Below are 57,671 nucleotides of genomic sequence, written 5' to 3'. Positions count from 1 at the left end.
TGTTGCCAATACAGATCAGGCTGATGCAGATAATGACGGGATAGGAGACGTTTGTGATCCCGATTTAGACAACGACGGGGTCCCAAATGACAGGGATCTTTGTGATAACACCCCGCCGGGTGCTGTGGTCGATATAGACGGATGTGAAGTGTTTTCACTCCCTCCAACCAATTTCAGTATACAGACTTTGGGTGAAACTTGTATTTCTGAGGATAATGGTCAAATCCTGATCACAGCTGCAGAAACACTGGACTACACGGCAGAGCTCAGCCAGGCTGGTGCAAGTCTGCAAACTCAGAACTTTGAGCAGGAAGCCAGTTTTACCGGACTGCCTGCAGGCACTTATGAATTATGCCTTGGAGTTGTGGGACAGGCAGATTATCAGGCCTGTTATACATTGGAAATTTCAGAACCCGAACCCTTATCCGTAAGTGCCAAAGTGCTCAGCCTGACCAGCCAGATTAACCTGGAACTGGATGGCGCAAAGCAGTACCTCATTTATTTGAACGACAGGCTCTATCAGACCTCTGATTCCAGTATAAGCCTGCCACTGAACGGAGATGTTACAGAGTTGCGGGTCGTTTCCGAACTGGACTGCCAGGGGGAATTTAAACAGCTTATCAATTTAAGCAGTACCCCATTGGTCTCCCCAAACCCTATTGCAAGTGGCAATCTGGAAGTGTTGCTGCCCGACACAACAGAAACGACCATTAATGTTTCGCTTCATACCCTGGGAGGACAACAGCTGATATCCCGGAATGCAACCCTGTTGAGCGGGAAACTAATCCTGAATATGGATATCTATCCCGTTGGGATTTACCTGTTGAACATTAAGCAAGGTGATAAGTTGTACAATTACAAAGTCATTAAAAAATGAAACGAGTTTACAAGATATTAAGCCTCGGGGTTATTGCTACCCTTATACTATGCTGTAGCGGAGGGGATTCTTCTGGGGGCATCCCGGATCCACAACCTGTGCCCGATCCTGTTGCAGCTATACTGATTTTTCCAGCCAACAATACAGAGTGTAATGAAGGGGAGATCTTATCTGCTCAGCAGAGCCGTGTTACCTTTCAATGGAATGCCTCGCAAAACACAGATAGTTATGAGGTGCGCCTTACTAATCTCAATACGAACTCCATCACTAGCACCATCTCCAATACCAATGAAGCGGCCATAGTAATACAACGGGCCACCCCTTATGAGTGGTCTGTAACTTCCAGGGCCAGGGGATCCAGCCAAACAGCCAGCAGCCCGGTATGGCGGTTTTACAATGCCGGGGAAGGTGTTAGCAACTATGCCCCCTTTCCAGCTACAGCTGTATTCCCGGAACGGGGAAGTACCCTTACTAATGCAGGAACGATAAGCCTGCAATGGGAGACTTCCGATATAGATGGGGATCTGGCCTCTTTCGACGTATATCTTGAAGTTAACAATACAAACCCGCAAACCCTTGCAGGCTCTACTACTGAGAACTTCCTTGAGGTCACCGTTTCCCCTTCTTCTGTTTACTACTGGCAGGTAGTAAGTAAGGATGAGGCCGGGAACAGCTCTGTTTCTGAGGTCTTCCAGTTTGCAGTAGAATAAAATATTCTAACTGCAGCCATATCTAACATCCAACCAAAAAGTAAGCCTAATAAGCATTAATTTATATTAAAACAGGAACACTATTTATGAAAGCATTCAAGCTTTTGCTCTTTATTCCAATCATTGGGTCGGCTCAGCTTACCCTGAATAACCCCGAAGGCGGGGTGCTTCAATTATCCACCGTTAATCGCTCCTATGATCAGGAAAAGACCGATGGCTCCCCATATCTGGAAGATGAGTTCAAAGGAGGCAGGGTTTATGTCAATGGGGATGTTTCCCTTGAGAAGCCTATGAGGTATAATGCCTACATCAGCGAAATAGAAATATTTGCCGGACAGAAGCAATATGCCCCACTGCTGAAAAGGGCATACATTACAGCTCAAATAGGAGATAAAACGTATAAAATGCTTCCCTACACCACCGATAGAGATTTACAACGGGTCGGATATTTTAACCCGCTTAACGAAGGGGAGGTTGTACTGTTATTTAAACCCGAAGTTAAGTTACGCCAGGGAAGGGTTCCGGATACCAATTACGGCAAATATGTGCCCCCCACCTATATCGATATCAGTTCGTATTACCTGAAAAAAGGGGAGGCGCCGGCTGAAAAAATCCGCTTGAGCAAGAAATGGGTATTAAAAACCCTTGGAGACCAGAAAAAAGCACTGCAGGAATATATTTCCGGCAATAAGCTAAATCTGCGCAAGGAATCCGATGTAATTGATCTTTTGCACTACTACAACAGCTTGTAAAGTACTTTCGGCAGGAATAACCTGGCTACAGCATGCCCGAAATGGCAAACTATAGGAGTATCCGTGCTTATAGGGGCAAGCAACCTCTTTACCCTGGTAAATGTTCTCACTGATCTGTTACGCCCCACAATACCATACTTATTGATTTTTGTTTAAGCTCAGCTTAATTACGGGATAATGCATCTAAATTAAGATCTATCTCTAGTGTAGCGGGAAAATAATTAAGCAAGGGGTAAACCATCCTATTAAGGGACTTAAATGATACTGTCCTGAACAAAAAAAGAGCCTTCCATTGGAAGGCTCTTTTACCATTTTTATCCCTGATCAGGAATAATTATTGGATTAATTACGGCTGCTTAACCAGGTTAAACACGTGTGGGTTTCCAGCAATATTTGCGCTAAAATCCAAGGTCATCTCTATGATCCCAACACAGGTTAGCACGCGACCACCTGGAAGTAATCGGTAGAAATTAGGTCCAAAACTAACTGTTGAGTTAATCTTAGTCTCATCTACCGCGATAATTGAACCTGTTTCAGGGTCAATTGTGAGAATCAGGTCCTCAGCACCCTCATTTATATACGTACCATCAACTATAGTGATCTGGTTTTCTCCTGGTCCTAAGACTACCTCGCGGGTGAAATCCGTCTCCCCGAAGAAACCTGCGAAAGTGGAAGCTACTACATCATAGCTCCCCGCAAGGTCTTCAATAATCACACTGGGGCACTGTACATCCAAACCTACGGAAAGGACGTCGATGCTGTTTTCTCCAATTTCAGCTCCTTCAACAGACACCAGGTTTAAAACAATAGCGTCAGTGGCTGAAGGCAGGTCTACACCTGGGATAGTGGTTATGGTAATATCTACAGTAAAATCTCCGGCCGCAATCGAAGGCGAGAGGTTATCTATACTGTAGAAAGCAGGATCCAGCGTAGACGATGCATCCACTTCCAAAACTACAGATCTCGGAGAGTCAGACAAGGTAGATACTCCAACGGTAATAGTATTATCTGTATTCTCAGCAGGGTTAAAGGTTATACGGGTTGACTCCAAGCCCCCGTTGAACCCTGCAATTGCTCGGCCGTTTTCTACATCGAAAATCGGCGTTTCGTTGTCCTCACAAGAAATCCCAATAAGGGCTACTGCGAGAAGTAATGAAATTTTATATACTAAGTTCTTCATTTTTCTACTTTTTAATAACCGCTATTTTGGGCCATATTTGGGTTTGCATTGATTTCTGCAATCGGGATTGGAAGCTGGAACCTGAAATCACCTGCAGATAAGGTCTGAACCTCAGCCGGAGTCCCGGATCCATCTATAATATCTCCAAAAGCAGAGCGCTGAATGGCTTCTCCACGACGCTTCAGGTCAAAGAAGCGGTGTCCTTCGAAGCAGAGTTCTACCCTTCTGTTAAACTGGATAGCATCCTCAAGGGCCTGTCCGGTTTCTCCAGGTGAACTAAAGCCAGTGAATCGCTGGGCTCTCAACTGGTCAAGCGTTGCAAGGGCCTGAGGCTCTTGCCCAAGCTCGAACTGTGCTTCAGCCTTGTTCAGCAATACTTCTGCTGCACGCATAACTTTGATGTCGAGACGTCCGTTAACCTGTCCGGCTTCTCCAAGGAATTTGCGAATAGCATTATAATCATTCCCCTGGTTTGTACCCACAAACTGAATCACATTCCTGCGCAGGTCATTAGGGTCTATAGAGGTAAAGAATTCATATTCAATCGCATATTCAGAAATAGTAGAGGAAGAGTTAGACTGGCTATACAATACCCCAACATTGTTGAAGTTACTCTCAGAAGAAGTATTAACAGACAACTCAATTACGATTCCCGAATTAGTAGTATCCTCGTACATATCCAGCAATTCAGCCGCAGTAGCCAGGGAAGTGGTTACCTGGTTTGCCGCATCGATGGCATCCTGATAATCTCCATTATAGAGGTATACCCTGGAAAGCATTCCATAAACCCCATTACGGTTCAGTCTTCCTTCTCCATTGGATGCAGCGATTAACTGACTCGCCCTCTCCAGGTCACCGATAATTTCAGCATAATTGCTGTCTACCGTTTCCCTGCTGGGTTGTGCAAAAGGATCTCCTGTATCCCCATCTTCTACCTTAATGTACACGATTCCGTCAGAAGCACCGGCTCCGGCACTTTGGGTTGGAATCTGCGCAAAAGAGCGGACCAGATCGAAGTGCGCCCAGGCGCGTGCGGCCAAAGCCTGCCCCAGGATGTTGTCCTTGTCAGGACCGTCAGCCAGGTTATCGATCTGACCGATAATCAGGTTTGCAGCGTTTACTGCCTCGTAAGCCTCGCTCCAGTATAATGGAATAGCTCCACCGGAGTTCGGAACGTAGCGGTAATCATAGTAAAGTTCGTTGGAAGTCCTTCCTGTCTGTACCAATACGACATTGTCAGAGAGGATATCCGGAATTCCCTGCATCCCACTGCCCGGGCTGGAATAGTAGTTCCAGAGCTGGCTGTAGATACCGTCTACACCATTTTGGAAAGATGAAACACTGTTAAAAAATGTCTCAGGATTTCCTTGTGTAAATGGCTGCAGGTCATTTAGCTCATCGTCACAGGCTACAAAGCCGAATGCGAGAACAAAAACCAATATTTGTAAATACCTATTTTTCATTTCTTTGCTCATTTTTTTTATTAAAATCCTATTTCAAATCCAAAGGTGTAGGACCTGGTCTGAGGGTAACTAAAGAGCGAAAACTCTCCGGGCACGAAGCCTGCGTTACCTGGTGCAGCAGTTTCTGCAGAACCCAATCCAATCTCAGGATCCCCGTTGTAATTTGTAAAGGTAAGGAGGTTCTGACCGGTTACGAAGAAACGGAAGGAATCCAATCCTATATCATTAACAAATCTGCTTGGGAGGTTGTAGTCAAGCGTTAAGGTTCTCAATCGAACATAATCTCCTCTTTCAAGGAACCGGTCTGTACCCTGGTCTGCTGTATTCTGGAATAATGGAGATGGCAGTACATTCTGGTCTCCAGGATTTTTCCAGTAGTTAAAGGCTTCAACCCTCTGGTTACGGTTGATGTTCCCGATTGCGATACCTTGCTGTCTTTGGAAGTTCAGGATGTAGTTCCCGGCTTTGTAAACAAAGTCGGCACGTAGCCCGAATCCATTATATTTAAAGGAGGTAAAGAATCCACCTTCGAGGTCAGCAGCCGGAGATTTGTCTTCCAGCAATACCTGGAAGCTCGGGCTGTATTCATTGGTTACATTTCCATCAGTATCCAGGTACAATGGCTCCCCGTTGGCAGGATTCACCCCGGCATAACGCTCCAGGTAGAAAGAGTTGATTTCCTCTCCTTCCCGCAGGATTGTATTTCCGTTGATGATGTCTTCGCCATCTACCAGGGAAACCACTCGGTTATCCAGGAAAGTAATGTTACCTCCTACGCTCCACAGGAAGTTTTCCCCGCGAACTACATCAGCATTAAGAGAGATCTCAACCCCGCTGTTTTCAATTTCACCAATGTTTGCCAGGATAGAATTATCTTCATCACCAACTGTCTGGGACAATGGACGATTCAGCAACAGGTCTTTGGAGTTTTTCTTAAAGTAATCTATTACCCCGTTAATTCGGTTGTTAAATAAACCGAATTCCACACCGATATCGAGTATCGCCTGTGATTCCCATTGGATCTCAGGGTTACCCACTCCTAATGGAATAGCAGTGGTCTGCCCATTGTAGGTATTGAATCCTAAAAGGTTCAGGAAGTTGAAATCCCCAATGTTCTGGTTACCCGAAGTACCGTAAGAAGCTCTAAGCTTCAGGTTGTTGAAAGCAGTGTTTTCCATAAAGCTTTCACGGGCAATGTTCCACGCAACACTTCCACTGTAGAAGGTACCGTATTTGTTGTCCGGACCAAATCGGGAAGAACCGTCACGACGCAGGGATCCGGAAACGATATACTTTCCATCGTAGTCATAATCTACGAAAAGACCCTGAGAGAACAGAATTCTTCTGGCTTCGTTAGAACCTGCGTTGGAAGCCTCCGCTGCAACATTCTGATAAGGAATGTCGGGTGAAGGGAATCCTCGGCTCGTTGCAAATAAAGAAGTGAAGATTCTTTCGTTGTATTCCAGCAGGAAGCTGGCAGTTAAATTATGGTTGCTTCCGAACGTATCATTATACGTAAACAAGTTACTTACGTTGTACTGCAGCGTGTTGCTGAAGTTATCCGTCTGCGTACCCGGGAAATTAGCGTCTCCTACAAAGCCTTGCAGAACCCCTCCGGCCAGTGACCGGTTGGTACGGTTAAAACGGTTATTGGTTGCACCCAGTGCAAAACTGTTACTGAATTTATCAGACAGGGTCATATCAGCACTCAGGTTACCAACTATCAGGAAGTTCCTGTTATTTTCTGGCTCTGTTTGAAGGGCCAGGGCAATTGGAAACCCTGTTGTGGTAGGGTTGTAAACAGGATTACCATCGGAATCGGTGACTACAGCACCGGTACCATCCCTGAGGAAAAGTGGATCCCATGGGTTGTAATCGTACATAGCACGGAAGGGGTTCTGAACGTTGTTCCGGTCCCTCGGCAGATCTGTTGTATTACGAGACATGGAGATGTTTGCTCCAATATTCAGCCATTCTTTTGCCTGGTAGGTCGTATTCAAACGAGCTGTTACCCTTTCGAAACCTTTAATACGGTCAATTATACCTGTGTTTTTATCATATCCTAATGAAAGCAGGTAGGTCAATTCTTCACTCCCACCTGAAACAGTGAGCGAGTTAGATTGAATAGCTGACTTTCTCAATAATTCCTCTTCCCAGTTGGTATCAAGGGCCAGAAGGCGGGCACGCTCTTCTGGTGAGGCATTGGCACCTGGTAAACTTTGAGCTGCGTTAACACCCAGGTCTGCAAACTCTTTCTCCAATCGCAGCTTCTGCTCAGTATTCATAAGATCAAACGGATCTGGAATACGCTCTCCAAAACCATAAGATGATCTGAATACCACCTGTGCTTCGCCGGAACGACCGCCTTTAGTTGTAATTACCACAACCCCGTTTGCACCCCGTGATCCATATTTGGAAACAGTGGCAGCATCTTTCAGGATGGAAAGACTTTCAATGTCATTGGGGTTCAGGTTGTTCACAAAACCAGCGTCTACAGGTGTTCCGTCAATTACATATAAAGGAGTAGTACTCGCATTAATGGAACCAACCCCACGAATCTGTACGAAAGCCGTTTGTCCCGGACGCCCGTTAGCAGCAGTTACCTGCACACCGGCGGCCTGACCCTGCAGAATGTTATCTACAGAGGTGGATGGAACAAAGGACTCGATCGCATCCGTTTTAACCGTTGCAACCGCAGAAGTACTCAGTTCGCTGGATCGCGTTCCGTATCCAACTACCACCACTTCTTCGAGGGTCTCAGCATCTTCTTCCATTTGAATATTTATGGTATTGGATGCACCAACGACGCGCGTTACGGTTTTTTGACCCAGATAACTATACCGCAATGTTTCTCCCATGGAGGCATTCAGGGAATAGTTACCGTCAAAATCTGTCTGGGTTCCGCGAGTTGTTCCCACAACTACTACTGAAACCCCGGGTAATGGCAAACCATTCTGGTCCGTTACGTTACCCGAAATCGTTTTCTCCTGTGCAAAGGAGAAATTGATGCTCAACACCAATAATAAAGGCGTTAAGATCCAAGTTAGTTTTGATCTCATTTAATTAGTTTTTGAATTAGCCAGTCGCAAAAATCCCTATAAATAGTTAATTTTCCAAAACACATTTTGTTGCATAAACTCGAACTGTTAAAATACAATCCAGTTTTACGATTAGCTTGGATTTTTTAGCCTTTTGCTAAACAAAATCTATTTTTTTAACAGAAACTCTTTGTGCTTTTTTGGACTTTTTCTACTTATTTAGGAATATTTATCGGGTGTTAGATGCTAAAAAAGGTTTATAGTTGCGTATGTGAGGCCGGAACCGACGAAGCAGGCAGGGGATGCCTTGCCGGTCCGGTTACGGCTGCAGCTGTCATTTTACCAGAGCAATTCAGCAGTGAGGTGCTCAATGATTCCAAACAACTTTCTGAGGTAAGAAGAAAGCAACTGGAAAGCCAAATCCGGCAGGAGGCAGTTTCGTTTGGGATTGCCCATGTTTTCCCTGAGGAAATAGACAAAATCAATATTCTGAAAGCCTCCATACGAGCCATGCATCTTTCCCTGGATCAGTTAGCTAAAAGGCCTGAAGCTATTGCGGTAGACGGCAATCGTTTCTACCCATATCAGGATATCCCTCATAATTGTCTTGTGAAAGGGGATGCCCGTTTTCTGAATATTGCTGCGGCATCTGTACTTGCAAAAACGGCCCGGGATGCCTATATGAAAACACTTCACGAGGCATACCCTCAATACGGGTGGGATCGGAACAAGGGGTACCCGACGCGGGCCCACCGGATCGCAATAAAAAAATTTGGAATAACCGAGCACCATAGAAAAAGCTTTCAATTATTACCCAGGCAATTGAATTTTGAATTCTAGGCAGTACTTTTGGGTAAAGTTTTTCTACATGAGAGCAGCAGGTGTTGCATTATTTTTCCTTTTTCTCTTGATTACTTCCTGCAGACCCGGCTCTTCACCTCAAGAGGAAGTCCTGGATTACCTGCCCGAAGAGGTTTCCATGATTGTAAAAATCAAGGATCCTGACCGCCTCCGTTCCGATTATCGAAATTGTGACCTGACTGCCAGTTCTTTTGCAGGGGCAAAAGAGAACGCCCTGCGCACTGCCCTGGAGCGTATCCTGGATCTGAATGTTTCCGGGGAAGGTTTTCTGATGATGACCACAAAGCCTGAAGATTGGCTGTATATATTTAAGGACAACGCAACTGCCCAGGCACTCACTGGGCCTGCTACCGATAAACAAACTGCCGATGCGAGCACGGAAAATCTGAAATGGAAATTGCCGGATTCCTCTAAACTGGCATCCCGAAAAACAGACAGATATCAAATAATAGCCTCCAGCGAGCGCCTCCTGCATTCCTCCGGGGATATCCCGGAGGCATTGAAATCAGGTCTTCGCAGGGCTTTGCAAACCACCAATCCCTATGCCAGTGCCTCGCTGATCCTGCCTGAATCGGGTATGCATCCATCCCAATGGATTCTGACAGAAAATCTGGCCCCTCTCACATCGCTTGATGCTGGTAAATGGGCTGCCTATGACTTACATATGGCCTACGACTCCTTCAGGCTGCAGGGGACGGAAACACAGCCAGACTCATTACTTAATAACCGCAGTCTTATTAAAAATATTCCGGTATTACCGCTTTTAGAGGTGGCGCGTATCGCCCCAACCAATACAACCGGGATTTACAGCTATTCCCTGGCAGACCCCACCCGGTTTTTAGCTAATCAGAACGTATTGCTCGCACGGAAAAACACCCATGCAAATATTGTTGAAAGCACAGAACACCTGAGCCTTTTTGAGATCTCGAATGAGACCCTTTTTGCTGTAAAATCAGTCAATACGGACCTTATGGAAGAAGCGCTGCGCCCGTTTAAGGGCGAGGTTTCCTCCTTCCAGGGAAGTTCTATTACCAGCCTTAAGGACGCTGGCTTGCTGCAACAGGCCTTTGAGCCGCTGCTCAATAAAATTGACCCCCCCAATTTCTATTGCAATCTTGAAAACTATTTTATCTTTTCAAAGAACCTGGAGGCAATTCAGGGCCTGATCAGCGCCTATTCCCGCAAGGATACCTACGCTTATCAGGAATCGTTCGAAAACATCAGCCAATCCCTTCCAACAGAGGCTTCAGCCCTGGCCATAGTAACCAAGCCCGGGGAGGCAAAACTTTTAAAGGATCCGGCAACTATTTTCAGCCTCCCTGCAAATATCATGGCAAGCCTCCCGAACGATTACCTGTACCTGGCAGAAATAAATGCCGCTTCGGAATACTCGCTATTATCGTATCAACTCCGCGGGAAACCTACTGCGGAAGCTGAAAAACAGGCGGTAGAACTTCAATTTACACGGCAACTGGAGGCGGGGATCAGCTGGGGGCCCCAATTTTTAAAAAACCATCTGACCGGCCGTATGGATATAGCAGTACAGGATGAAAACAATAGATTATACCTGTATTCGGACCGCGGTAACCGCTACTGGGAGAAAGAGCTCAATGGCCGCATACGGGGGAAAATATCACAGGTAGACCTGTTTAAAAACGGAAAGTTACAAATGGCGTTCAGTACCAGTTCCGAATTGATGGTCCTGGATCGCAATGGCGAGGAAGTAGCGCCTTTTCCCAAATCTTTCCCGGGAAGCAACCTTAGCGAACTGGCCGTTTTTGATTATGAAACGAATCGGAACTACCGTATGGTATTGTGCCAGGGAAGCAAGGTTTTTATGTTTGACGGCCAGGGACGCGAGGTGCGCGGCTTTAAGTTCCGGGAAGCAGAAAGCCCCGTAAAGGGGACTCCGAATCATATTCGGATAGGGGTTAAAGATTACCTGATCTTTAAACTGGAAAACGGGCAGCTGAAAATCCTGAACCGCGTTGGAGATACCCGCGTAAAAGTAACAGATCGCTTTGATTTTTCGGACAACCCGGTGTATCTCTACAAAAACACCTTTGCCTTTACGGAAGCCGATGGCATGCTGGTTACCATTGACCCCAGGGGGAAGGTCGGACGGATTCCTTTACGCCTTAATAAAGACCACGGGATAGATGCCACCACCAAAACCCTGGCGGTGATGAATGATAATGAATTGAGAATAAAAGGGAAAAGCGCTGAGCTGGACCTGGGGGTCTATACCCATCCGGGCATTTTTTACCTGCACGATATCATTTATGTGGCTGTGACCGACATTCAAAGCCAGCGGGTGTTCCTGTTCCGGTCTGATGCCTCCCCCCTTAAAGGTTTCCCTGTGGAAGGGAACGGCCTGGCAGATATGGCGGATACCGATAATGACCGGAATCCCGAACTGACCGTACAGTACAGGGATAGTGCTTTTGCGCTTTACCGGATCCGCAGGTAAAGCGCTTCCTGCCATTAATAAAGAAGCCTCCCCTAGCGACCTGTCGGACATGAATAACGACAGGGGGGTGGAGATCGTCTCCAAGTTTCAGAAGAATTCGGTGATCGCATGCAGTCTAAAGTAATTTTAGCGTACATTCCGTTTCATCAGATTTCCCTTTCAAAATCCGATGATTTGGCTTATTTTAAGACGGTTATACTTTTGAACTTAGAATTCAATACATTACTTAATTCTTAAGAAATGTATGAATCTTGATAATTGAGGATTGATCATCCATTAAAAAAAGTTGATCTAAAAAATATGTAACATTAAAAAGTTACAATCCTCTCATTGAGCATATCCCGATAATCCGATCTTGAATATCATTATATATTTACAATGATAGCAATGAGCTCAATTGTACAAAATACTTTGAAATTACGCTTTAAAGTATGGTTGCATCTATTCTTGCTTCTATACACCCTACAAATTTATAGCCAAAATAAAGTCACTATACTGGAGGGAACTGTTGGCTTGGATAAAGCAGATTCATTGTATTTATCAGGATCAATGGAAAGTGCTTTTAAGCAAGCCTCTCGTAGCGCGGAAATTTTTGAATCGCATAATAATGATTCCTTATTTCTAGAATCTCTAATCCTTTTGGTTAAAATAACCAATGAATTCAAAAAACGAGAAAAAAAAGGATATCTCCAATTAGCTGAGAGAATCGCTAAACGTCAGGATAATCCTGAATCTTTATTTCAATTATATTTTAGAATTGGAAATCATCATTACAACATTTTTGAGGACAATGTAGCAATTGATTATTACCTCAAGGCCGATTCAATCTCAAAAACGTACTCTATTGTTACTCAAAAATCAATTTCCAATACAATCCAGATTGCGAGATTAATTATGTACTCAATGGACACTGATATTGATACACTAACCCTAAAAAAGTTAACTCATTATTCAAATCAAGGTTTAGAATACGCGTTTAAAATAAATGATGCCGAAAGCACTTCCAAAGTATATAATTTGCTCGGCGATATTCAATCTAGGACTGATAAAAGAAGAGAGGCAATAATTAATTATCATAGAGCATTGGGCTACCTCAGTCCATCTTCTAGTGAAAGAACCAAGTCAGATTTATATTGGAATTTAGCTGCCAACTACATGCGTTTAAATGAATTGGATTCAGCAGAATATTACTATAAACTCCGTATTCCACTTTTCGAAAATTCAGAAAATTTCAGTGATTTGGCATTGTGTTATTCTAGTTTGGGTGGTTTTTATAACAAGATCTCAAAATATTCAGAAGGAGCTGAATACCAGTTAAAGGCACTTGAAATTTATGATGAAATAAAATCTAAAAGAATAGGTAATATTCTAGGGACTTTAGATGGACTTTCATATTCATATTCGAAATTGGGAAGATACAAAGAAGCTTATGCCGCATTAGACAGAGCTTTTCAATTGCAAGATAGTCTCTCACGAAAACAAAAAGTTGATGTAACTCTAGAACTTGAAAGTAAATACCAGACTGAAAAAAAAGAACAGGAAATCGCCCTGCTCAACACAGAAAAAGAACTGGTTGAACAGCAAAAAACAAACCAGCGCAACTTGTTGCTGGGCGGGATCGGGATCACCTCTATGATCGGGATCTTCCTTTTCGTTCAATACCGGAACAGAAAGAGGACTAATGACAAACTCCGGGAGCTAGACCGGCTTAAATCCAATTTCTTTGCCAATATCTCCCATGAGTTCCGCACCCCCCTTACCCTGATTATGGGACCTGTCGAACAGAGATTGTCTTCTGAAAATATATCACCTGAAGATCGGCAAGACCTTGAAATGATCGATCGGAACTCCAGGCGATTGTTAAATCTGGTGGATCAACTGCTAGACCTGTCCCGTCTGGAATCAGGGAAATATCAGATCCGTGCGGTAGAAGGAGATCTTGGAAGGACGATCAGAACACAGGCAGAAGGCTTTCAATATTTGGCATCCCGACGTAACATTGAGTTCGAAATTACGGTGGAAGATCTGGAAAAAGCCTGGTTTGACAGGGACGTTATTGAAAAGGTCATGGCCAACCTTTTGTCTAATGCCTTGAAGTATACCAACAGCGGAGGCGGCGTCTCCCTCAGGGCCAGTCGTAATGGTAACAAAGCCGTGCTTTCAGTAAGAAATACGGCACTGACCCTGGACCCCAAAAACCTTGAAAAATTATTCGAAAGATTCTACCAGGCTGATTCCCATACCGAAGGAGCAGGCATAGGACTTTCCCTGGTACGGGAGCTGGTCCAGGCCTGCCATGGGTCTGTACAGATCAAGGCCCTGGATGAAAGCACCTTTCAGATCATCGCGGAATTCCCTGTTGCCAAAGAAGCCTTTAAGGCTGAAGAAATTGCAGATCGGTCGGCAGAGGGTGCTGTAGCTCCGGTTCGTAAGGCAACTATTGATCCCGGGCCTGGTGATGCGTTTGAGGAATTTACCGAAATCGATGAGCGGCCCATCATCCTTGTGGCTGAAGACAATACCGATGTAAGGCAACTCCTAAGGAACAATTTCTCTAAAGAATACAAGGTCATCGAAGCAGGCGATGGCAAACGAGGCACTGAGATTGCCCTGGAACGGGTGCCTGACCTGATTATCTCAGATATTATGATGCCTGAGGTAGACGGGCTCACCCTATGCCAGACCCTGAAAAGTGATGAGCGCACAAGCCATATCCCCATTATCCTGCTTACGGCAAGGGCCGGGGAAGAAGACCAGTACAAAGGCCTATCCACAGGTGCAGATGCCTATGTTACCAAACCCTTTAAAATTAAAACACTTAATACCCGTGTATCCCATCTGATTGATTCCCGTAAGGCTTTAAGAGAGCGCTACAGCCAGGAGGTCATACTCAGACCCAAGGACATTGCCATCACCAGCCTGGATGAACTTTTTCTGGAACGGGTGCAAAAGGTTTTGGACAACAGGCTTACAGAATCCTCCTTCAGTATACAGGAATTCAGTGAGGCCGTTGCCATGAGCAGGATGCAACTCCACAGAAAACTCAAAGCGTTAACAGGGCTCTCAGCTTCCGAATTTGTTCGCTCCCAACGCCTGAAACTGGCGGCCGATCTGCTCAGGAAAAGTGATGCCAACGTATCGCATATCGGATATGAAGTAGGTTTTAACGACCCCTCTTACTTTGCAAAGTGCTTTAAAGAAGCCTACGGGGTCTCTCCCACAGAATTCAGCAAAAAGTCCTCCTAGACAATCCCTTTTGCGCCCAGTATCTACAAGGCATGTTACATATGTTACAGGCTTTGATACATGGCTCTTATCCTCAGGATTTCTTAATCGATAGGTTTGTTTTGTGATCGTCAGCATGCAGACGATACCGCCAGCAGCCTAACCTAAAACCTTCATGACCCCATGAAGAAAAAAAGATATGAAGGTGCCTTGAAAGAGATGCAGGGCTTTGAGATCTATCTGAACATCAACCACCTAAAACAGGGGAACTATGAGTTAAAGATCATTAATAAGAACAAGGTCATCAAAAGAATACATTTTAAAAAAAATAACTGAATGTCTCATTAAAATACCAGCACTATGAAAAACTCAGCACATCTATTCCTTATCGCCTTTGTTTATCTGACCACTTTTGCCTCACATGGGCAGATCACAAAAACAAAGGTAAAAAGCCCTTCCCTCAATACAGGGGTCAGCTCCCCGGTAGGGCTGCCAGACACCTTTGATGAAGTCATCAATGGTCTTAAAACAGGCCAATGTTTCAATATTGCACTTACCTCCCTGCAGCTTAATCCTACCAGTACGGCAAAAAAGGATTACAAGGTCGAGACCCGCCATGGAGCGGGAGCACTTAAGATTGATGGGAAAAACCTGGTCGCCACATTTAATATTGAAGCCGGACTAAATGAGAATGGATCCCGACGAGTTCTGAGCACAACTCTCAAACTCAGAAAATCGAGTAGTGGTCTGGTCATGGATATCAGGAACAGTCAATACTACCACCTGATCTATGAACTCACCCTGGTAAAGAAGAAAAACGGGTACTACCTCATCGCGGAACGTGACGAAAACAGCATGACTGTTGCCTTTACCCTATCCATTTTTAAAACTACATGTCTCATCTAATTCATTATAGTCATGGAATCCAAATACAAGATACTGTTGTTAATTACGCTCATTTTGGGGGGTTGGGGTCATGGTGAGGCCCAGATCCTTAAAAAGCTAAAAAAACGTGCCGCAGAAGCGGCCGAGGAAACGATCCTCAGGAAGGTAGAGGAAAAAACTGCCGAAGAGACGGAAAAGACCATGGATACTATTTTGGAAGCCCCGGGAAAGAAAATACGGAAGAAGAAAGGCAAAAATGGCAATGATGATCCTTATGGGGAGGGAGATGGGGAATATGAAGATGAAGAAGGTTTTGAAGAGGAAAGCGATTTGGCCTCCCTGGAGATCTACAGCAAATTTGATTTTGTTCCCGGAGACCAGCCGCTGTTCTTTGACGATTTTGAATCGGATTATATAGGCGACTTCCCCAGCAAGTGGAACACTAATGGCGGAGGTGAAGTAGTCAGCACAGCCGAAGGATCTGAGAAGTGGTATGAAATGAAATCCGGATACACTATATACCATATTCCGGATGTACCTCAGTTGCCTGAAGAATACACCATTGAATTCGACCTTTTGGCTATCGGGATTGACCAACAAACCGCTTCTACAACGGTCATGAAGGTCATTCTTTCGGACGACCCCGGCTTTCAATTGGGCAATTATGCCTATGCCCAAATGTCCTTCTGCCAGTACGCCGCTGTAGGGCTTTGGGTCCGCAACAGCACCAAAGACATCAACAACGAAGTAAGTGCCGATATCCGGGAAGCCGTGCTGAACCAGCCGCATATTTCCATTGCGGTGAACAAGCAGCGTTTCCGCATGTGGGTAGATGAAATGAAGGTGGTGGATATCCCAAGGTTGGTACCAGCCGCCAACCGACCAGACCGGCTCAAATTTGAACTCATCAATTTTAAGGACGGAAAAGAGCGCCTCTTTATCCGCAACCTCAAGGTTGCCGAAGGTGGCCAGGACCTCAGGCGCCAGCTGATCGAACAGGGGTCGGTCTCCACAAACGGCATCCTTTTCGACAGTGGTTCTGCTAACCTCCAACCCCAATCTCTGGGGATCATCCGGCAAATCTCACAGGTCCTACAGCAGGACATCAGCCTCAACCTGCTCATCGTAGGCCACACAGATGCCGATGGGGATGAAGCAGCCAATAAAGACCTGTCCCTGCGAAGAGCACAGGCCGTAAAAGGAGCCCTGGTATCCGTGTACGGAATAGATCCGGGCCGGCTGGAAGCGGAAGGCAAGGGGGAGTCTGAACCAGTGGCAGAGAACAGTACGTCAGATGGGAAGGCTAAAAACAGACGTGTACAATTTGTTAAACTTTAAACTCTTAAAAAATGAAAACTCAACTATCACAAGTAATCAGACTATTTGTAATCGGTATCATGATTACAGGGTTCATGAATGAGGTTATGGCCCAAAGCTGTACGACAACCGAAAGAATCGGCAATGCCTTAAAACCTAGAATTCTATCAGAAGTGAGAAATTCCAGTGAAGGAGCAACTTATAAAATCAGTAGCCGCAAGACTATGGTCATAAACAAGATCGAAGATCTGCGATTTGAGGGTTGCAAGGTATTTGTAACAGCCCAGGTTACCTTAAAGCGAAAGATTAGGCGGAACGCAAAAGGACGGGTATATATCTCAGCTACTGTGAATTCTTTTAATCCCAACAAAGTTTGCCTGAAAAACCCCAAACTGGACAAGGTGAGGCTAAGCAATACACTTCGTGTAGGCGAAGCATTTTATAAATGGGCAGCCAATAGAGTACTGCCCAATAATGCGTGTTATAATTCAAATTCTACTCGCTAAGCCCTGATGCTAAGATGTCAACAAAGTGATAATTATAAACTGTAAACCAATGAAAACAATAAGTTCAACACTACTTAGTCTTTTATTTATTTCTGTTGCCTTTGGGCAAATTGGAAAGAGTAAAATCACAACCAGAAATCTGGGGTCTGTCGTTTCGGTTCAACCGAGCAATGCCAAGCTAGATAAAGTAGCCTTGCCAAAGAGTTTTGACATTCGCAAAGCAACGCCTCTGAAGGTGCCCCAATCTAAACTAAATCTACCTTCGCGGAAGAGTGTGAAAATCACCACCCTGAGACCCTATAACCCCAACATGGAATTATGGTTCGAAGGTAGTTATAGTAAAGACTATTTTATGTTAAGTGGTGTCTTTGGCGGTGTGGTTACATACAATGCGCAACGTGGGAAAGAATATCGGATGAAGATTTTGCTTACCAGTAAGAAAACACTGCTCAAGAATTTTGGACGCGATTACGCGAACGGCTCGGTATCTGTAGCAATTGGAGATGAGAACGAGTGGTATTCTATACCTGTAAATCAAAGAGAAAGGGAGATCAATCTGGTATTTACTGCAGCAAGGGCTGGGAGAATTCAGATCAAGTTGGTAGGCGTGGTTACTCCAAACTGGGATTGGGGCGATGAGCTATGGATACCAATTAAGGCCATACAAGTAGACGAGATATGACCTTAAAGATCGGGAGGCCTGTTGTGACGATTAGAGGATTGCCGAAGCGAATCTTTCTGAAAACAAGCTGGAAGGTGATTTCTTTTTCGATTATTACTCAGAATCCTATGTAGAAACATCAGCTGCCGGAGAAGCTGACGAAGTAGAAATGAATTGCAATTGAATGAAAAATTACCTGCGCTTGATCACAAGTTGGTTTAATAGTAATCCATTTTAATTGTAGTAAATCGAATTTTACCCAAATTCAGGATATGGAGAACCGGCAATCTTTAGAGCCAGTATAGAAAGTAAAGATCAAATGGGCTACCCGAAAATAGGGTTCAGTACTGTTTTACCCAAAACAGGCCATACTTACCTCGGCTTCCTCTTTCTTAGCCTCCAGAGTATCGTTTTGTTGGGATTGCTCAGCCTTAGCTTCAATGGAAGGGCTTTTCAAATGGTTCGCCTCTGCATCCGGGGAGCTCCAGGCTTCGTAACGTGAGTTAAGCAACATCCCCAGAAAACAAATCCCCAGCATCACGCTTTTGTGTGTAAATTGAGTTCTAATGCTTGACATCTCAGTAGTTATTAACTTAGGTTCTATATACTAAAAGACGCCTGGCAGCACCAAATGTTACATTTAAAGACTTAAATTTCCCTTAAAAGATGCGGGGGTAAGGCAATTGCCTGGAATTATTGAGCGGCTACCGGCTTCAATTCGGCCTCAAAAAGCGAGGCGAAATGGCCCTGTAATTTTTCACGGACCTCTGCCATGGGCACATATCGATCCAGCTCCGCACTAAGGGACGTAACGGCTTTATCCCTGATCCCGCAGGGAATCATCAGATCAAAATAACTGAGGTCCGTATTGACATTAAAGGCAAAGCCGTGCATGGTTACCCAGCGGCTGGCCCTTACCCCCATGGCACAAATTTTCCGCGCCCGTGGAGTACCCACCTCCAGCCATACGCCGGTCTCTCCCTCAGATCTTTCTCCATTCAGGCCGTAGTCTGCCAGGGTCAGGATGATCATCTCTTCCAGTAGCCTGAGATACTTATGGATGTCGGTAAAGAAGTTGTCAAGGTCCAGGATGGGATAGCCCACAATCTGCCCGGGGCCGTGATAGGTAATATCCCCTCCCCTGTTGATCTTATAGAAAGTTGCCCCCCGCTGGGATAGCACCTTCTCACTTACCAGTAAATTATTGATATCTCCGCTTTTACCCAGGGTATAGACATGCGGGTGTTCCACAAACAAGAAGTGGTTAGGCGTTGGCAGCGCAGTGCCTTCCCTCCTGTTCCTGATCTTAAGGTCTACGATATTTTGAAATAAATATTCCTGATAGTCCCAGGTCTCTTTATAGTCCTTCAGTCCCAGATCCTGTATGGCCACTGTTTTATTCATAGGCCGTAAAGATACGAGGATCAGTTGGGATTATTCAAGATGATCAGGGCGGCAATAACCCCTGGGACCCATCCGCACAGCGTTAATAAAAAGACTATAAGGACAGAGCCACAGCCTTTCCCGATTACTGAGAGGGGTGGAAATATGATGGCGAGCAAGACGCGCAAAAAGCTCATTGGAGGTGATTTTTGATTGATGTTCAATCATTTGTCGCAGGTAGCGGCCAATTGTTACAGCCCCGGCGCTTTCTAAATCTACAATTACATTGTCCGTTTACCCAATGTGGCTATATTTGCAGGGCTAAATATTCGCACCTATGCAACTGTCTGAGCAAGAGAGCATCCGCCGGGACAAACTGAAAAAATTGAGGGAACTGGGTATAGACCCTTATCCGGCTGCCCTTTACCCTGTAAACAGTTCTGCCACCCAGGTACGAAAGGATTATAAGGAAGGGAAAGACGTTATTCTTGCCGGCAGGCTAATGTCCCGAAGGATTCAGGGAAAGGCTTCCTTTGCCGAATTGCAGGATAGCAGCGGGCGCGTTCAGCTTTATTTTAACCGGGACGAAATCTGCCCCGGGGAGGATAAGGCCCTTTACAACGAGGTGTACAAGAAGTTGCTGGACATTGGCGATATCATAGGGGTTGAAGGCAGCCTCTTTACTACCCAGGTGGGTGAAAAAACGGTATTGGTCAAAAATTTCACGCTGCTGAGCAAGGCCCTCAGGCCGCTACCCCTGCCCAAAAAAGATGCCGAAGGAAATGTTTATGATGAATTCAACGACCCCGAACAACGCTACCGGCAGCGCTATGTGGACCTGGTCGTAAATCCGCAGGTACGGGATACCTTTTTGAAACGGACATTGATCACCAACAGCATCCGCAGGTTTTTTAACGACAAAGGCTATCTGGAAGTGGAAACACCAATTTTGCAGCCTATTCCCGGAGGAGCAGCTGCCAGGCCTTTTGTTACGCACCACAATGCGCTCAACATCCCCCTTTACCTGAGGATTGCCAATGAGCTCTACCTGAAAAGACTGATTGTGGGAGGTTTTGACGGGGTGTATGAGTTTGCGAAGGATTTCCGCAATGAAGGGATGGACCGTACCCACAATCCCGAATTTACGGTTATGGAGTTGTACGTTGCCTACAAGGATTACAACTGGATGATGGAAACCACCGAACAATTGCTGGAAGGTGTAGCCAGGGAAGTGAGCGGAGGGACCCAGATTGAGGCCGGCGGGCATACCATAGAATTTAAAGCCCCCTACCCAAGGGTTCCTATACTCGACGCTATTAAGCAACACACCGGATATGAAGTTGGCGGAATGAATGAAGACGAGCTTCGCGCGGTGGCCCAAAAACTGGGTCTGGAAACAGATGACAGTATGGGGGTAGGAAAACTGATAGACGAGATCTTCGGGGAATGCTGCGAACACCACTATGTGCAGCCTACCTTCATCATCGATTACCCCAGGGAAATGAGCCCTCTGACCAAGGCACACCGCTCAAAGCCAGGTCTTACCGAGCGTTTTGAGTTGCTTATCAACGGCAAGGAAATAGCTAATGCCTACTCTGAGCTCAATGATCCCATAGACCAGCGCGAACGCTTTGAAGAGCAACTGAAACTTTCCGAAAAAGGGGATGACGAGGCCATGTTTATCGATCAGGATTTTCTAAGGGCCCTGGAATACGGCATGCCCCCTACCTCCGGAATCGGGATTGGGATTGACCGCCTGGTTATGTTGCTCACCAACAATGCCTCCATTCAGGAAGTCTTGTTTTTCCCCCAGATGCGCCCTGAAAAAAAGCCGCTTGAGTTGAAGGAAAATGAAAAGACTATCTTAGATTTCCTGAAAAAGGAAAAGGAACTCCCCCTGGAGCAGCTTAAAGCTGCAACCGGATTGAGTAACAAAGCCTGGGACAAAGGTATTAAAGGGCTGACCAAGCTGGGGGTTGCTGAAGTAAGCAAAGAAGGTGACACCCTGTTGTGTCGCCTGAAATAGCAGATTCAAGTAAATATAGCATGCACCTGAGCAGAAAAATCGGGCTCGTTTTAGGACCCTTATTTTTTATTGGTTTCAATAGCCTGCCGGAAATGATTTCCGGAAACCCGGGTGCCAATGCCGTAATAGCCACTGCGCTCTGGATGATTACCTGGTGGATTACTGAAGCTGTTTCCATCTCGGTTACCGCCCTCTTACCCCTGCTCCTTTTCCCGCTTCTGGGGGTCATGCCCCTGGCCGATGTAGGCGCCAATTACGGCAGTCCTATCATTTTCCTGTTCTTCGGGGGCTTCGTACTGGCACTGGCCCTTGAAAAAGTAAACCTCCACAAGCGAATCGCCCTTACCATAATCAACCTCACGGGAACAACCCCGGAAAAGGTCATCCTGGGCTTTATGATTGCCACCGCTACCCTCTCCATGTGGATCAGCAATACGGCCAGCACTGTAGTAATGCTGCCAATAGCCATGTCCGTTATCCATTTACTGATACAGGATGAAGACGGCTTCACCGCCAAAGACCGGAATTTTGCGCTGAGTGTGATGCTGGGGATCGCATTCTCTGCCAACGCCGGAGGGATTGCCACCGTTATTGGCACGCCCCCTAATTCGGTTCTGATAGGGCTGCTGGAAAACGAATACAATATTCAGATTTCTTTTCTGCGCTGGATGACCATAGGCCTGCCCTTTTCTCTGGTGATGATCGGCATTTCCTATCTGGTACTGGTCAAATGGATGTTCCCCTGCAAGGGACTTAGCTTTGGTGCCTCCAGAGGCGTTATCCGCGATGAATTACGGAAACTGGGGCCTGCCAGCCGTCATGAAAAAATGGTATTGGTCATTTTTGGAATTACTGTTTTTTTATGGATTTTCAGGACACTGATCAACGAACTGATTCCCGGTCTGGGACTCACCGATACAGCCATCAGCATGTTCGGAGCTATTGCCCTCTTTACCTTTCCCTATAACCTTAAACGGGGAGAGTTTATACTGCAATGGGGAGATACCTCCCGCCTGGCCTGGGGGATTCTGATCCTTTTTGGGGGAGGGCTGGCCCTGGCCAGGGGGATGTCTGCCAGCGGGCTGGTAGACCTGGTCTCCACGGCTATCGCCAGCAGCGAGATTAGCATATTGTTTACAGCGGTCCTGCTGATCACCCTGATGCTCTTTATGACCGAACTGATGAGTAATGTGGCCCTGGTAGCCGTTCTGGCACCGGTTGTTGCAGGAATTGCCATTGGCCTTGAGATCCCCATGTTATATCTGCTGATCCCGGTTACCATTGCCAGTAGTTGTGCCTTTATGTTGCCCATGGCCACTCCCCCCAATGCCATTGTCTTTGCCAGTGGTTATATCCGCGTACATCAGATGGCCAGGGCCGGCTTTATCCTCAATATTATTTCGATTGCCTTATTGGTTTTTCTGTTCCAGTTTATCATTCCGCTCCTTTTCTAAAGAAGTAAAGCCCCTGTTTATGACAGGGGCTTTACGGCTGACTAATTCAAATAACTGACAGAAATGAGATTATTCTATCACTATATGGAGCCTTCGTATGTTGTAAACCGAAGGTCATTCACAATATAAGACGGGCTAAAGATCAGAATGTTACAATAGGTTACAGCTTTAACATCCCTTTTTGAAATACGATAACCCGTTGCACTTTGGCTTTATTTTGGAAGGGCCTGCTTTTATTCAGTTTCAAATATAAATCCCCCGGAAATTGGGTTAGTGGCTTATGATTTTCTTAACAGCTCTTCTCTCTGATTTTTTATTTATTTGGGGCGCAAATTTTTAAAATCCCCCTATGAAACTGAAAATTACCCAGAGAATTCTGGTACTATCCATCCTATTTCTCGGCTTTCTGCAACCTGCAGAAGCGCAATTATTCAAGAAAAAAAACAAAAAGACAGAACAAAACGCCGGGAAACCATCTGGCGACAAAAATGGGATTAAACCTTATTCCAAAGTGATTACAAAAGAGGCCGAAACGGATGCAGGCCTTTTTGATGTTCACACTGTAGAAGACAAAAAATATTACGAAATCCCGGATTCCCTTTTCGGTCGGGAAATGCTGATGGTCAGCCGGATTGCCAAAACGGCTTCCGGAATCGGCTTCGGGGGCGGAAAAATCAACACCCAGGTACTGCGCTGGGAAAAAAAGCCCAAAAAAGTGCTACTGCGGGTAGTCAGCTATGATGTGGTGGCAGCAGATTCCCTTCCGGTACACGAAGCCGTGGTTAACTCCAATTTTGAACCCGTCCTTTATGCTTTCGACATCAAAGCCCTTAAGAAAGATTCTTTATATCCTGCAACGGTTATTGAAATTAACGACTTGTTCACCAAGGATGTGAAAGCCCTTGGGATGCCCAACCGGTACCGGCAGCGCTATAAAGTTTCCCGGCTCGACGGAGACCGGAGCTATATAGAATCCATAAGAAGTTATCCCTTGAATATAGAAGCCCGGCATGTAAAAACCTATGCAGCTGGCAACCCCCCATCCAATGGCAGCCTGGGATCCATTTCAATCGAGATCAACAATTCCATGATCCTGCTTCCCAGGGAACCGATGAAGAGAAGATATTACGACCAGCGGGTTGGCTGGTTCACTACCGATCAGGTAGATTACGGCTTGAATGAACAGCGAAGCAAAACTGTGCAATTCCTGGACCGCTGGAGATTGGAAGTTAAGGAGGAAGACCGTGAGAAATTTGAACGTGGGGAACTGGTAGAACCCAAAAAACCAATTGTATACTATGTAGACCGGGCCACTCCAAAAGAGTGGGTTCCTTTTATCAAACAGGGAATAGAAGACTGGCAGGTGGCCTTTGAGGCAGCCGGCTTTAAAAATGCGATTATTGCAAAAGACCCGCCCAGCCCGGAAGAAGACCCGGAATGGTCTCCGGAAGACGTACGCTATTCGGTGGTGCGTTACCTGGCATCACCCATCCCGAATGCCAGCGGGCCACACGTGAGTGATCCCAGAAGCGGTGAAATCCTGGAGTCGGATATTAACTGGTACCACAATGTAATGAGCCTGCTCAGAAACTGGTACTTTGTGCAGACCGCTGCCATTAACCCGGATGCCCGGGGAGTTGCTTTTAAGGAAGAGGTGATGGGAAGGCTTATCCGCTTTGTATCTTCACATGAGGTAGGGCATACCCTGGGTCTGCCACACAATATGGGGAGCAGCGTGGCCTACCCTGTAGATTCGCTGCGTTCGGCCGCCTTTACGGAGGAGTTCGGCACAGCTCCTTCAATAATGGACTATGCCCGCTTTAATTATGTAGCCCAGCCCGGAGACGAAGGGGTAGCCCTGATGCCTAACATCGGAATCTACGATAAATACGCCATTGAATGGGGATATCGTCCCATTCCCGGGAAAACGGCCGAGGAAGAGAAGCCGATTCTGGATCAGTGGATCATGGAACATGCAGGAGACCCGCTATACCGATTTGGACATCAGCAGTTAGGGGATGTAGTAGATCCGAGCTCCCAAACGGAGGACCTGGGAGATGATGCCGTAAAAGCCAGCGAATACGGGATAGCCAATCTGAAGCGAATTGTCCCGAACTTAATTGAATGGACCCGGGAAGCCGGTAAGAATTACGAAGACCTTGAAACCATGTACGGACAGGTAGTGGGGCAGTTCCGCCGTTACATGGGGCATGTTTCCAATAACATCGGGGGCGTATATGAAAACTATAAGACTTATGATCAGGAGGGAGCCGTTTATACCCACGTCCCAAAGGCTCATCAGCAAAAGTGCATGGCCTTCCTGCAGGAACAACTCTTTGAGACGCCCGAATGGATGCTGGAGAAGGAACTGTTCGAAAAATTTGAATATTCAGGATCTGTAGAGCGGATCCGGGCCATTCAGGTCCGCACCCTGAATAATATCCTGAGCCTTGGGAAACTGGCAAGACTGGTGGAAAACCAGACCCTGAACGGAAACCAGGCATACACCCTAGCAGAAATGATGGAAGACCTGCGCAACGGATTGTGGTCAGAACTCCGCTACGGCAGAAGTATAGATACCTACAGACGAAATTTACAAAAAGCACATATAGATCGTCTGCAATACCTGATGACTGCCGAGAACCAGCGTAAATTATCGGATTTCGGAGGTTACAGAAAATCTACCGCGGTAACCACGAGCCAGTCTGATATACGCTCCGTTGCGAGGGCAGAGTTAAACGCCCTTCAGCGCAGTATCCGTTCGGCTATTGGAAGAACTTCTGATGATATGAGCCGTTATCACCTGCAGGATGTGGCTGAAAGAATTAACCAGATCTTAAATCCCAGTTAAGTCTTTCTACACCGATAAAAAGCAAAAAATACCGGTATGCCCCAATAGCTGCCGGTATTTTTCATATCAGGGAATTCTTGTTTACCACAAATTTGGGCCCTTTTACAACAATGGGTGGGTGCAATCACAACAAAGACGGTATACGCGCCCCATTTCGTAATATATTAGTGGTATACAAAATCCCCAAACAGATGACTTACAAAATCAAAAGCCTGTTTTATCTTTTCGCCTTTATTATTGCCAGTCTGATTTACTACAACATGGACTCCGGTCAAAATCAGCAAACTCAAAAAAATACCGAAGTAGTTACCCATTCCCAAACCACCGGCACGCAGGCATCCCTTGCTCCCTGAGAAGCACAATAGCTGTTAAATATTCCTCAAAATCCATCCTTTACATTAAACCAAAGGCGATTCCTTTTCTCTAAGAAAGGTTAATCATATAAATTGAATCGCATGAAAAATGTAATGATTGCCTTAGTGCTGCTTTGTTCCTTCAGTATGGCAGCGCAGGGGGGACCGCCTGAAAAGAACGGCACGGAAAGACCTCAAACCAACTTGAGTGCAGAACAACAGGCCAGCCTGAAATCCAAAAGAATGACCCTTTCACTGGACCTGAGTACCGAACAGCAGCAAAGGGTTGAAAAAATCCTTACGGACCATATCCATTCCAGAAGGGCAGTTCAAGCCCGAGGAGAAGCCATGAGAGCGGCTGGAGTAATGCCGGATCAACAGCAACGTTTTGAGCATATAAACGCCCGACTGGAAGAACAGATTGCCCTTCAAAACGAAATAAAAGGTATCCTTTCAGATGAGCAATACGGGATCTGGAAAAAAGTTAATCTTGCTCGACACCGGGGAAAAAAGCATCCTGCAGTGATAAGATAATAATTAAAAGCAGGGTAAGTCCTTGCTTTTTAACTCTTACACATCGCGGTTTACATTTGAATACTGCTCTTACAAAGCTTCACTTGCAGCCTCAATTGCTTTGTCAAGGTCTGCATAGCTGAGGGCGTCATTCAGGAAATAACTCTCAAAAGCACTAGGGGGCAGATATACTCCCCGATCCAGCATTCCATGAAAGTAACGGTTGAAATGCGGGTTATTCCCACTTGCAGCCGATTCAAAATCCCGAACAGGCTCATCTGTAAAATGAACGGAAATCATGGAACCGTAACGGTTTATCTGAACAGGGATGTCCTTACTGCCCAAAACGGTTTGTAGTCCCTTGTGCAGGTAGGCCGTTTTCTCTTCCAGCCTTTTGAAAACCTCCGGATCTTTTTCCATGCTATCCAGCATGGCAAGTCCGGCACCCATTGCAAGGGGGTTGCCACTAAGGGTTCCGGCCTGATAAACGGGGCCTTCCGGAGCCAGATAACTCATAATCTCCTTATTCGCAGCAAAGGCACCTACAGGCAGTCCGCCTCCGATCACCTTACCAAAACAGACCAGGTCTGCCCTGATCCCCAATGTTTCCTGCGCGCCTCCTTTGGCCAGGCGGAATCCCGTCATTACCTCATCAAATATCAGTAAAACTCCTTCAGAGGTGCACAGCTCCCTAAGCCCTTTAATAAATTCCTGTTCAGGAGGAATGCAACCCATGTTTCCGGCAACGGGTTCTATGATTACTGCGGCTATCTGCCCCTTGTTGGCCTCAAGCAGACGCTCCACGCTTTCCAGGTTATTGTAGGCAGCAAGGAGGGTGTCTTTGGCAGTACCCTGTGTTACACCCGGGCTGTTCGGGCTTCCAAAAGTTACTGCCCCGCTACCGGCCTGTATCAGAAAGGCATCGGCATGGCCGTGGTAGCAGCCCGCAAATTTTATGATTTTTTCCTTGCCCGTATACCCCCGGGCCAGGCGAATGGCACTCATACAGGCTTCCGTACCGCTGTTTACGAATCGAATTTTCTCTATGTTGGGGACCATGGATACAGCCCTTTCTGCAAGTTCTGTTTCCAGGCTGGTGGGCATCCCGTAAGAAGTACCCAGCCGGGCCCTTTGGACCACTGAATCCACAACAGGCTGATAGGCGTGGCCAAAAAGCAAGGGCCCCCAGGAGGCGATAAAGTCGATATAGGAATTGCCGTCCTCATCGGTGAAATAAGCGCCTTTGGCCTCTTTTACAAAAACAGGGGTGCCCCCTACGGCCTTAAAAGCCCGGACGGGGGAATTTACCCCTCCGGGCAGGACCTGATTCGCTTTGCGGAACAGTGCACTGCTTCGGGTGTATCGCATGTTACTTTTTTACCTTTTCGGGTTTAACTTTCAGGCGCTGGCCAATGGAGATTTCAGTACTGTCCAGCCCGTTTATCTGCATTAATTCTTCTACCGTCATATAGTATCGCCTGGAGAGCGCATAAAGGGTATCACCCGCCTGTACTTCATGAACACTATGTCCGGTATCTGAGGAAGCAAGCCCGGCTGTTACCGTAAATTCTTCCCCTAACACTTCTGAATCAAATCGATACAGCCGGTAGCGCTCGATAAGAGCAATCAATTTCTGGGGGTATTTACGGTCGGTGGCATAACCTGCCGCCTTTAACCCCCTGGCCCATCCTTTGTAATCGTTCTTGCGCAGTTCAAAAAGACTGGCATAACGCGAGCGGGTGGTTAGAAATATACTGTGATCCCTGTAGGAATACATTGGGTGGTTGTACTTGCGGAAACATTCCCCCCTGGCATCATCATCATGGCGTTCATAATCCCCCTCCCAGCCCGTGTGGCATTTGATCCCGAAATGATTATTGGTTTTACGCGTAAGGGCGCCGTTTCCAAAACCGCTTTCCAAAAGCCCCTGTGCCAGCGTGATGCTGGCAGGAATACCATAAGCCTGCATTTCGGCTTGAGCGATCCTGGAAAAATTCTGAATATACTCCTCCGGGGAGGCCGTGGGTACAAATTTAAACCTGCCCTGGTCAGGAGGCAAAGGATAATCGCCTTCAGGGCTGTTTGATCTATTGGAAACCGAGTTGGTTTCACCTTTGTTAAGTGTGCTGCGTTTTTTTGTCCCGCATCCCGTCAGGAAAAGGCAAGACAGGAATAAATACCCTACTATTCTTTTCATACCTGCAACAAAGGTAAGTTCTTTTTCCGCAATTTCAGATTCATTCCGTCAATTCCCTGCAAGCCACCGCTATGAATTGCCAGGATTTTGGACCCAGCTTTAAAACCGCCAACACCAACCTCTTCCAGAATACCATAGAACAATTTCCCGGTGTAAACGGGATCCAGAGCTATACCGGTTTCCTTATAGAACCTATTGATGAAATCGATCAGTTCCCTGTTTATTTTGCCGTACCCCCCAAAATGATAATTGTCTGCCAGAGCCCAGTTATTTGATGGTATAAAACCGCTCAATTCCTTGGATAAGCCCTCAGCCTTCAGAGCAGGGAATCCCAGTACAGTCTGATTGGGGGCCGCAGCGGAAGCCAGGCCCGCAAGCGTGCCTCCGGTACCTACACTACAACAGATATAATGGTATTGATAATCTTCAGAACTGATAATTTCCGAACAACCCGCTATGGCTGCTTCATTGGTCCCACCTTCCGGAAGGATATACGGATTTTTGTAATCTGATTTTATTTTTTCCAGGAATGCGGGGTCCGTTTTCTGTCTGTATGCCTCCCGGCTTAAAAAAACCAGCTGCATTCCATTATCACAGGCAGCCTGCAGCGTAGGGTTTAAAGGCTTCCCGGCCAGCTCCTCACCACGGATAAGCCCGATGGTCTTAAAGCCAAATAATTTTCCAGCCGCGGCTGTTGCATGTATGTGGTTGGAAAAAGCCCCGCCAAAAGTAAGCAGCGTTTTGTAACCCCTATCAGCCGCCCTTTCGAGATTGTATTTCAGCTTTCTGTATTTGTTCCCGGAGAGTTCCGGAAAAAGAAGGTCTTCCCTTTTTACATAAAGTTCCACCTTATTGCGCTCAAGAAGGGGGAGCCTTAGCTGTTGAGTCACAGATTTCAAAACAGACCTCAGGTTTTTTGAAAGAGATAATTGATAAAAGCAAAGGGTTTGCGCCCGGAAAGATATTCCAGATGCTTTTCGCGGGCATAGGCCTCACGTTCAAAACTGATATTCTTATAAGCCTGGTAAAAGTCCTGATAGATCAGGCTCCTGATAAGCCACTCGGAAAAGTACCAGAGGTAAAAGAAAACGACCAGCATTTCCGTCTGTTGCCTCAGGTGAATGCGTTCGTGATTGATCAGGACCGCATCCTCCATCAGGTTTTTATTCCGCAGGATGATAAAGGGCCAGAGAGAGAGCCCGACGTAATTACGGTAAAAGAGATGTTTAAAAACCAGGATCATCTGCTATAGAACGTTTCACAACAAATATATTGCTTTCAACACTGTCCTTTTCGCTGAACGGAAGGGAGTTATCTACGATTAATAAACAATAGGGTATTTTGGCCCAGGGGTAGATTTGGCTTTAATGCTTATTTTTGCCGCTGAGAAAACGGAGTATACAGTTATACAATAATGGCAGAAAAAATTCCCCTTGAAGCTGGAGATTATTACTGGACTGAAGAAGGTTATAGAGTCTTTACAGCACAATACCTGCTCAAAAGGGGCTATTGTTGTGAAAGCGGATGCAGGCATTGTCCATATGGATTCAATCCAAAAACAAGCGGCTATAAATAAGCTTGTTCGGCATGATATTTGCACTAATTTTAACTAAAAATGCTAAAAATTGCCGTTATGAAATCTATCCGTTACCTCCTGCTACTTACGGGAACAGCCCTTTTTATGAGTTGTTCTACCGTCCGCGTAATTTCCGATTACGACACCAATACAAATTTCAATCAATACAGAAGCTATGCCTTTTACAAAACCGGCATAGATAAGGCACAGATCTCGGATCTCGATAAAAAACGAATTTTGAAAGCCATTGAAACCGAAATGGGATCAAAGGGATTTGTCAAATCTGAAAATCCCGATTTACTGGTTAGTATTTTTACGACTGAAAAAGAGCGGGTAGATGTCTACAACAATAATTTCGGCTGGGGATGGGGGCCTGGCTGGGGATGGGGTTGGAACCCCTGGTTCTGGGGTGGCCCGGGCTGGTACGGACCAAGCGTGAGCACCCGAACCGAGGGTGCCCTTTACATAGACCTGATAGATTCGGAACGAAAAGAATTGGTCTGGCAGGGTCGTGGTACGGGTACCCTTGGCAACATGCAGGATATTCAGAAGAAAGAAGCCCGCATCCGGGAATTCGTCTCGAAAATCATGGAGAAATACCCGCCGCAAGGCATGGGTTCCGGCCAGTAAATTCTACAAAAACATCCCGGGTCTTTCCCGGGAACCAGATTAAGGTCAAAGCCCGGGTTTTCCCGGGTTTTTGTATCTTTATAAGGCCTTAAAAAAAGCATTTATGAGTTACGAAAGCAATCCTATTCTGGACCGGCTGCCCAAGCATTTACAGCAGTATATCAAACCGCAGAATTACGAAGATTACTCCGCTGTAGACCAGGCCGTATGGCGGTATGTGATGCGGAAAAATGTGGATTACCTCAGCAGGGTGGCTCATGATTCGTATACCTCAGGCCTCAAGAAAACGGGGATTTCCATTGACCATATCCCGAATATGTATGGCATGAACCGTATCCTGAAAGAAATTGGCTGGGCTGCAGTAGCCGTGGATGGATTTATTCCACCTGCTGCCTTTATGGAGTTTCAGGCGTATAATGTTCTCGTAATTGCCTCAGACATCCGGCAACTGGAGCATATTGAATACACCCCGGCCCCGGATATCATTCATGAAGGGGCCGGGCACGCCCCCATTATTGCAAATCCGGAGTACGCCGAATACCTGAGGCGGTTTGGGGAAATCGGATGCAAGGCGCTCTCCAGTGCAAAAGATTATGAACTGTACGAAGCTGTAAGGCACCTTTCGATTATAAAAGAGGCCCCGGGAACTGAAGAAAATGAAATCCTCCTGGCAGAACAAAAAATTGAACAATTACAGGAAAATATGGGGGAACCCAGTGAAATGGCCCTTATCCGCAACCTGCATTGGTGGACGGTGGAATACGGGCTGATCGGAACCCTGGAGCATCCTAAAATATACGGTGCCGGTTTGCTGTCTTCCATTGGGGAAAGCAATTGGTGTATGACCGACAAGGTTGCAAAAATACCCTATTCCATAGAAGCGGCCCGTACGGCTTTTGACATTACCAAGCCCCAGCCCCAGCTTTTTGTAACACCAGATTTTGCTTTTCTAAGCCAGGTGCTGGAAGAGTTTGCCAACACCATGGCGCTTCGAAAAGGCGGGCTGGATGGCCTGCAGAAACTGATACACTCAGAGGCCCTTGGAACCGTTGAACTGAGTACAGGCCTGCAGATTTCAGGAATCTTTACCCGGGCCATTGAACACGATGGCAAAGCGATTTACCTGCAAACGAAAGGGCCCACAGCCCTGGCGTATCGGGAGAAGGAATTGATCGGGCACAGCACTGCACAGCACCCGGATGGGTTCGGAGCCCCAGTGGGGAAACTTAAAGGGATCAACCTGGCTATCGAAGATATGAGTCCAAGGGACCTGAAAGCCTACAAAATATATGAAGGGGAGCGCGTAGATCTAGAATTTACGGGAGGAATTACCCTTAGCGGGGATATTATTACCGGAACCCGAAATTTAAGGGGGGAAATTATCCTGATTACTTTTGAAAATTGCCTGGTAAAATACCAGGACGAAGTCCTATTCAAACCGGAATGGGGATTGTACCATATGGCTGTTGGGGAACAGATAGTATCAGCTTTTAACGGCCCGGCAGATTTAGATAGTTTTGACCTGGTTACCCATAAAACGGGAAGTACTACCATTAAAATCAAAAAAGACCAGAAACGGCAGCAACTGGAACGCCTTTACAGACAAATCAGGGAGTTCCGTGAAGGTATTAACACTACCATATCCCGAAACAAGGTATTACAGGAACTACAGGCAAACCATCCAAATGACTGGTTGTTGTCTGTAGAGCTGCTGGAGCTGGCCACAGGCGCCCAGGATGCCCCCTTTGCAAAAGAAATACGCGAACACCTGGAAACCGTGAAACAACAGCGGCCGGAAGTCGGGCATTTAATAGATGACGGGATTGCCCTTGCGGCAGGGAACAGGGTTGCCTCTTGAATTTATCGGAATTTATGAGAAATCCATAAAAGGATAGCGCCCTACCAACTCCTTTATCTGTCCCTCCAGTTTTATTCTGAAATTACGATGCGCTTCAGAATCGGCATGCAGGGGGCGATGTGCCAGGCCTTTGCGAATACGGTCCACTTCCTCCAGCACGGGAGTCAGGTCCGGGTCAATCCAGGAGGCTTTGAAGCGTTCCCAGATATAGTCTATTGCCATAGCATTGGGGTGAACCAAATCCGGCTTATAGAAGCGGTAATCCCGGAGTTCATCCATCATGATCTCATATGCAGGGAAATACTGCACATGTGCGGAGTCTGCCAGTTTATGGACTGCTGTTAGCAGATGGGCCTTACTGCGCTGGTTCTCAACAAGGCCATCCCTGACATGGCGAACGGGGGATACGGTCATCAGGAACTGCACCCCCGGATTGACCTCTCTGATTTTAGACAAGGCCTTCAAAAGGGATTCTTCCAACTGCCCCGGGTCCATTAATTGCTTTTCAAACAGGGATGCGGGCATTTTCTGGCAGTTTCCCACCCAGTTCCCACTGCTCAAAAGCTGGTAGACAAAGGCAGTGCCCAGGGTAATAACGATATGGGAAGCCATCTTTAGTCCTTCGGAAAGGGCCTGCAGTGACTCATTGTGTAGGGTTACTGCCTGGTTCAGGTCAGGTCCGGCCAGGTCTGAATGAGCCTCAAAATTACGCCAGAGGCCCTGGTTTTGAATAAAATCATCTGCAGTGTACCAGCGCCCGGCAAGTGAACGACCAATAAGGGTTTCAATAGCCTTTGGGTGGTACAAAACCCCCAGCGGGTTGGTGAGTTCTTGAAATTGGAAATGGGCTAATTTAGCACCCAGGTGAGCTGCAAAACAGGATCCCAGCAATACTACCGGCTTCTGATAGTCGATAAGGGGTTCTCCCTGCCTTACGGGTACTTCGGTACTCCATTTCATGTATTCTGATTTTGGGTCAGGACGTTTCCAGATAGGCCTCAACCGCCTGCAAAGCCTCGGGTATTCCCTCTGGTCGTTTTCCCCCGGCTGTAGCGAAAAAAGGCTGACCGCCACCGCCTCCCTGAATATGCCTACCCAATTCCCTGACAATGGCCCCCGCATTTAAATTCCGCTGCTCAACAACCGGTTTCGAAATATAACAGCTCAGGATGGCTTTGCCCTCCTGCTCGGTAGCCAGCAGCAAAAAGAGGTCTGAATACTCCTGCCCCAGTTCAAAGCAGAGGTCTTTTATGGCAGCAGCATCCAGGTCAATCTTTTTGGCCAGGAAATGCAGGCCATGCACCTCCCGGATAGCTTCTTTGAGTTCCGCCTTGAGCAGTCCGGCTTTTTCCCGGGTAAGGCGCTCTATTTCCTTTTTCAGCTCCGCATTTTCCTGTTGCAGGCCATTTATGGCCTGCAGCGGGTCTTTGGCGTTTTTCAACAGTCCTTTTATTTCGTGCAGGGTTTGGTCTGCCTCGGCATAATAGTCCCTTACGGCATCCGAGGTAATGGCTTCAATCCGCCTTACGCCAGCCGCGATAGCACCTTCGGATACGATTTTAAAATGCCAGATGTCAGCCGTATTGGCCACATGCGTACCCCCACACAATTCTATGGATTCCCCGAAGCGAATGGTACGTACCGAATCCCCGTATTTCTCCCCGAAAAGTGCCATAGCCCCTTCCTGCTGTGCCTGTTTGAGGGGGATGTCCCTTTGTTCAACAAGCGGCAGCTGCTGCTCTATACGGTCATTGACAAAAGACTCAACCCGGTCCAGTTCAGCCTGGGAGAGTTTGGAAAAATGCGAAAAGTCGAAACGCAGGTATTTGGAATGCACCGCCGAACCTTTTTGTTCCACATGGGTTCCGAGTACCGTTCTAAGTGCCTGATGCAGCAAGTGGGTAGCCGAATGGTTTCGCGCGGTTCGCTCTCGCTGCTTCTGGTCTACCACAGCCTTTAATTTTCCCTGAAGGTCTGAGGGCAAATTTTTGCAGATATGCAGGATTTCATTGTTTTCCTTTCGGGTATCAAGGATGTAAACAACATCGCCGTTCCCGGATTCCAGATAGCCCTTGTCCCCTACCTGACCGCCACCTTCCGGATAGAAAGGGGTTTTATCAAAGACCAGTTGAAATTGATCCCCCTCTTTTTTTGAAGAAACCTTTCGGTACTTGAGCAGTTGAACGGTTGCCGTGAGCTCATCATATCCAATAAATTCAGGCTGGAGGCCCTCGTGTAATACGGTCCAGTCATCACGGGCAATTTCCGAGGCTGCCCGGGAGCGGTTTTTCTGCTCCTCCATGGCCAGGCGGAATCCCTTTTCATCCAGGGAATAACCTTTTTCCTCAAGGATAAGCGCCGTCAGGTCTATGGGAAAGCCAAAGGTGTCATACAGTTCAAAGGCCTGTTTTCCATCTACAATTTTCCCGGAAGTGCGGCCTATAATATCATCCAGCAGGCCCAGGCCCTGCTCCAGGGTTTTAAGGAAGGATACTTCTTCTTCCCGCACCACATTTTCAATAAGTTGTTGCTGTTCCCGGAGCTCAGGGAAGGCTTCCCCCATGAGATTACCCAATACTTTTACCAGTTTGAACATAAAAGGTTCCCTGGCACCTAAAAAGGTGAAGCCGTAGCGGATGGCCCTCCTGAGAATCCTCCGGATTACATAGCCGGCTCCTGAATTCGCGGGCAACTGCCCGTCTGCTATGGCAAAGGAAACCGCCCGGATATGATCGGCAAGAACCCGTATGGCAATATCCGTTTCACGCCCGGAACCGTATTTTGAACCCGTAATACCCTCTATTTCCCGAATCAGGGGAGTGAAGAGGTCTGTATCGTAATTGGACTGTACCCCCTGCAATACCATGCAAAGCCTTTCGAATCCCATACCCGTATCCACATGACGCTGTGGCAGCGGCTCCAGGCGTCCATCGGCCTTTCGGTTGTATTGAATAAAAACCAGGTTCCATATTTCCACCACCTGCGGATGGTCCTGGTTCACCAGCTGTGCCCCGTCCGTTTTTTTACGTTCTTCTGCTGAGCGGATATCCACATGGATTTCCGAACAGGGGCCGCAGGGTCCCTGGTCTCCCATTTCCCAGAAGTTATCCTTTTTAGAACCCATTAGAATGCGATCCTCCGGGAGAATAGCCTTCCAGTAGTCAAATGCCTCCTGGTCCTTTTCCAGTTTGTCGGCATCCTCAGTCCCTTCAAAAATGGTGATGTACAGGCGGTCCGGATCTATCTTGCAGACCTCTGTCAAAAATTCCCAGGCCCAGGGGATGGCTTCTTTTTTAAAGTAATCGCCAAAGCTCCAGTTCCCGAGCATCTCGAACATGGTGTGGTGGTAGGTATCCTTTCCAACCTCTTCCAGGTCATTGTGTTTCCCGCTTACCCTCAGGCACTTCTGGGTGTCTGCCACCCTTGGGGCACTTGCCTTGCTGATCCCCAGGAAATATTCCTTGAACTGGTTCATCCCGGCATTGGTAAACATCAGGGTAGGATCATCCTTGATTACCATGGGAGCCGAGGGAACTATTTTGTGTCCTTTCTCCTTAAAAAATTCTAAAAATCTGCTTCTTATCTCCCTGGAAGTCATTGAAAAAGCCTGGCTTACTTTAAATTTAGGTTTTTGTGCAAAACAATTTTTATATTTGTTACTTGCAGCTATCAACGCACAAAAATAGGATAAAATCCATATATGACTAAGGTAAAGTACTATTACGATCCGGATACCTTATCCTACCGGAAAATCGAACCCAAAAAATCCAGGAAGTACCGGAATATTTTCCTTTTTGTACTCGGCGCTGCCCTTTTTGGATTCCTGGGTCTGATCTTCCTGCTAAACACCAATTTACTGAATACCCCAAAAGAACTGGCCCTGCAGCGGGAACTCAACAATTATGAACTCCGCTTCGAACTCCTGAACCGGAAAATGAACCAGATGGAACAGGTACTCACCAATATTGAAGACAGGGATAACAATATATACCGCCTGTATTTTGAGGCCAACCCTATCCCTGAAGAACAGCGCAGGGCAGGTTTTGGAGGGGTGAACCGCTATAAGGACCTGGAAGGGTTTAATAATTCAGAAATGATCATTTCCACCACCAGGCGCATGGAAATTATTCAAAAACAGATGGTTATCCAGTCCAAATCGCTGGATGAGATCACCAAACTGGCAGAAGAAAAAGAAAAACTACTGGCGGCCATCCCGGCCATACAGCCGGTAAACAATGAAGAACTTACAAGGATGGCCTCTGGTTATGGCTGGCGGTCCGACCCCTTTACCAAAGCGCGGAAAATGCACTGGGGAATGGATTTTACAGCGCCCAGAGGGGTACCCGTTTACGCCACCGGAGACGGGAAGGTCATCCGGGCAGACAACAATGCTTCCGGTTACGGAAAGCACATCCGTGTAGATCACGGATACGGCTATATGACCCTCTATGCCCACCTGAGCCGTTACAATGTCAAAAGGGGGCAGCAGGTAAAGAGAGGAGACCTTATAGGTTTTGTGGGTAGTACAGGACGTTCCGAAGCCCCGCACCTGCATTATGAGGTATGGAAAGACGGAGACAGGATCAACCCCATCAACTTCTATTATGGAAGTTTAACCGCCGAGGAGTTTGAGAACATGCTCAAAACGGCCAGCCAGGAAAACCAATCGCTTGACTAATGCATGTAGAACTACCTGAAAAACGCTATTACGGTATTGGTGAAGTCGCCAGGGCCTTTGACGTAAATACTTCCCTGATACGCTTCTGGGAGAAGGAGTTTGACGTGTTACAACCCAAGAAAAATGCCAAGGGTAACCGCAAGTTTACCCCAAAGGACATTGCGAACCTCGAATTGATATACCACCTGGTTAAGGAAAGGGGGTTTACCCTGGAGGGGGCTAAGATCCACTTAAAGGAAAACAAGCAGAAAACCCTGGACAACTACGAAATCATCCGGAAACTGGAGCGAGTCAAAGCTGAACTCACCAAAATAAAGGACCAGCTGTAGTGTAACAAAAGGCTGGTTTTCGCTACAAATAGTGTACTAACCGTTAAATATTATAAACAAATGAAAAAGTGGTTAATTCCAGTAATTATCCTGCTGGTCGTAGGCGCAGGACTCTATCGCTGGGCTGTAGGATTCAACAATACCGCTGTGGAATACGAGGCCAATGCCAAAACTGCCTGGTCTAATGTGGAAAGCAGCTACCAGCGGCGGAACGATTTAATCGGGAACCTGGTCAAAACCGTACAGGGGGCCGCCGATTTTGAGAGAGGAACCCTTACGGATGTCATCGAGGCACGGGCCAAAGCAACTTCTACCACCATAGATGCCAATAACCTTAACGCAGAACAACTGGCGGCCTTTCAGGAGGCCCAGACCGGCCTCTCCTCTGCCCTGTCCAGGCTGCTGGTAACCGTAGAACGCTACCCGGAGCTTAAGGCCAACCAGAATTTCCTGGAACTACAGGCCCAGCTGGAAGGGACCGAGAACCGCATCAATGTGGCAAGGGACCGCTTTAATGAGCAGGTCAACACCTACGATATACACATTTCAAAATTCCCAAACAGCATTTTTGCAGGATGGTTTGGTTTTGAGGATATGCCTCGTTACAAAGCCGATCCGGGTTCCGAACAGGCCCCTGAAGTGGATTTTGATTTTGATTAATCCTAAATTATGTCTGAGGTCGAATCTTTTCTGAGCAAACAGGACGAGGCGGAAATTGTACAGGCCATCCTGGAGGCTGAAAAGGATACCTCCGGGGAAATCCGCGTACATCTGGAACACAGTTTCAAAGGCGATCATATGAAAAGGGCACAGGAGCTTTTCTATCGCCTTAAAATGGACAATACCCGGGAATCCAACGGGGTATTGCTCTACATTGCCGTACACGACCACCGCTTTGCCATTATAGGGGACTCGGGCATAAATAAACGGGTTCCCGACAATTTCTGGGATAAGACCAGAGACCTCATCGGCCGGCATTTCAAAAACGGAGCATTTAAAGAAGGGATCGTCGCAGGTGTACTGTCGGCAGGAGAGGAATTAAAAAAACATTTCCCATGGAAACCCGGAGACACAAACGAACTAAGCAATGAAGTATCCAGGAATTAAAATCATCCTGGTACTGCTGGCAGCCGTCAGCAGCAACTGGCTGCAGGCACAGTTTGAGATTCCCGCAAAACCACCGCTCTCGGAACAAACCAGTCTGTATGACTATTATGGATTGCTGAGCAGCTCAGAGGCCAGCCAACTGGAGCAGAAACTGATCCGGTATTCAGACAGCACCTCTACCCAGATTGTAGTTGCCATAATCGCAAGTACCGAAGGGGAAAACATTAACTACCTGGGAGCCCAGTGGGGCCAGAAATGGGGCATTGGCCAGGCTAAGGAAGACAATGGCATCCTGGTGCTGCTCGCCCGGGATGACCGGAGGATTGCCATCAATACCGGATATGGGGTGGAAGAATTCCTTACGGATGCCCTTTCCAAACGGATCATTGAGCGCATCATCATTCCCGAATTCAAAAAGGATGACTACTACGCGGGCCTGGACAGGGGTACGGATGCTATTTTCCAGGTACTGACCGGAGAGTTTACAGCTCCGGAAAGCAGGGGGCCGGGCCCCAATAAATTTCCATTCCGCGCACTGTTGCCCTTTATTATTTTCATCATCATTATTGTAATTCTGGCTTCACGCAAAAACCGCCGCGGTGGTGGCAGGGGCGGCGGCCGAAACAAAGGCCTGGACATTTGGGACATCATTATCCTCAGCAATATGGGGCGTTCCGGTTCCCGTGGAGGCGGCTTTGGCAGCGGAGGTGGTTTTGGCGGTGGAGGCTTTGGAGGCGGCTTCGGCGGGGGCGGCTTTGGGGGTGGCGGAGCCTCAGGTGGGTGGTAATCTCCTATGCCCTATGCAACCTTTTTCACGAGTTAGTATCCAAAACTTAAAACGCTTTCCATGAAAAAACAGCTAATCCTCATTTTTACCCTGCTAATTATCCTCTCCTGCGATGAAAACAGGATTGACTGCAGCACGGTACTTTGTGCTGGCCCACCTGTGTTCTTTTTTGAGCTGAATTCAAATGGTGAGAACGTTTTGGAAAACGACACCTATACCCTAGATAACATATCCGTCACCGGAACAGATGAAGCTTCCCTGGTACTGGAAATCCGACCGATTCAAACCGTTTCGGGAGAAGTCGCCAGCCTGGTGTTAAACAATCCGTCATGGGAACCCCGGGCTTATGAACTGGTATTAAATCTCGGGGCGGACTTTTCCGTTCCCCTTTCGATTGATATGGGCCTTACTGAAGTGGAGAGCTGTTGTGGGGGCATCCCTGTGGTAAACGCCATTTCGATTGATGGAGAATTGCAATCACTAAATGGAGGGACCTTCTTTACTGTCGTTTTGAATTGATCTTTACTTCTTCCGCATAAAGATATCCATGGGAACCCCTGTAAAATCAAATTCCTTTCGCAATTTATTTTCAAGAAAGCGTTTGTAGGGCTCCTTGACGTATTGAGGTAAATTGCAAAAAAAGGCAAACTGCGGATAGGGTGTGGGCAGCTGGGTGCAAAACTTGATTTTGACGTACTTCCCCTTATAACCCGGAGGGGGGTTCCTTTCAATAATGGGCAGCATAATGTCATTCAGCTTTCGGGTAGGTATCTTACGGGAACGGGCCTGATAGACGGCAACTGCCGTTTCAATAGCCTTGAAGATCCGCTGCTTGTTCAGCACGGAGATAAACAAGATTGGGACGTCCACAAAAGGAGAAATCACCTCATGTATTTTTTTGGTGTACTCCTTTACGGAGGCGGTATCCTTTTCGACCTTATCCCATTTATTCACCAGGATTACGATCCCTTTATGGTTGCGGTGTGCCAACCAGAAAATATTCTGTACCTGCCCGTCAAAACCCCGGGTAGCATCCACCAGCAACAGGCATACATCTGAATGTTCAATGGTGCGCACCGAACGCATTACGGAATAGAATTCCAGATCTTCCTTTACCTTGGCTTTACGGCGGATCCCGGCAGTATCCACCAGGTTAAATTCAAAACCAAAACGGTTGTAGCGGGTGTCGATACTGTCTCTTGTAGTTCCGGCGATGTCTGTTACAATATAGCGCTCCTCCCCGATCAGGGCATTGATAAAGGAAGACTTGCCGGCATTGGGACGGCCTACTACCGCAAAGCGGGGCAGGTTTTCTTCGGGGACTTCTTCTTCCGGCAGCACTTCCACAAGGGCATCCAGTAATTCCCCCGTACCACTGCCGTTGATACTAGAAACCGGATAATAATCCCCCAGGCCGAGATTGTAGAATTCCACGGCATCCTCCAGTCTTTTGGCATTGTCCGCCTTGTTTACCACCAGGAAAACGGGCTTTTCCACCTTGCGCAGCAGCCTGGCCACATCCTCATCCATCCCGGTAATGCCGGTTTCGGCATCCACCATAAAAAGGATGGCATCTGCCTCATCAATGGCCAATTCCACCTGCCGGTCTATCTGCTGCTCAAATACATCTTCACTCCCTTTCACATAGCCACCGGTATCGATCAGGGAAAATTTCTTTCCATTCCAGTCCGATTTGCCGTAATGCCGGTCTCGGGTAACCCCGCTTACCGCATCCACAATGGCCTCCCGCCTTTGGATCATTCGGTTGAAAAATGTGGATTTCCCTACATTTGGCCTTCCCACAATGGCAACAATACCAGACATATACCTGAATTTGGCGGTAAAGGTAGTGCTATTAAGAGATATTACCGAATCTGTTATTCGATAAGAAAAGCTACCCCGGATGCAGAAGGTTTTATATTTTAGATGATATAACAAACCCTTACATGTCTCTACCCAGTGAAATAGTCCTGCGTCCCCGCTTTCAGCAATTGCTGGCCGAACCGGCCGACGGAGTCCTGCAGCGCCTGGAGCAGTCTAATGACCCTGACTTTGAACTGAAGCGTATGGATGACCATATCTTTATCAAGATAGGGGAAGCCAGGAGGCATTTCTGGTCTCCTCAGCTCCAATTGGAGATCCTGGATGAAGAAGATGGAGGATGCAAAATCTACGGCCTGTTTGGCCCCAACCCTACCCTGTGGACCTTTTTTATGTTCCTGCACTTCGGGGTGGCCACCCTCTTTATCATTTTTGGTATCTGGGCCTATAGCAGTGCAGCCCTGGGCAGGGATTACGGCATTCTTGTCGGGGCCATGGTTTTTATGGTAATACTCTGGTTTGTATTCTACGCCTTCGGAAGGGCCGGACGTGCCAAGGGCAAACCGCAAATGCGCGAGCTGCACAACTTTTTCCAGCAAGCCCTGCAGGGATAGTTATTTAGACTGGTAGCCGAAGCGCCGGAGTTGACGGCTGTCGCTGCGCCAGTTCTTATTGACTTTTACGAAGAGTTCCAGAAATACCTTCTTGTCAAAAAAAGCTTCCATATCCTTTCGGGCCTCGGTCCCCACCCTTTTAAGGGCACTGCCTTTGTGACCAATAATGATGCCCTTCTGGGTTTCCCGCTCTACCATGATCACAGCACCAATTCGAATGATATCGTCTGTTTCTTCAAAACTTTCGGTTTCAATTTCAACCGAATAGGGAACCTCTTTCTTATAGTGCTGCAGTATTTTTTCCCGGATAATCTCATTGACAAAAAAACGCTCCGGCTTGTCGGTAAGCTGGTCTTTGGGAAAATAAGGCGGGCTTTCCGGAAGCAGCTCCAGAATGCGGTTAAAAACCGTATCCAGGTTGAAGCGCTCCAGGGCCGAGATAGGGATAACCTCCGCAGCCGGCAGCTCTTCATTCCAAAACTGTACCTGGGCTTCCAGCTTTTCCTGCTCGCTGGTATCAATTTTATTGATCAGCAGCAAAAGCGGAACCTTGGTTTTTTTTAATTTTTTCAGGAATTCCTCGTCCTTCAGGCCTTTCTCCCCTACTTCCAACATATAGAGCAAAACATCTGCATCCTTGAGGGCCGAGCGCACAAAGTCCATCATGGACTCCTGGAGTTCGTAAGCTGGTTTGATGATTCCCGGGGTATCGGAAAAAACCACCTGGAAATCATCCCCGTTCACAATCCCAAGGATACGGTGGCGGGTGGTCTGCGCCTTGGAAGTGATGATGGAAAGGCGTTCCCCCACCAGGGCGTTCATCAGGGTAGACTTGCCCACATTGGGGTTTCCGATAATATTTACAAATCCGGCTTTATGCTTTTTCATGTTTGAGTTTTGCAAAGTATTTTTTAGAGGCCTTATTAACCTTTGGAGCCAGATAGAGCACCGCAATCATATTGGGGATAACCATAAGCGCGTAAGACAGGTCTATCAGGTTTTTGACCAGCTCCAGGGAGGCGATGGCCGCAAAGACGATCATCAGCACAAAATAAACATTATACCAGCGCCCGATGCGGGCATTGGTAAGAAAAGATAAGCTTTTTACCCCGTAATAGGAATAGGTGAACAGGGTAGACAGGGCAAAAGCAGTCACAATAATCATCAGCAATTCATCTCCAAAACCAAACAGGGTGGTACGGAAAGCATTCAGGGTCATCACAATTCCGCTGCCATCTTCCAGGTAGGCCCCACTGAGGATGATCACCACAGCTGTAAAGGTACACACCATGATGGTGTCAATAAAAGGGCCCAGCATGGCCACCAGCCCTTCCTTGATGGGCTCATCGTTCTTGCTTTGCCCGTGGTACATTGGTGCACTTCCCAGCCCCGCTTCGTTGGAGAACATGGCGCGCCGAATCCCTATAATCACCAGCCCCCAGAAGCCCCCGGTAACCACCGTCTTAAAATTCCAGGCTTCGGTAAGGATGAGTTTCAGGGACGGCCAGACCAGTTCCGAGTTCATCACCATTACGGCAATAACCGCCAGCAGGTAGACCAGCACCATGAAAGGCACAATGGCCGAGGCCACTTTGGCTATTTTGGTGAGGCCCCCGAAAATTACAAAGGAGGTAATGACCGCCAGGATGATTCCAATCAGCAATTTCCAGTTGAATTCCGAAGTAGCCCAAATGGTATCCGTGGGTTCTACCACACTCATAAAGGTTTCGGTAAACTGGTTGGCCGTAAAGACCCCAAGAAACCCAAACAACCCGCATATACAGAAAAAGGTGGCCAGTGGTTTGGCTTTCTTGCCCATTCCCTGGGTGATGTAGAACATGGGACCCCCCTGCAATTTCCCGTCGGAGTCTTTCCCCCGGAACATGATGGCCAGGCTGCAGGAATAGAATTTAATGCTCATCCCGATAAGGGCCGTAACCCAGATCCAGAAAACCACGCCCGGGCCCCCGTCGTGGATGGCAATAGCCACCCCTGAAATATTCCCAAGGCCCACCGTTGCCGCCACAGCAGCCGAAAGCGCCTGAAAAGAGCTGACTTCCCCCTCTGCATTTTTATCGTCGTATTTGCCCGCGGTAATGGCAATGGCATGCCCGAAAAAGCGGTAAGGTAAAAAGCGGGAATAGAGCACCAGGAAAAGTCCTCCGCCTATCAGCAGGATAAACATCGGCCACTCCGTGTAGGGGATCAGGCCGGCAATAAAATCGTTGATTGCACCCATAGGATTTCTAAGAGTTCCGAAGGTAGGGAATTTCAAAAAAAAGGAGCCTCAGGCCCCAAAATAATTCTCCTGGCATTTTTTTGATTAAACCAATAAACCATCGTATATTTGCCGTCCACATCGCGGGGTAGAGCAGTAGGTAGCTCGTCGGGCTCATAACCCGAAGGTCGCTGGTTCGAGTCCAGTCCCCGCTACAAAGGAAGCCATCAACGAAAGTTGGTGGCTTTTTTCTTTGGAAGCAAACCAAGCTTGCTTGAGTTTGCGAAAAAAGGAAAAAGACAATGCCATGCAAAGCATGGCGATGGCTTCCTTTGTAAAGCCCCTCATTAGGCCGTTTTCCGATCCGCTGAAGGCGGAGAGGAAAACAATCCAGACTCCTCGGGAAATTCCACCCCGATAGCCCCGATATTTATCGGGGGGGGCCAAGTACCAAGCACCAAAACACAAATTCCAAACGGAACGCTTAGTTTTCATATTTAGTTGAAACCCATTCCAATTGACCAAGATCATACGAATTGATTTGATCATAAATTACCTTAACAGATCAAGTTTACAAATATGCTTTTCTTCTTCCGTAAAATCCGCCGGGAACTTTTAGCCAGTAGTAAATTCTTCAGGTATATGAAATACGCCATTGGGGAAATTATCCTCGTGGTCCTTGGTATTTTAATTGCTTTACAAATCGATACTTGGAATGAATCCAGAAAAGACGAGGAAATCAAGATTCGGTATTTAAAGCAACTGGAAACCGAATTTGCTCAAAATTTGGAGTTGATAAACCAAAGTATAAGGGGCTATGAGATCATAAAAACGACATCATCAAAGCTTTTGAACTTTACCGGGGAAAAGCGGATGGAAATATCCGAAAAAGAATTAGCCACGATACTAAATAAAAGCTTCGCGGGAACCCCGAGGTATATCCCGAGCCCAAGTATCATTCAAGATTTCATCAATTCCGGCATCCTGTCTGACTTAAATAATGATACCTTGAGAATCCAACTGGCAGAATGGTCTGTAATTCTGGAGGGTGCCAAAAGGAGGGAAGATGAAATCATAGAGCAAAGGAACGCCCTAATCAAACTTCTGCTTTTAAAAATCCCCTTTCTTCATGCTTTGAAAATTGACGGCTCGGGTGATCTTTATGAACCGTTATCTTATGGTTCAAATTTTGAGGGAGACGTAAGAGACATTCTTAATGATATGGAGTTCGAAAACCGGCTGTCTTTTATTATTGTAAGCCTTTTGGGCGGTGATATAGCATACAAAGGTATTAAGGTGCATTGCGAACGCATATTGTCTACTATTGAGAATGAAATCAAAGCCAGTAAAAATTGAGTGCCCAACCTTAAGAACTGTGAAGTTCTCCGTAGAAAGAGTCGTCTTCGGACTACCTGCCCCCTGGACAATTTTCTATTATTAAACCATGAGCAATTTTTTAAGGAATACGGTCTGCCGAGACCATCCTGAGGGCTTTCCGGGAAGGACTGCACTATCACGATTCGATTAGTAAGCATTTTGTCAGGTTAAACCCAAAATTTTTGGTTACCATGACCGCCTACAATAACCTCAACCAAATTGGCATGCGGATCCTTCAAAACGATTCCCTACGAAAGGAAATAATCTTTCACTACCAACATAATTACGAACTATTGCTGGGGTGGAATGAAGGCTTGTACAATCTATGGTTTGATGATGCTGCAAAAATTTATGATACCCATTTCAGGAAATTCCAATACAGAATAGGGGCCGTACCCTTTGATTACCAAGCCCTTCGAAGGAATGAAGAGTACATAAATCACCTTAATATCAGGATTGGCTTATTAAACTCGTCTATTGAACGCAACAACAATACTATTGAGCGGAGTGAGGCCCTGATCGATCTGATTGAAAAAGAACTAAAAAAAAGAAACAGGGAATAACTCTCCGGGCTGCTTTATCAATAATTGTGTATGATAATCACAAAGCCCGGGAAAACCCACCCCCGATAGCTATCGGGGCCAAGCACCCTCCCTATTAGCACTCATATCAGCGCATTACCTATTTTTTTGTAATTTGATGGAACAAACCTAATACACCTGCCTGCCTCAGTCGGATGAAATTCTTCGAAGAACTCAAAAAACGTAACGTCTATAAAACAGCGGTTGCCTATTTGGTGACGAGCTGGTTACTACTTCAAATTGTTGATGTTATCGGCCCCAATCTGGGGTGGCCTGATTCTGTGGGCACCTTGCTAACAAAAATCCTGATTGTTGGCCTACCATTTGCCCTGGTCCTTGCCTGGCTGTATGAACTAACTCCAAAAGGTTTTAAACGAACGGGCACATATCAACAGGAAACCTCCGACAACCGAAAAGCAGGGCGAAGGCTGAATTACTTCATTATTGGAGTTTTAGCCATTGCTGTTTGTTTTCTACTGGCAGATAAGTTGTTTTTCTCGGAAAGTTCCAACGATAACCAGGAAGCAAGTATTGCCGTATTGCCGTTTAATTTTTTGAGTACTGCAGATAGCCTCGCCTTTATGTCAGAAGCTTTAAGCGGTGCCATAGGTGATAAATTAGGAAGGGTCAGTGGCCTGGTAGTAACTGGAAAAATCTCGAGCTCCCAATTTAAAGGGGAAGGGGGCGATGCCCGAGAAATAGGCCAAAAGCTGGATGTGAATTACCTGATGGAAGGCGACTTGCGTTTGGAAAGCAATCGTATACGGCTTTCCACCCGTTTGATAAAGACTAGCGACGGACGCGTTCAGTGGCAAAAACAATACGACCAGGATTTTGAAACCATCATGGATCTGGAAGATGATATTGCAGACAATGTTGTTCGGGAACTGCGTGTAGAAGTTTTCCCCGATGAATTCCTGCGGTTGCAGAAACCAATTTCGAATAATTCGGAAGCCTACAAACTGTACTTGAAAGGTATCCAATTAGGGCAAGAACGGAATCAGGAATCGCTTGCTCAGGCCATTTCCTTGATTGAAGAAGCCATTATTCTTGAACCCGATTTTGCCAAAGCCCATGCAGAACTTGTCATTCTTTATCAACTGCTACATAATTATGGAGAATTGAACCGTGACATAATGGTTGAAAAGATGCAGGAACACCTTCAAAAAGCACAAAGCATAGATCCCGATTTGCCTGAAGTACTTAGGGCTTCAGCCAGAGTGGAAGGTGAAATTAACAGGGATTCTTCCAAAGCACTAGCCTATGTCCGAAAGGCTATCCGGATAAATAATAACTATGCTCCGGCATACTATGCCTTGGGCAATCAGCTGGAGCGGATGGGCATGAATTCTGGAGGTTTCCAAGCCTTGAAAAAAGCATATCAACTAGACCCCTATAACGACACTTATGTCGCCAGATTGGCTGGTGTATACTATTTCAATGAAGATGAGCCCGACAGGGCCTGGGAACTCATAAATGGTATGTTGGAAAAAGATCCTTCTGCTCGCGCTACTGCAGGACGTAAGGCAGGGTTTCTCGCGAATGAACCTTATGGTGATTTGGCCGGGGCATTAATTACCATTCACAAAACTCGAGAGGACAATCAGTACGAGGCCATCCAATTGGCACTTATGGTAGATCTCTGCTTGAGTCTGGATTTAGCACCATTGGCAGAAAGATTTGTCAAATTACTACAAGGGAGGTACCCCAGCAACAGGTTAACCTTAGGAAAGCAATGGATGTTAAATTCATTTAATAATGACTTTAGGGACAACATAGATCTGATTAAGGCATGGGCAGCAAACGGTAAAATATCGGAGGATGTGTTAACTGAATCTCTTGTAAAACAATACATTTCATTGCATCAATACGAGAAGGCAGAAGAACTTTTAAATTCTCTTTATCCAGAACTCTTTAAAACACTTGATTCTATAGATTCCGATGGCATATTGCCAAATTATGAGTACCGCGTAATCATTTTTTTCTTAGAAATTCGAAAGGCAAAAGGAGAGGACAATAAAATAGATATGATCCTGAAGCAACTGTATGAAAATGACGAAGACTGGCGTGAATATTTTTATACCTTGAAAAACTATTATTATTTGAAAGGTGAGGTCGATTCACTTATCTACCACTTGGATAAGGCGTGGTTTGAAAAAAAGCGCAGAGGAAGGTATCCTATTCTAGAGAATTATAGAATGGGTGATTTTCAAGACTTTGAGAAGGAACCTGTTTTTATGAATTTTATAGAAAAGGTATTGGAAGAAACCCACCGTATGCGCTCCGAAGTCATCACATATCTTAAAGAAAAAGGCGACTGGGACCCTGCCTGGGATAAGGAACTGGGTCTGGAATAAATTCCAAGCAACCACCCCGATAGCCCCGATAGCCCCGATAGTTATCGGGGGGGGCCAGATTCCAAACACAGCGCATGGCTTCATAGAAAAGCCCTACCACCGCTAACCGCACAGCCCGAAACTTTGTCAATTCACCTTATAATAAAGCCTTTGTAAACTTGATTAAGTAACTTGCGAGGGCTGTCCCAAAAATTGAAAGTACATCCACTTTCATTCTGAATCATAGCCGTGTTAAAGATGCGCCAACCCTTAAAGCTTTTTCTGTTCCTTTTTTTAGGCTTTAGCTCTTCAACTTTTTCGCAACTGGACGCCACAACCGCGGGTAGCGCAAGTGATCTGGGAGGCAATTGTTATATCATAACACCAGACCTGCTAAATCAGACGGGGGCTGTTTGGTACAATAATGGTATCGATTTCGCAGACGACTTCACTATTTATTATCAGGCTTTCTTTGGTTCAAAAGATGCCAACGGTGCCGATGGGATGGCCTTCGTAATGAAAGGCACCCCAACTCCTGTAATAGGGGGCAATGGAGGGGGTATGGGCTATGCCGGGATCCCGAACTCCCTGATAATCGAGTTCGATACCTTTCAAAATATTACACCCTTCAACAACAACGATATTGCAGCCGATCATATCGCTATCCTCAGGGACGGGAACCCGGATCACGGCCAGGCAACCAATCTGGCAGGGCCAGTACAGGCCAGTTCGGTAAGCCCCAACATTGAAGACGGGGCAACACATGAGGTAAAGCTGCAGTGGGATGCAACTTCCCAATCCCTGAATGTCTATTTTGATTGTATCCTCAGGCTCACCCTGGTGGAGGATATAAAGAATACCATTTTCTCTGGTGATAGCAGTGTTTTCTTCGGTTTTGTAGGTTCCACCGGTGGCCTGTCCAATCTAAATCAGGTCTGTTTCAATAGTATAACCTTTGTCGATAACCTGAATTTGGAGGATGAGGTATTATGCACAGGAGAGTCCCTCAATACTGTAAACGCCAGCATCCCAAGTGGTGTCAGTTATTTATGGAGCCCGACCACGGGTGTAAGCAATCCCAACATCCCCAACCCATCCTTTTCCCCAACTGCCACCACAACCTATACGGTTACCATTAGTGATACCTGTGGGGAGACCTCCACCGAAGACTTTACTATTGATGTCATTCCCAATGTGGCCCCGGTTTTTGATCCGGTATCCCCTGTCTGCCAAGGAGACAGCCTATCTGCTTTGCCAACCACCTCCAACAATGGTATTTCTGGGAGCTGGAGCCCTGCACTAAACAATACGGCAACAACAACCTATACCTTCACCCCTGACGCAGGGCAATGTGCAAGCTCTGCCACCCTGGAAATAGTTGTATTGCCCTTAATCACCCCTGTATTCAATCCTTTTGCACCCCTTTGTGCCGGAAATGTCCCCACCCCTTTGCCTGCAACTTCCGCCAATGGAATAAGCGGGAGCTGGAGCCCGGCCCTGGATAATACGGCGACCCGGACCTATACCTTTACCCCCGACCCCGGCCAGGGATGCGCAACTGAATTCTCAATAGAGATAGCTGTAGAAGGACAGATACCAGAATTTGAACCGGTACCCCCTGTATGTTCCGGTGACCCCCTGCCACCCCTGCCCACCACCTCACAAAACGGAATTACGGGTAGCTGGAGCCCGGCCCTGAACAATACCTCCACCACCACCTATACTTTTAGCCCGGACCCGGGTCAATGTTCTTTTCCAACTACCCTGGAAATCCTCGTCATCCCCATCAGTTCACTTCAGGTAACCGCTACCGTAACTTCAGCGAATTTTGCGGACCGCCAGGTAATTGAGGTGGATGTGACGGGTGGGAAAGAACCTTATGAATACAGATTGAATGCGGGGCCCTGGCAGGATAGCAGGGTATTCGAAAATGTCGAAGGCTGCCTGAACACGGTTTTTGTCCGGCAGCTAAACGGTTGCAGCGATGTGCCCGAAAGCAGTATCCTGGTCCTGACCTATCCCAAATTCTTCACGCCCAACGGAGATCCCTTTAACGATACATGGAATATTTTTTGCCTTGAAGATGATCCTGCTGCCAGCGTTTCCATCTTCGACCGGTACGGAAAACTATTATCGCAATTCAACACCAATAGTGAAGGCTGGGATGGGAGATTCAACAATGTGGAAATGCCCTCCGGTGATTACTGGTTTTTACTGGAATACGAGGACCAGGAAGGTTATTTTAAGACATTTACTTCCCATTTCGCCTTGAAAAGGTAAGGACTGCAATGGCTGGTACAATATTTGAGGTGGTCCTGGAAACCACCTGACATGAAAAAATGCATCGCCTTCTTCCTGCTGTTAAGCTGTTTTTCCTGTATTCCCATCAGATTTGCCCCCAATATCCGGGACTATAAAATTGTGCTTGCGAAAAGGTTTAAAAAGGACCTTCCCAAAGAATACGCCTTCGTCTTTAAAGACAACAAGCAGGCAGATGAATTTTATAATTATATCAACACCAAATTCAACCTCAACTATGAGGACGTGGATTTAAATGTCCCCCTTAGCGTGGGCATGCAAACGGTCTTCATGTCTTTTTACGAGCGGGATCGGATTTCCGAAACAGGCAACCTCATCCCTTTGCTGATAGACGGCATCCTGATAAGCCAGGACCAAAATCCGTTACTGGAAGATGCCTACTCATCCCGCAATGCGCACTGGTACATCCTTATAACGGTTACAGATCAGCAGTTTAAGGATTGTCTGGCTCCCGATTACCCAAGCCGCCTAGCTGTTATAGCAGCCCTGAAGGATTTGAAAGATGAATACCTTTCTGTACAGAATTATGACGAACTATTTTTCACTAAAAAATAAACGCAACATAAGCAGCAAATAATTACAGCATAACTATTACATATAGTATGCTTATCTTTTTCCTTCTTTCTGATTGCATAAGCTGAAGAACATTCGCTACTATTGATTACCTTATAGCGTCCCCCAAAAAGGTGATCCCCCATGTTTCGAATAACAGCCCTTATCCTAATCAGTATCAGTATGCAAACCCAGACTTTATTCGATTTTAGCAAAAAAACACCCAGAAACAGCTGGACCATTGTAGACGATGTGGTCATGGGAGGTCGCTCGGAGGGTCATTTTGCGATAAACTCGGACGGATACGGCGCGTTTAGCGGCACCGTTTCCCTGGAGAATAACGGTGGTTTCTCCTCTGTACGGCACCGTTTGGAACCCATTACCATAAAACAAGCCACCAAGATACGGATCCGCTTAAAGGGGGATGGAAATGCCTACCAATTCCGTATTAAACACAGCAGCCAGACGTACTATTCTTATACCTGTAGTTTTGAAACCAATGGCGAATGGGAAGAAGTGGTTTTGCCATTTAAGGATTTTTATCCGGTTTTCCGGGGCCGCGAGCTTGACCTGCCCAATTTCGACCAGGAGCAGATAGAAGAACTCACTTTCCTGATTGCCAATAAAAAACCGCAGTCTTTCCGGCTTGTGATTGACAGGATTGAATTGGAATAATGATTTAAATAATCCTTATGAAAACAGCGGAACTTTTAGGCATCTTAGGCCTTTTACTAATGGGCTGCAGGGAGCAGCAGACAGCGAAAAACCAGATAAGTGTCTGGGAAGCTGAAATTCTGGAGACGGAGCAGGCCTTTTCGCAAATGGCGCAGGAGGCAGGTATCCCGGCAGCCTTTCTGGAATATGCGGCTGATGAAGCGGTCTTGATGCGAAATAATAATCTCGTCAAAGGAAAGGATGCCATCAGCCAGTATTTCAAAAGCAGCCCGCAGCCCGATTCCACCGCACAACTGAGCTGGAAACCTGATTTTGTCTCTGTGGCTACTTCAGGCGATCTGGGATATACCTATGGGGAATTTGTTTTCTCCACCCGCGATTCCCTCGGACAGGTCCAAACGCAAAAAGGGGTGTTTCACACGGTCTGGAAGCGGCAGGCAGACGGTAGCTGGCGTTTTGTTTGGGACTAACCGATTTCCTCTAAAGGCCCCCCCGGTTTATAATATCCATACCGTCCTATCTTCCGGGCCGTATAATAAGTATCCAGCCCGCCGATGGCAACAGTGTCATGGCTTTCCAGGGCCAGGTCCCCGTCAGGGGCAATCGCATCCTCCGGCACAATTAATTTTTCGATTTTACCAACTACCAGGATAGTCCCGTTGGCTTTAACAAAGTGTTCTTCCTCAAAGCTCAGGCCTATTTTGATGTGGCTTTCAGCTACAAAGGGGGCCGGGAAACCCGCTTCATATTGAGGTGTTAACCCGCAGGCCTCAAACTCGGAAATCCCCCTCGGGAATTTCCCTGAGGTCATATGGGCCTGCCGGTGTATTTCAGAGGTTACCTGGTTAATGGTATAAAAACCGTTTTCCTTCAGGTTCTCATAGGTATGCCGCTCTACGGTTGTTGGCCTCAGGATAAAACCCAGATAGGGCGGATTGGCCCCAATATGGACCACAGAGTTAAAGAGCGCGAGGTTCTCCTGTCCTTCGGCATTGCAGGTCCCGATAAGATTGGCGGTTTTATAGCCTGCGATTTTATTGATTAACCGGCCCCGGTACCGGGAATCGAACTGCATTATTTGCGGAAAGTCGAAAACTACTGGCATTTTTTTTGGTAAAGATACATTCTGCGGGTGACATCTCCCGAGCCCTCAAAACGCAGACAGCTGCAGGGCGTTTATGCCGATAATCAGGTTTATTACCATAAAAATAAAGGCCGGTGAAGATTTTATAAAGCCGTCTTTTATTTTCAAGCGAACGATAAATCCGGCCAGCATCAGCAGTGCAAGGCCAAAGGCCCCAATTACCGTAAAGATAGCTTGGAAAAAACCTAAAAAAAGAAAAAGGGACCCTAACAACTGCAGTACACCATTTATCTTTCTGAAGTTTTTTAACCCGTAACGTTCAAATTCCACCACCATGTATTCGGCCACCAGGCAGCTAATGCCGAAATAACAAAAAGAGAGGGCCGCAAATAACTGTAAAAGCGTAATCGGGGTCAGATTCATGCGTTTATTTTATGAATTCACCCCGAAAGGAGGTATTTTTAGAGAAACACAAACCAATAGGCATGGAGTATTTTATATTGGCCATAAAGGTCGCCATTTTTCTAAGCATAATCAATGTTTGGTTTATCCGATTTAACAGCAAAACCCCCTACCGCCCGGGAGAGGCAGCAAGTATGCGGGAAGAATTTGAAAAATATGGCCTGTCAGCGCCGATGATGTATTTGGTGGGAGCACTGAAAGTGCTTGCGGCAACCGGTATTTTGGCATCTGTCTGGTACCCTGAGGCCCTGCTCCCCTCCGCCGGGGTCATGGGTATTTTGATGCTGGGGGCGATAGGCATGCACCTGAAGGTAAAGGACCCCCTGATAAAGGCCATGCCCGCCGGTGTTTTTTTTCTTTTATCGGCCTTCCTGGTTTTACAAACACAGGGATACTTTTAGGGAACGGATCATAGTTATAAAATCATAATCAACTCCTGATCCCTGTATGGGCACCTCTGTTCAGCCACGAAAAACCCTGGCCATCATTGTCTTTGCCCAATTTTCCTGTACCTCCCTTTGGTTTGCAGGGAACGGGGTGATGCAGGAGCTTATCAGCAACTTTTCATTGCCTGAGGCTGCACTGGGGCATCTTACAGCAGCCGTCCAGCTCGGATTTATTGCCGGAACACTTTTGTTTGCCATTCTGGGACTGGCCGACCGCTTTTCTCCATCGCGGGTATTTTTTGTCTCCGCACTTCTGGGAGCCGGCATCAACCTCGGTATGCTGTGGCCGGGGAATTCTTTATGGACGCTCTTATTTTTTCGTTTTGGAACCGGGTTTTTCCTTGCGGGTATCTACCCGGTGGGGATGAAAATCGCGGCAGATTATTTTGAAAAAGGCCTGGGAAAATCCCTGGGGTACCTGGTGGGGGCACTGGTATTGGGAACGGCCCTTCCCCATTTCATTAAAGGCATGGGAACTCAGATCCCCTGGCGGATGGTTATATGGGCAACCTCTGGTTTGGCCCTTGCAGGCGGTCTGTTGATTGTAATGATGATTGCAGACGGACCCTATCGCAGGGCAGCGCAACAAGTCCGTCTCACTACCTTTTTTGAACTATTCAAAATCAGGGGCTTGAGGGCAGCAGCCTTTGGCTATTTTGGCCATATGTGGGAGTTATACGCCTTTTGGGCCTTTGTCCCGCTTATCCTGCAATCGTATTTCCTGCAACATCCGGAGCTTTCTATATCCATCCCCATCTGGTCTTTCCTGGTTATCGGAATAGGCGGAATCTCCTGTGTCTTGGGAGGCTATCTTTCTCAGGTGCTAGGCCCTGTCAACGTTGCCAGGGGGGCCCTTACGAGTTCCCTGCTCTGCTGCCTGGCAATGCCTGTTCTCTTTCTTTTTGCCCCGGCCTGGGCCTTCCTTAGCTTTCTGCTATTCTGGGGCATGGTTGTAATTGCTGATTCCCCGCTATTCTCCACCCTTGTGGCACAAAGCGCCACAGCAGAAGTTAAAGGAACCGCCCTTACCATTGTTAATTGTATCGGCTTTAGCATTACCATCCTGAGTATTCAAAGCCTGAATTATCTGATTACTACTGAAACTTCCTCCTGGGGGTATATTATCCTTGCCCTGGGACCCTTACTGGGATTACTGGGATTTATGGGCCGAAAAGAGGTCCCTGCAGCGCCCTAGCGAAAGCTAAATATTGCGTACCTTACAGATAGTAATTACTGATAACTTTTTAAACCCGTGGCTCCCAACAGAGAATTGTCGAGAAGGATAATGCTGAAAAGCAGTGCCTTCGGGCTTCTGGCAGTATCAATCCCCGCCTTGATATCAGCCGGAAAAGGAACCGCAAGCAAGCTGCCTGAAACCCTGCCGCCTGAAGTCTTCCACCGGTATCCTGCCATTGACGACGCTATTGTTGCCGAAGTGGTAGGGGCCTCCCACTTTAACCTGGATCGGGTAAAAGAATTGGTCAGTGTTCGGCCGGAACTGGCGCGCGCCACCTGGGATTGGGGTTTTGGCGACTGGGAAACAGCCCTGGGGGCTGCCTCTCACGTAGGGAGGAGGGATATTGCACTCTACCTTATTGAAAATGGTGCCAGGCCGGATATATTTACCTATGCCATGCTGGGTGACCTCAAGGCTGTACAGGCAATGATAAAAGGCCTTCCCGGGGTACAGGCTATTTACGGGCCGCATGGGATCAGCCTGCTTAGCCACGCCAAGGCCGGTCTCAGATCAGCTGAAGGGAATAATCAAAAACAGGCTTCAGAGCAACTCATCGCCTACCTGGAAGAACGGGGAGACGCAAACCCCGCCATGGAGCACCTTCCCCTAGATGAAGCGGCTAAAGAAGCTTATCTGGGAGATTATAAATACGGGGAGGGTGCTGCCGATGGTTTTAGCGTGCGCCTGAATATGCGGAAATTTTTGTCTTTCGGGCCGCTGGGTAAATTTGGTGGAGCTCTGTACCGGCAACCTTCGGGAGTCTTCTTCTATAACGGGGTAAAATCAGTTCAAATTCGTTTCAACGAGCTTGAAAACCAAATTGTTTCACTCACGGTAACCGAACCGGGCCTCGAGATTAAAGCACAAAAAGTATCTTCTTAATCCATTTGTTTATGTCTTTTAAAGCTATCCGGAATTGCACCTTGACCATATTACCCTTATTGATTTTACTTGGGTGTAAAAATACTACAGACAGTGAAGTCCCGCTACTTTCAGACCACCCAATTACAGAACCGGAGCTTTTTGCACCCGGAATTATCAGCACTGCGGAATTTGACGAGTTTGACATCAGTTTTCATCCCAACGGCAGGCGGGTATATTTTACACGCAGGGCAAGAGGGGAAAAGCAAAAAATCATGATTTCAGAATTTGTGGACGGGACCTGGGCTAGGCCGGAGCTCGCCCCTTTCTCAACGGATCGGGATGAGACCCCTTTTGTGGTTCCCGATGGCTCCCGATTGTATTTCGGGTCTCAGAGGCCTATTCCCGGGCGTGAGAATCTGGGAAATTTTGACATGAATATTTGGGTGGTGGATAAAACAGAAGAGGGCTGGGGAGAGCCTGAACCCCTTCCTGAAATCATTAATGCTGTGCAGGAAGAAGGGGAAAACTGGCCATCGTCCAACGCCAATTTCTTTTTCAGTCCGGACGGGCTAAACTTTTATTTTACCAGCATGTACCGCGGAGACCAGGGCATTGAGCTGTATAGAACCCGCCTTCAAAATGGAGAATACTCCCAACCCGAGAAGGTTACCGGCCTTTTTGAGAAACCTGAGATCTGGAAATACAATGCTACTTTGACTCCTGATGGGCAATACCTCCTCTTTAATTCTTACGGTCTTGCAAATGGCTTTGGAGGGGAAGATATCTATGTCTCCCGGAAAACCAAATCAGGTTGGAGCGAGGCCGTTAACCTGGGCCCCCTGGTCAATACTCCCGGGGAAGAAGGGGCTGCCCGGTTTTCGCCGGATGGGCGTTATTTCTTCTTTTGCCATGCTGACAATCTGGGTGATGAACAATACGGGCCCTGGTCTATTTATTATACAGAAACATCAGCCCTCAAACTTTCTGAATTGTTCAATTAGAACGAAAATTAACGGGTCCGGGAAAACTGATCTGAAATTATTAGGAGAACTGTGTCTCCCAATTGATCGTATCTTTACCATAGTTATATACCTCTTTAAATACTCTATATGGAGCTGAAGCAAATTGAAAATATTGAACTGAAATTCCTGGAAATGGCAGATTACCGGGAATTGAAAGAAACCATGCTGGAATCTTACGAGAACATCCCGGAACCGCATTGGGAAGAGGAACAAATTGAAACCCTTATCACCAAATTTCCGGAGGGGCAGGTAGTTATAAAAGTCAATGGACAGCTGGCCGGTTTTGCCCTTTGTATTATTGTAGATTACGATAAATACTCCCCCCGCCATACCTACAAACAAATCACCGGAAATGAAACCTTCAGCACCCATGACC

The 57,671-nt window shown here is 46.8% G+C and carries 55 protein-coding genes and 1 tRNA gene (2 of these 56 running past the window's edge); 39 read left to right on the top strand and 17 right to left on the bottom strand.

What is annotated here, in order from left to right:
- From ACT6NU_RS08995 to ACT6NU_RS08985, 3 genes are all read left to right on the top strand, one after another.
- A protein-coding gene (locus ACT6NU_RS08995) for a thrombospondin type 3 repeat-containing protein (protein WP_445381346.1) crosses the window boundary here: on the top strand, nt 1-877 show its final stretch. Its footprint begins 3,404 nt before the window's first position; the window shows 877 of its 4,281 coding nt (coding positions 3,405-4,281); its start codon lies off the left edge, out of view; it ends in the stop codon at nt 875-877.
- A complete protein-coding gene (locus ACT6NU_RS08990) occupies nt 874-1,587 on the top strand; it encodes a hypothetical protein (RefSeq protein WP_445381345.1) in 714 nt (237 codons plus the stop codon). Before ACT6NU_RS08995 ends, ACT6NU_RS08990 begins: the two co-directional genes overlap by 4 nt.
- Nucleotides 1,588-1,673: 86 nt before the next feature.
- Nucleotides 1,674-2,339 (top strand): hypothetical protein, encoded by a 666-nt coding sequence (locus tag ACT6NU_RS08985; protein WP_445381344.1) that lies wholly within the window; start codon nt 1,674-1,676, stop codon nt 2,337-2,339.
- 346 nt (nt 2,340-2,685) lie between these two features.
- Here ACT6NU_RS08985 and ACT6NU_RS08980 read toward each other — a convergent pair whose 3' ends face one another.
- The 3 genes from ACT6NU_RS08980 to ACT6NU_RS08970 all read right to left on the bottom strand — a co-directional run bounded on the left by ACT6NU_RS08980 (nt 2,686) and on the right by ACT6NU_RS08970 (nt 8,041).
- Nucleotides 2,686-3,390: a hypothetical protein gene (locus ACT6NU_RS08980; protein ID WP_445381343.1), complete on the bottom strand. Its 705-nt coding sequence runs from the start codon at nt 3,388-3,390 to the stop codon at nt 2,686-2,688.
- Nucleotides 3,391-3,530: 140 nt separating this feature from the next.
- Entirely contained in the window at nt 3,531-4,982 is a 1,452-nt protein-coding gene (locus ACT6NU_RS08975) for a RagB/SusD family nutrient uptake outer membrane protein (RefSeq protein WP_445381342.1), read from the bottom strand.
- A 20-nt stretch (nt 4,983-5,002) separates the two neighbouring features.
- Nucleotides 5,003-8,041, bottom strand: coding sequence for a SusC/RagA family TonB-linked outer membrane protein (locus ACT6NU_RS08970; protein ID WP_445381341.1), 3,039 nt, complete (start codon nt 8,039-8,041; stop codon nt 5,003-5,005).
- A 222-nt stretch (nt 8,042-8,263) separates the two neighbouring features.
- Here ACT6NU_RS08970 and ACT6NU_RS08965 point away from each other — a divergent pair, with 222 nt between their 5' ends.
- The 8 genes from ACT6NU_RS08965 to ACT6NU_RS08930 all read left to right on the top strand — a co-directional run bounded on the left by ACT6NU_RS08965 (nt 8,264) and on the right by ACT6NU_RS08930 (nt 17,966).
- Complete coding sequence (locus tag ACT6NU_RS08965) at nt 8,264-8,860, top strand: ribonuclease HII (RefSeq protein WP_445381340.1); 597 nt, start codon at nt 8,264-8,266, stop codon at nt 8,858-8,860.
- Nucleotides 8,861-8,888: 28 nt separating this feature from the next.
- Entirely contained in the window at nt 8,889-11,351 is a 2,463-nt protein-coding gene (locus tag ACT6NU_RS08960) for a hypothetical protein (protein WP_445381339.1), read from the top strand.
- A 1,407-nt stretch (nt 11,352-12,758) separates the two neighbouring features.
- On the top strand, nt 12,759-14,597 hold the full coding sequence (locus ACT6NU_RS08955; protein WP_445381338.1) for a hybrid sensor histidine kinase/response regulator transcription factor: 1,839 nt from the start codon (nt 12,759-12,761) through the stop codon (nt 14,595-14,597).
- A gap of 162 nt (nt 14,598-14,759) precedes the next feature.
- Complete coding sequence (locus tag ACT6NU_RS08950; protein ID WP_445381337.1) at nt 14,760-14,912, top strand: hypothetical protein; 153 nt, start codon at nt 14,760-14,762, stop codon at nt 14,910-14,912.
- 24 nt (nt 14,913-14,936) lie between these two features.
- The gene (locus ACT6NU_RS08945) at nt 14,937-15,482 is read left to right on the top strand and encodes a hypothetical protein (protein ID WP_445381336.1); all 546 of its coding nucleotides are present in this window, start codon (nt 14,937-14,939) and stop codon (nt 15,480-15,482) included.
- Between the two features lie 12 nt (nt 15,483-15,494).
- The gene (locus ACT6NU_RS08940; protein WP_445381335.1) at nt 15,495-16,799 is read left to right on the top strand and encodes an OmpA family protein; all 1,305 of its coding nucleotides are present in this window, start codon (nt 15,495-15,497) and stop codon (nt 16,797-16,799) included.
- An 11-nt stretch (nt 16,800-16,810) separates the two neighbouring features.
- Nucleotides 16,811-17,284: a hypothetical protein gene (locus tag ACT6NU_RS08935; RefSeq protein WP_445381334.1), complete on the top strand. Its 474-nt coding sequence runs from the start codon at nt 16,811-16,813 to the stop codon at nt 17,282-17,284.
- Between the two features lie 49 nt (nt 17,285-17,333).
- Nucleotides 17,334-17,966 (top strand): hypothetical protein, encoded by a 633-nt coding sequence (locus ACT6NU_RS08930; protein ID WP_445381333.1) that lies wholly within the window; start codon nt 17,334-17,336, stop codon nt 17,964-17,966.
- Nucleotides 17,967-18,297: 331 nt separating this feature from the next.
- On the opposite strand, the gene ACT6NU_RS08925 is transcribed toward ACT6NU_RS08930, so the two are convergent.
- The 3 genes from ACT6NU_RS08925 to ACT6NU_RS08915 form a co-directional block, all read right to left on the bottom strand.
- The gene (locus ACT6NU_RS08925; RefSeq protein WP_445381332.1) at nt 18,298-18,522 is read right to left on the bottom strand and encodes a hypothetical protein; all 225 of its coding nucleotides are present in this window, start codon (nt 18,520-18,522) and stop codon (nt 18,298-18,300) included.
- Nucleotides 18,523-18,638: 116 nt separating this feature from the next.
- Nucleotides 18,639-19,349, bottom strand: coding sequence for a lipoyl(octanoyl) transferase LipB (lipB, locus tag ACT6NU_RS08920; RefSeq protein ID WP_445381331.1), 711 nt, complete (start codon nt 19,347-19,349; stop codon nt 18,639-18,641).
- Between the two features lie 20 nt (nt 19,350-19,369).
- On the bottom strand, nt 19,370-19,525 hold the full coding sequence (locus ACT6NU_RS08915) for a YqaE/Pmp3 family membrane protein (RefSeq protein WP_445381330.1): 156 nt from the start codon (nt 19,523-19,525) through the stop codon (nt 19,370-19,372).
- Nucleotides 19,526-19,665: 140 nt separating this feature from the next.
- On the opposite strand from ACT6NU_RS08915, the gene lysS reads away from it, so the two are divergent.
- The 5 genes from lysS to ACT6NU_RS08890 all read left to right on the top strand — a co-directional run bounded on the left by lysS (nt 19,666) and on the right by ACT6NU_RS08890 (nt 26,546).
- A complete protein-coding gene (lysS, locus tag ACT6NU_RS08910) occupies nt 19,666-21,354 on the top strand; it encodes a lysine--tRNA ligase (RefSeq protein ID WP_445381329.1) in 1,689 nt (562 codons plus the stop codon).
- 20 nt (nt 21,355-21,374) lie between these two features.
- The gene (locus tag ACT6NU_RS08905) at nt 21,375-22,808 is read left to right on the top strand and encodes an SLC13 family permease (protein ID WP_445381328.1); all 1,434 of its coding nucleotides are present in this window, start codon (nt 21,375-21,377) and stop codon (nt 22,806-22,808) included.
- Between the two features lie 349 nt (nt 22,809-23,157).
- On the top strand, nt 23,158-25,659 hold the full coding sequence (locus ACT6NU_RS08900; RefSeq protein ID WP_445381327.1) for a zinc-dependent metalloprotease: 2,502 nt from the start codon (nt 23,158-23,160) through the stop codon (nt 25,657-25,659).
- Nucleotides 25,660-25,850: 191 nt separating this feature from the next.
- The gene (locus ACT6NU_RS08895) at nt 25,851-26,012 is read left to right on the top strand and encodes a hypothetical protein (protein WP_445381326.1); all 162 of its coding nucleotides are present in this window, start codon (nt 25,851-25,853) and stop codon (nt 26,010-26,012) included.
- A 102-nt stretch (nt 26,013-26,114) separates the two neighbouring features.
- Nucleotides 26,115-26,546: a hypothetical protein gene (locus ACT6NU_RS08890; protein ID WP_445381325.1), complete on the top strand. Its 432-nt coding sequence runs from the start codon at nt 26,115-26,117 to the stop codon at nt 26,544-26,546.
- 69 nt (nt 26,547-26,615) lie between these two features.
- Here the strand turns inward: ACT6NU_RS08890 and hemL are convergent, their stop codons facing one another.
- The 4 genes from hemL to ACT6NU_RS08870 are packed head-to-tail and all read right to left on the bottom strand — an operon-like array spanning nt 26,616 to nt 29,965.
- Nucleotides 26,616-27,893, bottom strand: a complete 1,278-nt coding sequence (gene hemL, locus ACT6NU_RS08885; protein ID WP_445381324.1) for a glutamate-1-semialdehyde 2,1-aminomutase — start codon at nt 27,891-27,893, stop codon at nt 26,616-26,618.
- Nucleotide 27,894: 1 nt separating this feature from the next.
- Entirely contained in the window at nt 27,895-28,722 is an 828-nt protein-coding gene (locus ACT6NU_RS08880; protein ID WP_445381323.1) for a glucosaminidase domain-containing protein, read from the bottom strand.
- On the bottom strand, nt 28,719-29,621 hold the full coding sequence (locus ACT6NU_RS08875) for a 1-aminocyclopropane-1-carboxylate deaminase/D-cysteine desulfhydrase (RefSeq protein ID WP_445381322.1): 903 nt from the start codon (nt 29,619-29,621) through the stop codon (nt 28,719-28,721). The genes ACT6NU_RS08880 and ACT6NU_RS08875 overlap by 4 nt, the downstream gene beginning before the upstream one ends.
- An 8-nt stretch (nt 29,622-29,629) precedes the next feature.
- Nucleotides 29,630-29,965, bottom strand: coding sequence for a hypothetical protein (locus ACT6NU_RS08870; protein ID WP_445381321.1), 336 nt, complete (start codon nt 29,963-29,965; stop codon nt 29,630-29,632).
- Between the two features lie 171 nt (nt 29,966-30,136).
- Here ACT6NU_RS08870 and ACT6NU_RS08865 point away from each other — a divergent pair, with 171 nt between their 5' ends.
- The 3 genes from ACT6NU_RS08865 (at nt 30,137) to ACT6NU_RS08855 (ending at nt 32,786) form a co-directional block, all read left to right on the top strand.
- Complete coding sequence (locus ACT6NU_RS08865; protein ID WP_445381320.1) at nt 30,137-30,298, top strand: DUF5522 domain-containing protein; 162 nt, start codon at nt 30,137-30,139, stop codon at nt 30,296-30,298.
- A 57-nt stretch (nt 30,299-30,355) separates the two neighbouring features.
- Nucleotides 30,356-30,928, top strand: coding sequence for a DUF4136 domain-containing protein (locus ACT6NU_RS08860; protein WP_445381319.1), 573 nt, complete (start codon nt 30,356-30,358; stop codon nt 30,926-30,928).
- A gap of 103 nt (nt 30,929-31,031) precedes the next feature.
- Entirely contained in the window at nt 31,032-32,786 is a 1,755-nt protein-coding gene (locus ACT6NU_RS08855) for an aromatic amino acid hydroxylase (RefSeq protein ID WP_445381318.1), read from the top strand.
- Nucleotides 32,787-32,798: 12 nt separating this feature from the next.
- Here ACT6NU_RS08855 and ACT6NU_RS08850 read toward each other — a convergent pair whose 3' ends face one another.
- Together ACT6NU_RS08850 and alaS are read right to left on the bottom strand one after the other, a co-directional pair.
- Nucleotides 32,799-33,746 carry a GSCFA domain-containing protein gene (locus ACT6NU_RS08850; RefSeq protein ID WP_445381317.1) on the bottom strand — a complete coding sequence of 316 codons (948 nt, stop codon included), beginning with the start codon at nt 33,744-33,746 and terminating at the stop codon, nt 32,799-32,801.
- A 16-nt stretch (nt 33,747-33,762) separates the two neighbouring features.
- On the bottom strand, nt 33,763-36,384 hold the full coding sequence (gene alaS, locus ACT6NU_RS08845; RefSeq protein ID WP_445381316.1) for an alanine--tRNA ligase: 2,622 nt from the start codon (nt 36,382-36,384) through the stop codon (nt 33,763-33,765).
- Between the two features lie 102 nt (nt 36,385-36,486).
- On the opposite strand from alaS, the gene ACT6NU_RS08840 reads away from it, so the two are divergent.
- From ACT6NU_RS08840 to ACT6NU_RS08815, 6 genes are read left to right on the top strand one after another with little or no spacing between them, the layout of a single operon-like run.
- The gene (locus tag ACT6NU_RS08840) at nt 36,487-37,464 is read left to right on the top strand and encodes a M23 family metallopeptidase (protein ID WP_445381315.1); all 978 of its coding nucleotides are present in this window, start codon (nt 36,487-36,489) and stop codon (nt 37,462-37,464) included.
- Nucleotides 37,464-37,793: a MerR family transcriptional regulator gene (locus ACT6NU_RS08835; RefSeq protein WP_445381314.1), complete on the top strand. Its 330-nt coding sequence runs from the start codon at nt 37,464-37,466 to the stop codon at nt 37,791-37,793. The genes ACT6NU_RS08840 and ACT6NU_RS08835 overlap by 1 nt, the downstream gene beginning before the upstream one ends.
- Nucleotides 37,794-37,853: 60 nt before the next feature.
- Entirely contained in the window at nt 37,854-38,453 is a 600-nt protein-coding gene (locus ACT6NU_RS08830; protein ID WP_445381313.1) for a LemA family protein, read from the top strand.
- 9 nt (nt 38,454-38,462) lie between these two features.
- Entirely contained in the window at nt 38,463-38,900 is a 438-nt protein-coding gene (locus tag ACT6NU_RS08825) for a TPM domain-containing protein (RefSeq protein ID WP_445381312.1), read from the top strand.
- Entirely contained in the window at nt 38,881-39,687 is an 807-nt protein-coding gene (locus ACT6NU_RS08820; protein ID WP_445381311.1) for a TPM domain-containing protein, read from the top strand. Before ACT6NU_RS08825 ends, ACT6NU_RS08820 begins: the two co-directional genes overlap by 20 nt.
- A gap of 60 nt (nt 39,688-39,747) precedes the next feature.
- The gene (locus ACT6NU_RS08815) at nt 39,748-40,206 is read left to right on the top strand and encodes a hypothetical protein (RefSeq protein WP_445381310.1); all 459 of its coding nucleotides are present in this window, start codon (nt 39,748-39,750) and stop codon (nt 40,204-40,206) included.
- A 3-nt stretch (nt 40,207-40,209) separates the two neighbouring features.
- On the opposite strand, the gene der is transcribed toward ACT6NU_RS08815, so the two are convergent.
- A complete protein-coding gene (der, locus tag ACT6NU_RS08810; RefSeq protein ID WP_445381309.1) occupies nt 40,210-41,511 on the bottom strand; it encodes a ribosome biogenesis GTPase Der in 1,302 nt (433 codons plus the stop codon).
- Nucleotides 41,512-41,633: 122 nt separating this feature from the next.
- Between der and ACT6NU_RS08805 the strand changes: the two genes are divergently transcribed.
- Nucleotides 41,634-42,122, top strand: coding sequence for a GTP-binding protein (locus ACT6NU_RS08805; protein WP_445381308.1), 489 nt, complete (start codon nt 41,634-41,636; stop codon nt 42,120-42,122).
- Here ACT6NU_RS08805 and era read toward each other — a convergent pair whose 3' ends face one another.
- Together era and ACT6NU_RS08795 are read right to left on the bottom strand one after the other, a co-directional pair.
- A complete protein-coding gene (gene era, locus ACT6NU_RS08800) occupies nt 42,123-43,010 on the bottom strand; it encodes a GTPase Era (RefSeq protein WP_445381307.1) in 888 nt (295 codons plus the stop codon).
- Nucleotides 42,997-44,361 carry an alanine/glycine:cation symporter family protein gene (locus ACT6NU_RS08795; protein ID WP_445381306.1) on the bottom strand — a complete coding sequence of 455 codons (1,365 nt, stop codon included), beginning with the start codon at nt 44,359-44,361 and terminating at the stop codon, nt 42,997-42,999. Before ACT6NU_RS08795 ends, era begins: the two co-directional genes overlap by 14 nt.
- Before the next feature lie 121 nt (nt 44,362-44,482).
- Between ACT6NU_RS08795 and ACT6NU_RS08790 the strand changes: the two genes are divergently transcribed.
- The 8 genes from ACT6NU_RS08790 (at nt 44,483) to ACT6NU_RS08755 (ending at nt 52,650) form a co-directional block, all read left to right on the top strand.
- Nucleotides 44,483-44,555 (top strand) — tRNA-Met (locus tag ACT6NU_RS08790).
- A gap of 364 nt (nt 44,556-44,919) precedes the next feature.
- Nucleotides 44,920-45,696: a DUF6090 family protein gene (locus tag ACT6NU_RS08785; protein WP_445381305.1), complete on the top strand. Its 777-nt coding sequence runs from the start codon at nt 44,920-44,922 to the stop codon at nt 45,694-45,696.
- Between the two features lie 203 nt (nt 45,697-45,899).
- Entirely contained in the window at nt 45,900-46,280 is a 381-nt protein-coding gene (locus tag ACT6NU_RS08780; RefSeq protein WP_445381304.1) for a hypothetical protein, read from the top strand.
- A 173-nt stretch (nt 46,281-46,453) separates the two neighbouring features.
- The gene (locus ACT6NU_RS08775) at nt 46,454-48,655 is read left to right on the top strand and encodes a hypothetical protein (protein WP_445381303.1); all 2,202 of its coding nucleotides are present in this window, start codon (nt 46,454-46,456) and stop codon (nt 48,653-48,655) included.
- A 237-nt stretch (nt 48,656-48,892) separates the two neighbouring features.
- On the top strand, nt 48,893-50,914 hold the full coding sequence (locus ACT6NU_RS08770; protein ID WP_445381302.1) for a lectin-like domain-containing protein: 2,022 nt from the start codon (nt 48,893-48,895) through the stop codon (nt 50,912-50,914).
- Nucleotides 50,915-50,965: 51 nt separating this feature from the next.
- A complete protein-coding gene (locus ACT6NU_RS08765) occupies nt 50,966-51,508 on the top strand; it encodes a hypothetical protein (protein WP_445381301.1) in 543 nt (180 codons plus the stop codon).
- Between the two features lie 141 nt (nt 51,509-51,649).
- Nucleotides 51,650-52,180 (top strand): CIA30 family protein, encoded by a 531-nt coding sequence (locus ACT6NU_RS08760; RefSeq protein WP_445381300.1) that lies wholly within the window; start codon nt 51,650-51,652, stop codon nt 52,178-52,180.
- A 17-nt stretch (nt 52,181-52,197) separates the two neighbouring features.
- On the top strand, nt 52,198-52,650 hold the full coding sequence (locus ACT6NU_RS08755) for a YybH family protein (protein ID WP_445381299.1): 453 nt from the start codon (nt 52,198-52,200) through the stop codon (nt 52,648-52,650).
- On the opposite strand, the gene ACT6NU_RS08750 is transcribed toward ACT6NU_RS08755, so the two are convergent.
- Nucleotides 52,647-53,285: a flavin reductase family protein gene (locus ACT6NU_RS08750; protein WP_445381298.1), complete on the bottom strand. Its 639-nt coding sequence runs from the start codon at nt 53,283-53,285 to the stop codon at nt 52,647-52,649. The two genes, ACT6NU_RS08755 and ACT6NU_RS08750, sit on opposite strands and share 4 nt — an antisense overlap.
- A gap of 45 nt (nt 53,286-53,330) precedes the next feature.
- The gene (locus tag ACT6NU_RS08745; RefSeq protein WP_445381297.1) at nt 53,331-53,687 is read right to left on the bottom strand and encodes a DoxX family protein; all 357 of its coding nucleotides are present in this window, start codon (nt 53,685-53,687) and stop codon (nt 53,331-53,333) included.
- A 62-nt stretch (nt 53,688-53,749) separates the two neighbouring features.
- On the opposite strand from ACT6NU_RS08745, the gene ACT6NU_RS08740 reads away from it, so the two are divergent.
- The 5 genes from ACT6NU_RS08740 to ACT6NU_RS08720 form a co-directional block, all read left to right on the top strand.
- Complete coding sequence (locus tag ACT6NU_RS08740; RefSeq protein ID WP_445381296.1) at nt 53,750-54,127, top strand: DoxX family protein; 378 nt, start codon at nt 53,750-53,752, stop codon at nt 54,125-54,127.
- A 46-nt stretch (nt 54,128-54,173) separates the two neighbouring features.
- Nucleotides 54,174-55,367: an MFS transporter gene (locus ACT6NU_RS08735; RefSeq protein WP_445381295.1), complete on the top strand. Its 1,194-nt coding sequence runs from the start codon at nt 54,174-54,176 to the stop codon at nt 55,365-55,367.
- A 57-nt stretch (nt 55,368-55,424) separates the two neighbouring features.
- Nucleotides 55,425-56,291, top strand: a complete 867-nt coding sequence (locus tag ACT6NU_RS08730; protein WP_445381294.1) for a hypothetical protein — start codon at nt 55,425-55,427, stop codon at nt 56,289-56,291.
- Between the two features lie 11 nt (nt 56,292-56,302).
- Nucleotides 56,303-57,274 (top strand): TolB family protein, encoded by a 972-nt coding sequence (locus ACT6NU_RS08725; protein ID WP_445381293.1) that lies wholly within the window; start codon nt 56,303-56,305, stop codon nt 57,272-57,274.
- Nucleotides 57,275-57,382: 108 nt separating this feature from the next.
- Nucleotides 57,383-57,671, top strand: partial view of a GNAT family N-acetyltransferase gene (locus tag ACT6NU_RS08720; protein ID WP_445381292.1) — the 5' portion only. It continues 1,250 nt past the right edge of the window; only the first 289 of its 1,539 coding nucleotides appear in the window; its start codon is at nt 57,383-57,385; its stop codon lies off the right edge, out of view.

Source organism: Robiginitalea rubriflava, assembly GCF_052540725.1.
This window is presented reverse-complemented; position numbering and strand designations above follow the sequence as displayed.

Coding starts and splice junctions, on each gene's coding strand:
- ACT6NU_RS08770 (WP_445381302.1), top strand. CDS start 48,893: ATGCGCCAACCCTTAAAGCTTTTTCTGTTCCTTTTTTTAGGCTTTAGC.
- ACT6NU_RS08925 (WP_445381332.1), bottom strand. CDS start 18,522: ATGTCAAGCATTAGAACTCAATTTACACACAAAAGCGTGATGCTGGGG.
- ACT6NU_RS08895 (WP_445381326.1), top strand. CDS start 25,851: ATGACTTACAAAATCAAAAGCCTGTTTTATCTTTTCGCCTTTATTATT.
- ACT6NU_RS08960 (WP_445381339.1), top strand. CDS start 8,889: ATGAGAGCAGCAGGTGTTGCATTATTTTTCCTTTTTCTCTTGATTACT.
- ACT6NU_RS08900 (WP_445381327.1), top strand. CDS start 23,158: ATGAAACTGAAAATTACCCAGAGAATTCTGGTACTATCCATCCTATTT.
- ACT6NU_RS08735 (WP_445381295.1), top strand. CDS start 54,174: ATGGGCACCTCTGTTCAGCCACGAAAAACCCTGGCCATCATTGTCTTT.
- lysS (WP_445381329.1), top strand. CDS start 19,666: ATGCAACTGTCTGAGCAAGAGAGCATCCGCCGGGACAAACTGAAAAAA.
- ACT6NU_RS08840 (WP_445381315.1), top strand. CDS start 36,487: ATGACTAAGGTAAAGTACTATTACGATCCGGATACCTTATCCTACCGG.
- ACT6NU_RS08970 (WP_445381341.1), bottom strand. CDS start 8,041: ATGAGATCAAAACTAACTTGGATCTTAACGCCTTTATTATTGGTGTTG.
- ACT6NU_RS08795 (WP_445381306.1), bottom strand. CDS start 44,361: ATGGGTGCAATCAACGATTTTATTGCCGGCCTGATCCCCTACACGGAG.
- ACT6NU_RS08945 (WP_445381336.1), top strand. CDS start 14,937: ATGAAAAACTCAGCACATCTATTCCTTATCGCCTTTGTTTATCTGACC.
- ACT6NU_RS08775 (WP_445381303.1), top strand. CDS start 46,454: ATGAAATTCTTCGAAGAACTCAAAAAACGTAACGTCTATAAAACAGCG.
- ACT6NU_RS08865 (WP_445381320.1), top strand. CDS start 30,137: ATGGCAGAAAAAATTCCCCTTGAAGCTGGAGATTATTACTGGACTGAA.
- ACT6NU_RS08740 (WP_445381296.1), top strand. CDS start 53,750: ATGGAGTATTTTATATTGGCCATAAAGGTCGCCATTTTTCTAAGCATA.
- ACT6NU_RS08755 (WP_445381299.1), top strand. CDS start 52,198: ATGAAAACAGCGGAACTTTTAGGCATCTTAGGCCTTTTACTAATGGGC.
- ACT6NU_RS08820 (WP_445381311.1), top strand. CDS start 38,881: ATGAAGTATCCAGGAATTAAAATCATCCTGGTACTGCTGGCAGCCGTC.
- ACT6NU_RS08805 (WP_445381308.1), top strand. CDS start 41,634: ATGTCTCTACCCAGTGAAATAGTCCTGCGTCCCCGCTTTCAGCAATTG.
- ACT6NU_RS08850 (WP_445381317.1), bottom strand. CDS start 33,746: ATGAAATGGAGTACCGAAGTACCCGTAAGGCAGGGAGAACCCCTTATC.
- lipB (WP_445381331.1), bottom strand. CDS start 19,349: ATGAATAAAACAGTGGCCATACAGGATCTGGGACTGAAGGACTATAAA.
- ACT6NU_RS08785 (WP_445381305.1), top strand. CDS start 44,920: ATGCTTTTCTTCTTCCGTAAAATCCGCCGGGAACTTTTAGCCAGTAGT.
- alaS (WP_445381316.1), bottom strand. CDS start 36,384: ATGACTTCCAGGGAGATAAGAAGCAGATTTTTAGAATTTTTTAAGGAG.
- ACT6NU_RS08965 (WP_445381340.1), top strand. CDS start 8,264: ATGCTAAAAAAGGTTTATAGTTGCGTATGTGAGGCCGGAACCGACGAA.
- ACT6NU_RS08760 (WP_445381300.1), top strand. CDS start 51,650: ATGTTTCGAATAACAGCCCTTATCCTAATCAGTATCAGTATGCAAACC.
- ACT6NU_RS08860 (WP_445381319.1), top strand. CDS start 30,356: ATGAAATCTATCCGTTACCTCCTGCTACTTACGGGAACAGCCCTTTTT.
- ACT6NU_RS08870 (WP_445381321.1), bottom strand. CDS start 29,965: ATGATCCTGGTTTTTAAACATCTCTTTTACCGTAATTACGTCGGGCTC.
- ACT6NU_RS08880 (WP_445381323.1), bottom strand. CDS start 28,722: ATGAAAAGAATAGTAGGGTATTTATTCCTGTCTTGCCTTTTCCTGACG.
- era (WP_445381307.1), bottom strand. CDS start 43,010: ATGAAAAAGCATAAAGCCGGATTTGTAAATATTATCGGAAACCCCAAT.
- ACT6NU_RS08990 (WP_445381345.1), top strand. CDS start 874: ATGAAACGAGTTTACAAGATATTAAGCCTCGGGGTTATTGCTACCCTT.
- ACT6NU_RS08985 (WP_445381344.1), top strand. CDS start 1,674: ATGAAAGCATTCAAGCTTTTGCTCTTTATTCCAATCATTGGGTCGGCT.
- ACT6NU_RS08835 (WP_445381314.1), top strand. CDS start 37,464: ATGCATGTAGAACTACCTGAAAAACGCTATTACGGTATTGGTGAAGTC.
- ACT6NU_RS08830 (WP_445381313.1), top strand. CDS start 37,854: ATGAAAAAGTGGTTAATTCCAGTAATTATCCTGCTGGTCGTAGGCGCA.
- ACT6NU_RS08890 (WP_445381325.1), top strand. CDS start 26,115: ATGAAAAATGTAATGATTGCCTTAGTGCTGCTTTGTTCCTTCAGTATG.
- ACT6NU_RS08765 (WP_445381301.1), top strand. CDS start 50,966: ATGAAAAAATGCATCGCCTTCTTCCTGCTGTTAAGCTGTTTTTCCTGT.
- ACT6NU_RS08825 (WP_445381312.1), top strand. CDS start 38,463: ATGTCTGAGGTCGAATCTTTTCTGAGCAAACAGGACGAGGCGGAAATT.
- ACT6NU_RS08940 (WP_445381335.1), top strand. CDS start 15,495: ATGGAATCCAAATACAAGATACTGTTGTTAATTACGCTCATTTTGGGG.
- ACT6NU_RS08930 (WP_445381333.1), top strand. CDS start 17,334: ATGAAAACAATAAGTTCAACACTACTTAGTCTTTTATTTATTTCTGTT.
- ACT6NU_RS08725 (WP_445381293.1), top strand. CDS start 56,303: ATGTCTTTTAAAGCTATCCGGAATTGCACCTTGACCATATTACCCTTA.
- ACT6NU_RS08750 (WP_445381298.1), bottom strand. CDS start 53,285: ATGCCAGTAGTTTTCGACTTTCCGCAAATAATGCAGTTCGATTCCCGG.
- der (WP_445381309.1), bottom strand. CDS start 41,511: ATGTCTGGTATTGTTGCCATTGTGGGAAGGCCAAATGTAGGGAAATCC.
- ACT6NU_RS08815 (WP_445381310.1), top strand. CDS start 39,748: ATGAAAAAACAGCTAATCCTCATTTTTACCCTGCTAATTATCCTCTCC.
- ACT6NU_RS08950 (WP_445381337.1), top strand. CDS start 14,760: ATGAAGAAAAAAAGATATGAAGGTGCCTTGAAAGAGATGCAGGGCTTT.
- ACT6NU_RS08745 (WP_445381297.1), bottom strand. CDS start 53,687: ATGAATCTGACCCCGATTACGCTTTTACAGTTATTTGCGGCCCTCTCT.
- ACT6NU_RS08935 (WP_445381334.1), top strand. CDS start 16,811: ATGAAAACTCAACTATCACAAGTAATCAGACTATTTGTAATCGGTATC.
- ACT6NU_RS08975 (WP_445381342.1), bottom strand. CDS start 4,982: ATGAAAAATAGGTATTTACAAATATTGGTTTTTGTTCTCGCATTCGGC.
- ACT6NU_RS08905 (WP_445381328.1), top strand. CDS start 21,375: ATGCACCTGAGCAGAAAAATCGGGCTCGTTTTAGGACCCTTATTTTTT.
- ACT6NU_RS08855 (WP_445381318.1), top strand. CDS start 31,032: ATGAGTTACGAAAGCAATCCTATTCTGGACCGGCTGCCCAAGCATTTA.
- hemL (WP_445381324.1), bottom strand. CDS start 27,893: ATGCGATACACCCGAAGCAGTGCACTGTTCCGCAAAGCGAATCAGGTC.
- ACT6NU_RS08915 (WP_445381330.1), bottom strand. CDS start 19,525: ATGAGCTTTTTGCGCGTCTTGCTCGCCATCATATTTCCACCCCTCTCA.